Annotated in this window: 62 protein-coding genes (2 of these 62 only partly in view); 8 read left to right on the top strand and 54 right to left on the bottom strand. The window is 40.1% G+C overall.

The genetic code is table 11. From position 1 onward, the window contains the following. The 34 genes from ACQKEV_RS06670 to fapR all read right to left on the bottom strand — a co-directional run. On the bottom strand, positions 1 to 76 hold the 5' end (the start) of the coding sequence (locus tag ACQKEV_RS06670) for an isoprenyl transferase (RefSeq protein WP_427444604.1). Its footprint begins 719 nt before the window's first position; only the first 76 of its 795 coding nucleotides appear in the window; it begins with the start codon at positions 74 to 76; its stop codon lies off the left edge, out of view. Between the two features lie 138 nt (positions 77 to 214). Beyond that, the gene (frr, locus tag ACQKEV_RS06665; RefSeq protein ID WP_427444602.1) at positions 215 to 772 is read right to left on the bottom strand and encodes a ribosome recycling factor; all 558 of its coding nucleotides are present in this window, start codon (positions 770 to 772) and stop codon (positions 215 to 217) included. Beyond that, positions 772 to 1,497 carry a UMP kinase gene (pyrH, locus tag ACQKEV_RS06660; protein WP_269924762.1) on the bottom strand — a complete coding sequence of 242 codons (726 nt, stop codon included), beginning with the start codon at positions 1,495 to 1,497 and terminating at the stop codon, positions 772 to 774. Before pyrH ends, frr begins: the two co-directional genes overlap by 1 nt. A gap of 83 nt (positions 1,498 to 1,580) precedes the next feature. Beyond that, positions 1,581 to 2,465, bottom strand: a complete 885-nt coding sequence (gene tsf / locus ACQKEV_RS06655) for a translation elongation factor Ts (RefSeq protein ID WP_427444599.1) — start codon at positions 2,463 to 2,465, stop codon at positions 1,581 to 1,583. A 97-nt stretch (positions 2,466 to 2,562) separates the two neighbouring features. Further along, complete coding sequence (gene rpsB / locus ACQKEV_RS06650) at positions 2,563 to 3,276, bottom strand: 30S ribosomal protein S2 (protein ID WP_427444597.1); 714 nt, start codon at positions 3,274 to 3,276, stop codon at positions 2,563 to 2,565. A gap of 375 nt (positions 3,277 to 3,651) precedes the next feature. Then, the gene (gene codY, locus ACQKEV_RS06645; protein WP_427444594.1) at positions 3,652 to 4,431 is read right to left on the bottom strand and encodes a GTP-sensing pleiotropic transcriptional regulator CodY; all 780 of its coding nucleotides are present in this window, start codon (positions 4,429 to 4,431) and stop codon (positions 3,652 to 3,654) included. A gap of 84 nt (positions 4,432 to 4,515) precedes the next feature. After that, positions 4,516 to 5,910, bottom strand: a complete 1,395-nt coding sequence (gene hslU, locus ACQKEV_RS06640) for an ATP-dependent protease ATPase subunit HslU (RefSeq protein ID WP_427444592.1) — start codon at positions 5,908 to 5,910, stop codon at positions 4,516 to 4,518. Beyond that, on the bottom strand, positions 5,907 to 6,455 hold the full coding sequence (gene hslV, locus ACQKEV_RS06635; RefSeq protein WP_427444590.1) for an ATP-dependent protease subunit HslV: 549 nt from the start codon (positions 6,453 to 6,455) through the stop codon (positions 5,907 to 5,909). The genes hslU and hslV overlap by 4 nt, the downstream gene beginning before the upstream one ends. Before the next feature lie 31 nt (positions 6,456 to 6,486). Continuing rightward, positions 6,487 to 7,380, bottom strand: coding sequence for a tyrosine recombinase XerC (gene xerC, locus ACQKEV_RS06630; RefSeq protein WP_427444588.1), 894 nt, complete (start codon positions 7,378 to 7,380; stop codon positions 6,487 to 6,489). 166 nt (positions 7,381 to 7,546) lie between these two features. Continuing rightward, positions 7,547 to 8,854 (bottom strand): FADH(2)-oxidizing methylenetetrahydrofolate--tRNA-(uracil(54)-C(5))-methyltransferase TrmFO, encoded by a 1,308-nt coding sequence (trmFO, locus tag ACQKEV_RS06625; protein ID WP_427444586.1) that lies wholly within the window; start codon positions 8,852 to 8,854, stop codon positions 7,547 to 7,549. 144 nt (positions 8,855 to 8,998) lie between these two features. Next, a complete protein-coding gene (gene topA / locus ACQKEV_RS06620; protein WP_427444584.1) occupies positions 8,999 to 11,074 on the bottom strand; it encodes a type I DNA topoisomerase in 2,076 nt (691 codons plus the stop codon). Positions 11,075 to 11,179: 105 nt separating this feature from the next. Then, complete coding sequence (gene dprA, locus ACQKEV_RS06615) at positions 11,180 to 12,076, bottom strand: DNA-processing protein DprA (RefSeq protein ID WP_427444581.1); 897 nt, start codon at positions 12,074 to 12,076, stop codon at positions 11,180 to 11,182. A gap of 529 nt (positions 12,077 to 12,605) precedes the next feature. Next, positions 12,606 to 13,508 carry a succinate--CoA ligase subunit alpha gene (gene sucD, locus ACQKEV_RS06610; RefSeq protein WP_427444579.1) on the bottom strand — a complete coding sequence of 301 codons (903 nt, stop codon included), beginning with the start codon at positions 13,506 to 13,508 and terminating at the stop codon, positions 12,606 to 12,608. An 18-nt stretch (positions 13,509 to 13,526) separates the two neighbouring features. Beyond that, the gene (sucC, locus tag ACQKEV_RS06605; protein ID WP_427444577.1) at positions 13,527 to 14,687 is read right to left on the bottom strand and encodes an ADP-forming succinate--CoA ligase subunit beta; all 1,161 of its coding nucleotides are present in this window, start codon (positions 14,685 to 14,687) and stop codon (positions 13,527 to 13,529) included. Positions 14,688 to 14,827: 140 nt separating this feature from the next. Continuing rightward, positions 14,828 to 15,112: an EscU/YscU/HrcU family type III secretion system export apparatus switch protein gene (locus ACQKEV_RS06600; protein WP_427444575.1), complete on the bottom strand. Its 285-nt coding sequence runs from the start codon at positions 15,110 to 15,112 to the stop codon at positions 14,828 to 14,830. Continuing rightward, entirely contained in the window at positions 15,109 to 16,722 is a 1,614-nt protein-coding gene (locus ACQKEV_RS06595) for a hypothetical protein (protein ID WP_427444574.1), read from the bottom strand. The genes ACQKEV_RS06600 and ACQKEV_RS06595 overlap by 4 nt, the downstream gene beginning before the upstream one ends. Positions 16,723 to 16,735: 13 nt before the next feature. Further along, positions 16,736 to 17,500: a ribonuclease HII gene (locus ACQKEV_RS06590; RefSeq protein WP_427444571.1), complete on the bottom strand. Its 765-nt coding sequence runs from the start codon at positions 17,498 to 17,500 to the stop codon at positions 16,736 to 16,738. A gap of 60 nt (positions 17,501 to 17,560) precedes the next feature. After that, entirely contained in the window at positions 17,561 to 18,430 is an 870-nt protein-coding gene (gene ylqF, locus ACQKEV_RS06585) for a ribosome biogenesis GTPase YlqF (protein ID WP_427444569.1), read from the bottom strand. Positions 18,431 to 18,448: 18 nt separating this feature from the next. Continuing rightward, a complete protein-coding gene (gene lepB / locus ACQKEV_RS06580; protein WP_427444567.1) occupies positions 18,449 to 19,009 on the bottom strand; it encodes a signal peptidase I in 561 nt (186 codons plus the stop codon). A 106-nt stretch (positions 19,010 to 19,115) separates the two neighbouring features. After that, positions 19,116 to 19,460: a 50S ribosomal protein L19 gene (gene rplS, locus ACQKEV_RS06575; protein ID WP_269924745.1), complete on the bottom strand. Its 345-nt coding sequence runs from the start codon at positions 19,458 to 19,460 to the stop codon at positions 19,116 to 19,118. Positions 19,461 to 19,573: 113 nt separating this feature from the next. Further along, positions 19,574 to 20,323 carry a tRNA (guanosine(37)-N1)-methyltransferase TrmD gene (gene trmD, locus ACQKEV_RS06570; RefSeq protein ID WP_427444851.1) on the bottom strand — a complete coding sequence of 250 codons (750 nt, stop codon included), beginning with the start codon at positions 20,321 to 20,323 and terminating at the stop codon, positions 19,574 to 19,576. Next, the gene (rimM, locus tag ACQKEV_RS06565) at positions 20,323 to 20,835 is read right to left on the bottom strand and encodes a ribosome maturation factor RimM (RefSeq protein WP_427444564.1); all 513 of its coding nucleotides are present in this window, start codon (positions 20,833 to 20,835) and stop codon (positions 20,323 to 20,325) included. The genes trmD and rimM overlap by 1 nt, the downstream gene beginning before the upstream one ends. 62 nt (positions 20,836 to 20,897) lie before the next feature. Further along, positions 20,898 to 21,131, bottom strand: a complete 234-nt coding sequence (locus ACQKEV_RS06560) for a KH domain-containing protein (protein WP_016427707.1) — start codon at positions 21,129 to 21,131, stop codon at positions 20,898 to 20,900. Between the two features lie 14 nt (positions 21,132 to 21,145). Continuing rightward, on the bottom strand, positions 21,146 to 21,418 hold the full coding sequence (rpsP, locus tag ACQKEV_RS06555) for a 30S ribosomal protein S16 (protein WP_016427708.1): 273 nt from the start codon (positions 21,416 to 21,418) through the stop codon (positions 21,146 to 21,148). Between the two features lie 104 nt (positions 21,419 to 21,522). After that, positions 21,523 to 22,881, bottom strand: coding sequence for a signal recognition particle protein (ffh, locus tag ACQKEV_RS06550; RefSeq protein WP_427444560.1), 1,359 nt, complete (start codon positions 22,879 to 22,881; stop codon positions 21,523 to 21,525). 12 nt (positions 22,882 to 22,893) lie between these two features. Next, positions 22,894 to 23,205, bottom strand: a complete 312-nt coding sequence (locus ACQKEV_RS06545; RefSeq protein WP_427444849.1) for a putative DNA-binding protein — start codon at positions 23,203 to 23,205, stop codon at positions 22,894 to 22,896. A 100-nt stretch (positions 23,206 to 23,305) separates the two neighbouring features. Then, positions 23,306 to 24,313: a signal recognition particle-docking protein FtsY gene (ftsY, locus tag ACQKEV_RS06540; RefSeq protein WP_427444558.1), complete on the bottom strand. Its 1,008-nt coding sequence runs from the start codon at positions 24,311 to 24,313 to the stop codon at positions 23,306 to 23,308. Beyond that, positions 24,310 to 27,897 (bottom strand): chromosome segregation protein SMC, encoded by a 3,588-nt coding sequence (gene smc, locus ACQKEV_RS06535; protein WP_427444555.1) that lies wholly within the window; start codon positions 27,895 to 27,897, stop codon positions 24,310 to 24,312. Before smc ends, ftsY begins: the two co-directional genes overlap by 4 nt. Positions 27,898 to 27,899: 2 nt before the next feature. After that, positions 27,900 to 28,667: a ribonuclease III gene (gene rnc, locus ACQKEV_RS06530; protein WP_427444553.1), complete on the bottom strand. Its 768-nt coding sequence runs from the start codon at positions 28,665 to 28,667 to the stop codon at positions 27,900 to 27,902. A 131-nt stretch (positions 28,668 to 28,798) separates the two neighbouring features. Next, positions 28,799 to 29,035 (bottom strand): acyl carrier protein, encoded by a 237-nt coding sequence (gene acpP, locus ACQKEV_RS06525; RefSeq protein ID WP_016427714.1) that lies wholly within the window; start codon positions 29,033 to 29,035, stop codon positions 28,799 to 28,801. Between the two features lie 142 nt (positions 29,036 to 29,177). Further along, positions 29,178 to 29,924, bottom strand: coding sequence for a 3-oxoacyl-[acyl-carrier-protein] reductase (fabG, locus tag ACQKEV_RS06520; RefSeq protein WP_427444551.1), 747 nt, complete (start codon positions 29,922 to 29,924; stop codon positions 29,178 to 29,180). Continuing rightward, complete coding sequence (fabD, locus tag ACQKEV_RS06515) at positions 29,924 to 30,868, bottom strand: ACP S-malonyltransferase (RefSeq protein WP_427444549.1); 945 nt, start codon at positions 30,866 to 30,868, stop codon at positions 29,924 to 29,926. Before fabD ends, fabG begins: the two co-directional genes overlap by 1 nt. After that, a complete protein-coding gene (plsX, locus tag ACQKEV_RS06510) occupies positions 30,865 to 31,857 on the bottom strand; it encodes a phosphate acyltransferase PlsX (protein WP_427444548.1) in 993 nt (330 codons plus the stop codon). Before plsX ends, fabD begins: the two co-directional genes overlap by 4 nt. Further along, positions 31,854 to 32,438, bottom strand: a complete 585-nt coding sequence (fapR, locus tag ACQKEV_RS06505; protein ID WP_427444546.1) for a transcription factor FapR — start codon at positions 32,436 to 32,438, stop codon at positions 31,854 to 31,856. Before fapR ends, plsX begins: the two co-directional genes overlap by 4 nt. A gap of 74 nt (positions 32,439 to 32,512) precedes the next feature. Between fapR and ACQKEV_RS06500 the strand changes: the two genes are divergently transcribed. From ACQKEV_RS06500 to ACQKEV_RS06490, 3 genes are all read left to right on the top strand, one after another. Continuing rightward, on the top strand, positions 32,513 to 32,713 hold the full coding sequence (locus ACQKEV_RS06500; RefSeq protein ID WP_427457768.1) for a hypothetical protein: 201 nt from the start codon (positions 32,513 to 32,515) through the stop codon (positions 32,711 to 32,713). A gap of 49 nt (positions 32,714 to 32,762) precedes the next feature. Next, positions 32,763 to 34,202 carry a PLP-dependent aminotransferase family protein gene (locus tag ACQKEV_RS06495; protein ID WP_427444543.1) on the top strand — a complete coding sequence of 480 codons (1,440 nt, stop codon included), beginning with the start codon at positions 32,763 to 32,765 and terminating at the stop codon, positions 34,200 to 34,202. Positions 34,203 to 34,381: 179 nt separating this feature from the next. Further along, positions 34,382 to 34,573 (top strand): BshB3 potential contributor to bacillithiol synthesis, encoded by a 192-nt coding sequence (locus ACQKEV_RS06490; protein WP_427444541.1) that lies wholly within the window; start codon positions 34,382 to 34,384, stop codon positions 34,571 to 34,573. Between the two features lie 321 nt (positions 34,574 to 34,894). On the opposite strand, the gene recG is transcribed toward ACQKEV_RS06490, so the two are convergent. From recG to ACQKEV_RS06465, 5 genes are all read right to left on the bottom strand, one after another. Continuing rightward, positions 34,895 to 36,943 (bottom strand): ATP-dependent DNA helicase RecG, encoded by a 2,049-nt coding sequence (gene recG / locus ACQKEV_RS06485; RefSeq protein WP_427444539.1) that lies wholly within the window; start codon positions 36,941 to 36,943, stop codon positions 34,895 to 34,897. Further along, positions 36,936 to 37,832, bottom strand: a complete 897-nt coding sequence (gene sdaAA / locus ACQKEV_RS06480; RefSeq protein ID WP_427444537.1) for an L-serine ammonia-lyase, iron-sulfur-dependent, subunit alpha — start codon at positions 37,830 to 37,832, stop codon at positions 36,936 to 36,938. The genes recG and sdaAA overlap by 8 nt, the downstream gene beginning before the upstream one ends. 13 nt (positions 37,833 to 37,845) lie before the next feature. Beyond that, entirely contained in the window at positions 37,846 to 38,508 is a 663-nt protein-coding gene (gene sdaAB / locus ACQKEV_RS06475) for an L-serine ammonia-lyase, iron-sulfur-dependent subunit beta (RefSeq protein ID WP_427444535.1), read from the bottom strand. A gap of 184 nt (positions 38,509 to 38,692) precedes the next feature. After that, the gene (locus ACQKEV_RS06470; RefSeq protein WP_427444532.1) at positions 38,693 to 40,360 is read right to left on the bottom strand and encodes a DAK2 domain-containing protein; all 1,668 of its coding nucleotides are present in this window, start codon (positions 40,358 to 40,360) and stop codon (positions 38,693 to 38,695) included. 16 nt (positions 40,361 to 40,376) lie between these two features. Further along, on the bottom strand, positions 40,377 to 40,739 hold the full coding sequence (locus ACQKEV_RS06465) for an Asp23/Gls24 family envelope stress response protein (RefSeq protein ID WP_269924728.1): 363 nt from the start codon (positions 40,737 to 40,739) through the stop codon (positions 40,377 to 40,379). Between the two features lie 229 nt (positions 40,740 to 40,968). Between ACQKEV_RS06465 and rpmB the strand changes: the two genes are divergently transcribed. Beyond that, positions 40,969 to 41,157, top strand: a complete 189-nt coding sequence (gene rpmB / locus ACQKEV_RS06460; protein WP_016427726.1) for a 50S ribosomal protein L28 — start codon at positions 40,969 to 40,971, stop codon at positions 41,155 to 41,157. A 33-nt stretch (positions 41,158 to 41,190) separates the two neighbouring features. Here rpmB and spoVM read toward each other — a convergent pair whose 3' ends face one another. The 14 genes from spoVM to ACQKEV_RS06390 all read right to left on the bottom strand — a co-directional run bounded on the left by spoVM (position 41,191) and on the right by ACQKEV_RS06390 (position 54,038). Beyond that, positions 41,191 to 41,307 carry a stage V sporulation protein SpoVM gene (spoVM, locus tag ACQKEV_RS06455; RefSeq protein ID WP_427444530.1) on the bottom strand — a complete coding sequence of 39 codons (117 nt, stop codon included), beginning with the start codon at positions 41,305 to 41,307 and terminating at the stop codon, positions 41,191 to 41,193. 14 nt (positions 41,308 to 41,321) lie between these two features. Then, positions 41,322 to 41,978 (bottom strand): thiamine diphosphokinase, encoded by a 657-nt coding sequence (locus tag ACQKEV_RS06450; RefSeq protein ID WP_427444528.1) that lies wholly within the window; start codon positions 41,976 to 41,978, stop codon positions 41,322 to 41,324. After that, a complete protein-coding gene (rpe, locus tag ACQKEV_RS06445; RefSeq protein WP_427444527.1) occupies positions 41,975 to 42,643 on the bottom strand; it encodes a ribulose-phosphate 3-epimerase in 669 nt (222 codons plus the stop codon). Before rpe ends, ACQKEV_RS06450 begins: the two co-directional genes overlap by 4 nt. Before the next feature lies 1 nt (position 42,644). Next, positions 42,645 to 43,526: a ribosome small subunit-dependent GTPase A gene (gene rsgA / locus ACQKEV_RS06440; RefSeq protein WP_427444525.1), complete on the bottom strand. Its 882-nt coding sequence runs from the start codon at positions 43,524 to 43,526 to the stop codon at positions 42,645 to 42,647. An 11-nt stretch (positions 43,527 to 43,537) separates the two neighbouring features. Further along, positions 43,538 to 45,490, bottom strand: a complete 1,953-nt coding sequence (gene pknB / locus ACQKEV_RS06435) for a Stk1 family PASTA domain-containing Ser/Thr kinase (protein ID WP_427444522.1) — start codon at positions 45,488 to 45,490, stop codon at positions 43,538 to 43,540. A gap of 2 nt (positions 45,491 to 45,492) precedes the next feature. After that, complete coding sequence (locus tag ACQKEV_RS06430) at positions 45,493 to 46,242, bottom strand: Stp1/IreP family PP2C-type Ser/Thr phosphatase (protein ID WP_427444520.1); 750 nt, start codon at positions 46,240 to 46,242, stop codon at positions 45,493 to 45,495. A 158-nt stretch (positions 46,243 to 46,400) separates the two neighbouring features. Beyond that, positions 46,401 to 47,777, bottom strand: a complete 1,377-nt coding sequence (rsmB, locus tag ACQKEV_RS06425) for a 16S rRNA (cytosine(967)-C(5))-methyltransferase RsmB (protein ID WP_427444517.1) — start codon at positions 47,775 to 47,777, stop codon at positions 46,401 to 46,403. Beyond that, positions 47,774 to 48,715, bottom strand: a complete 942-nt coding sequence (gene fmt / locus ACQKEV_RS06420) for a methionyl-tRNA formyltransferase (protein WP_427444515.1) — start codon at positions 48,713 to 48,715, stop codon at positions 47,774 to 47,776. Before fmt ends, rsmB begins: the two co-directional genes overlap by 4 nt. Beyond that, on the bottom strand, positions 48,712 to 49,203 hold the full coding sequence (gene def, locus ACQKEV_RS06415) for a peptide deformylase (protein WP_427444513.1): 492 nt from the start codon (positions 49,201 to 49,203) through the stop codon (positions 48,712 to 48,714). Before def ends, fmt begins: the two co-directional genes overlap by 4 nt. A 24-nt stretch (positions 49,204 to 49,227) precedes the next feature. Next, positions 49,228 to 51,642, bottom strand: coding sequence for a primosomal protein N' (gene priA / locus ACQKEV_RS06410; RefSeq protein WP_427444510.1), 2,415 nt, complete (start codon positions 51,640 to 51,642; stop codon positions 49,228 to 49,230). Continuing rightward, the gene (gene coaBC, locus ACQKEV_RS06405; RefSeq protein WP_427444507.1) at positions 51,632 to 52,846 is read right to left on the bottom strand and encodes a bifunctional phosphopantothenoylcysteine decarboxylase/phosphopantothenate--cysteine ligase CoaBC; all 1,215 of its coding nucleotides are present in this window, start codon (positions 52,844 to 52,846) and stop codon (positions 51,632 to 51,634) included. Before coaBC ends, priA begins: the two co-directional genes overlap by 11 nt. A 78-nt stretch (positions 52,847 to 52,924) precedes the next feature. Further along, positions 52,925 to 53,149 carry a DNA-directed RNA polymerase subunit omega gene (gene rpoZ / locus ACQKEV_RS06400; RefSeq protein ID WP_269924716.1) on the bottom strand — a complete coding sequence of 75 codons (225 nt, stop codon included), beginning with the start codon at positions 53,147 to 53,149 and terminating at the stop codon, positions 52,925 to 52,927. Next, positions 53,149 to 53,769, bottom strand: coding sequence for a guanylate kinase (gmk, locus tag ACQKEV_RS06395; RefSeq protein ID WP_269924715.1), 621 nt, complete (start codon positions 53,767 to 53,769; stop codon positions 53,149 to 53,151). The genes rpoZ and gmk overlap by 1 nt, the downstream gene beginning before the upstream one ends. A gap of 17 nt (positions 53,770 to 53,786) precedes the next feature. Beyond that, a complete protein-coding gene (locus ACQKEV_RS06390; RefSeq protein WP_427444505.1) occupies positions 53,787 to 54,038 on the bottom strand; it encodes a DUF370 domain-containing protein in 252 nt (83 codons plus the stop codon). A gap of 113 nt (positions 54,039 to 54,151) precedes the next feature. On the opposite strand from ACQKEV_RS06390, the gene ACQKEV_RS06385 reads away from it, so the two are divergent. From ACQKEV_RS06385 to ACQKEV_RS06370, 4 genes are all read left to right on the top strand, one after another. Further along, complete coding sequence (locus tag ACQKEV_RS06385; protein WP_427444502.1) at positions 54,152 to 55,843, top strand: Rqc2 family fibronectin-binding protein; 1,692 nt, start codon at positions 54,152 to 54,154, stop codon at positions 55,841 to 55,843. 364 nt (positions 55,844 to 56,207) lie between these two features. After that, on the top strand, positions 56,208 to 56,573 hold the full coding sequence (locus ACQKEV_RS06380; RefSeq protein WP_427444500.1) for a DUF2089 domain-containing protein: 366 nt from the start codon (positions 56,208 to 56,210) through the stop codon (positions 56,571 to 56,573). A 14-nt stretch (positions 56,574 to 56,587) separates the two neighbouring features. Further along, a complete protein-coding gene (locus ACQKEV_RS06375) occupies positions 56,588 to 56,977 on the top strand; it encodes an SHOCT-like domain-containing protein (RefSeq protein ID WP_427444499.1) in 390 nt (129 codons plus the stop codon). Between the two features lie 10 nt (positions 56,978 to 56,987). After that, the gene (locus tag ACQKEV_RS06370; RefSeq protein ID WP_427444497.1) at positions 56,988 to 57,269 is read left to right on the top strand and encodes a hypothetical protein; all 282 of its coding nucleotides are present in this window, start codon (positions 56,988 to 56,990) and stop codon (positions 57,267 to 57,269) included. 101 nt (positions 57,270 to 57,370) lie between these two features. Here ACQKEV_RS06370 and pyrE read toward each other — a convergent pair whose 3' ends face one another. Continuing rightward, a protein-coding gene (gene pyrE / locus ACQKEV_RS06365) for an orotate phosphoribosyltransferase (RefSeq protein WP_427444495.1) crosses the window boundary here: on the bottom strand, positions 57,371 to 57,671 show its end. The gene runs 332 nt beyond the window's last position; 301 of the gene's 633 nt are visible here — the last part of the coding sequence; its start codon lies off the right edge, out of view — the gene reads right to left on this strand; it ends in the stop codon at positions 57,371 to 57,373.

Raw genomic sequence — 57,671 nt, 5'->3', positions numbered from 1 at the left:
TTTTAGTATGCGAAATACGCTCCGCCAGCGATTGGTTTTGTCGTTCGGGTTTTCTCCGAATGAGTTTATGTAACATGCTGAATCCTCCACTTTACGCACTTATCGGAATGTCGTCTTTCCTATCATATCAAAAATCGGTGAGTTTTTCTTCTTTCCCACAAAAAAAGACGTCCTATTGAATAGGAACGCCTTAACTGTAAAAAGGTTCAAATGCTTAAACTTCCAAAATTTCTTTCTCTTTGTCTTTAGCAACTTGATCAATTTTAACGATATAGTCATCCGTTAATTTTTGAACGTTGTCAGAGAATCCACGTAGATCATCTTCTGTGATTTCGCTTTTCTTCTCTAGTTTTTTCAATTCATCATTCGCATCACGTCGGATATTACGAATGCCGACTTTTGCTTCTTCCGCTTCTTTTTTGACCAATTTAACTAAGTCTTTACGACGTTCTTCAGTCAAAGCGGGAATAGCAATACGGATAACAGTACCATCATTTGATGGAGAAATACCTAAATCCGATTTTTGAATCGCTTTTTCGATATCCCCAAGAGCAGTCTTGTCATAAGGTTGAATTGTCAGCAAGCGAGCTTCAGGTGTCGCAATTCCAGCGATTTGATTAATCGGCGTTGGTGAACCGTAGTAATCCACTGTAATTTTATCCAATAATGAAGCACTTGCACGACCCGCACGAATTGTTGAAAGTTCGCGACTTAAAGCTTGAATTGCTTTTGTCATTCTTTCTTTCGTTTGTTCAATTACTTGTTTTGACATTACGTATTCCTCCTAACGATTGTACCGATTGTTTCACCTAAAACGGCACGTTTAATATTTCCATTCTCCATAATTGAGAATACTATGAGCGGGATGTCGTTGTCCATACATAGTGTCGATGCAGTAGAATCCATTACTTGCAGCCCTTGTTGAATGACTTCCAAGAATGAAAGCGTCTCATATTTGACGGCTTCACTGTTTGTTTTTGGATCGTCTGAATAAACGCCATCAACATTGTTTTTGCCCATCAAAATAACATCTGCTTCAATCTCTGCTGCACGTAGAGCCGCTGTTGTATCTGTAGAGAAGTAAGGGTTTCCTGTACCAGCTGCAAAAATAACGACTCTTTTTTTCTCAAGATGTCGAATTGCTTTTCTGCGAATATAAGGTTCAGCTACTTGACGCATTTCAATTGAGGATTGAACACGTGTTTCAATACCTGACTTTTCAAGTGAATCTTGTAGTGCTAAAGAATTCATAACAGTAGCTAACATGCCCATATAGTCCGCAGTTGCACGGTCCATACCCATTTCACTACCTACTTTACCACGCCAGATGTTTCCGCCGCCAACAACGACAGCCACTTCCACACCCAACTCTACAACTTCTTTCACTTGCTCAGCTACGGATTTAATAATTTGAGGAGAAAGTCCGAAACCTTGCTCTCCTGCCAAAGCTTCTCCACTTAATTTTAAAACGACTCGATTGTATTTAGTTTCGCTCATGGGTAGCCTCCATTACACTTTTTTATCGAAAAATAGGGAACACAAAATCGTGCTCCCCGGAGTAATCATATATTCTTTTGAAATTAACCTTTGTTAACTTGGCTCATTACTTCTTCAGCAAAGTTATCTTGGCGTTTTTCGATTCCTTCACCAACGCTGTAACGTACGAATTCAGTAATAGTACCGCCCGTTGATTTCACGAATTCACGAACTTTTTGATCTGAATTTTTAACGAATGATTGGTCAAGCAAACAAACGTCTTCGAAATATTTACCAAGGCGGCCTTCAACCATTTTAGCTACAATGTTTTCTGGTTTGCCTTCGTTTAAAGCTTGCTCAGTCAATACTTTACGCTCGCGGTCAACTTCATCTTCAGAAACTTCGTCACGAGAGATATAAGTAGGGTTTAAAGCAGCAACGTGCATAGCAACGTCTTTTGCTGCTTGAGAATCAGAAGATCCTTCAAGTGTTACAAGAACACCAATACGGCCACCCATGTGTAGGTATGAACCAAAAGCATCGTTGTCCGTTTTTGTGCGAACTACAAAACGACGCAATGTGATTTTTTCACCGATTTTAGCAATTGCATTTGAAATGTGGTCTGCAACAGTCAATCCGTTAGACATTGTAGAAGCAGTTGCTTCTTCCACTGTTTCAGGTTTAGTCGCAAGTAAGTGATCAGCTAATTCTTTAACCAATGTTTGGAAACCTTCGTTTTTAGCAACGAAATCAGTTTCAGCATTTACTTCAAGAAGAATTGCATCATTACCTTCTTCTAAGATGTAAGTAGTACCTTCTGCAGCGATACGGTCAGCTTTTTTAGCCGCGCTAGAAAGACCTTTTTCACGTAAAAAGTCTACTGCTGCATCAATATCACCATTTACTTCTACTAACGCTTTTTTACAGTCCATCATACCTGCGCCTGTTTTTTCGCGTAATTCTTTAACCATTTGTGCTGTAACTGCCATTGTTGTTTCCTCCTATTCAAGTATCAACTCTGTGTCATTTCTCAAAAAAAGGTGATAAGGGGTTTAAGCCGCTTATCACCTGTAACATACGTGGGGATTACTCAGCAGCTTCAGCTGGAGATAGATCTTCACCTTGTTTTGACTCAAGTAACGCATCCGCCATTTTACCAGTTAATAATTTAACGGCACGAATAGCATCGTCGTTTGCAGGAATTACGTAGTCGATTTCATCTGGGTCACAGTTTGTATCAACGATTCCTACTAGAGGGATGTTCAATTTAATAGCTTCCGCAACAGCAATACGCTCTTTACGTGGGTCTACTACGAACATAACGTCCGGTACACCTTTCATGTCGCGAATACCGCCTAAGAATTTAACAAGACGTTCGTGTTCTTTTTTAAGTTGAACAACTTCTTTTTTAGGAAGTACAGTGAAAGTACCGTCTTCTTCCATTTTTTCGATCGCTTTCAAACGGTTTACACGTTTTTGGATCGTACCGAAGTTTGTTAATGTACCACCCAACCAACGTTGGTTAACATAGTACATACCTGAGCGTTCTGCTTCTTCTTTGATAGCTTCTTGTGCTTGTTTTTTCGTACCAACGAAAAGAACTTTACCACCGTCTGCTCCAACTTGGCGCATGAAGTCATATGCTTCTTCTAACTTCTTAACCGTTTTTTGTAGATCGATGATGTAGATTCCGTTACGTTCCACAAAGATGTATTTCTTCATTTTTGGGTTCCAACGGCGAGTTTGGTGACCGAAGTGTACACCAGCTTCAAGTAATTGTTTCATAGAAATTACTGACATGTTTTGTTTCCTCCTGATATGGTTTTTTTCCTCCGCATTTTTCAACTAGAGCTCAAGACCTTAACTTTGTTAAGGACCACTTGTCACTATCCAAATGCGTGTGTGATAACACCATTTGATAATATACCATATCTAGACTAAACTCGCAAGTGTTTCTAACAAAAATCAACAAAAGATCGAACTTCGGTTTAATGATTGTGAATTCAGTGGACTCCAAATGATATAAACGAGAACAAATCAAACTGAAAATTGATCATTAATCCAACTCTGATAGCCATTTCTTCAACTATCCCTCCACTTTTCCATAAGGTTGTAAACTTGATGGTTTGAAAAAACGACCACAATGGTTGAGTCATTGTGGTCGTTAGCTAATTCTTATTTAAGTTTTAGTTGAGCCAATTCGTTTAAGAATTTGTCATTTAATACTTTGATGTAAGTACCTTTCATTCCTAAAGAACGAGATTCAATAACACCAGCACTTTCCAGTTTACGTAGGGCATTAACGATTACCGAACGAGTGATGCCTACACGGTCAGCAATTTTAGAAGCAACTAGCAAGCCTTCGTTTCCATCAAGCTCTTCGAAAATATGTTCGATAGCTTCTAATTCACTATAAGACAGAGAGTTGATCGCCATTTGTACAACTGCTTTGCTACGTGCTTCCACTTCGATTTGTTCTGATTTCTCACGTAAGATTTCCATTCCTACAACCGTTGCACCGTATTCACCAAGAATTAAATCGTCATCATGGAACTCTGCTTTTAAACGTCCAAGAATTAATGTTCCAAGACGTTCCCCGCCCCCGATGATTGGAACGATTGTCGTTAAACCATCTTTGAATAACTCGCGGTTTTCTACTGGAAATACTGTGTGTTCGCTGTACACATCCAAGTTAGAAGATGTTTCATTTACGTTGAAAAGGTTTTTCGTATATTCTTCAGGGAATTGACGCTCTTCCATCATTTTAATCATACGTTCGTTCTCGATTTGTTGATTGATGTCGAATCCTAGTAGTTTACCTTTACGGCTGACGATGAAGACGTTACATTCGATTACGTTGCTTAGTGTTGTTGCCATTTCTTTAAAGTTAACCGGCTTACCTGCTGACGCTTGAAGCATCGAGTTAATCTTTCTTGTTTTACCTAATAAATTCATTAATGTGGCCTCCTATATTGGGTACAGCTATTTATTTAATATTCTAAAGGTTTTTAATTGTTTTTGGAACAGATATATCTTACATTACAGAATGAATTGTGACAAATCTTTGTTTTTTACGATATTTCCAAGCTTTTGGTCGACATATGCAGGCGTAATGTCGATATGTGCAGGAGCAATTTCAGAAGCTTCGTATGAAAGTTCTTCTAGTAGCTTCTCCAAAATCGTATGCAATCGACGTGCACCGATATTATCGGTTTCTTGATTTACTTCTGTTGCAATTTCAGCAATCCGCTCAATTGCACTGTCCGTAAATTCAAGAGTTACACCTTCTGTTTCCAGCAATGACTTGTATTGACGTATCAACGAATGATCTGGTTCTTTCAGTATGCGAACAAAATCTTCTTTTGATAATTTCTCAAGTTCCACACGGACTGGGAAACGTCCTTGCAGTTCCGGGATTAAATCAGAAGGTTTCGCTGTATGGAAGGCACCTGCAGCTACGAACAGCATGTAATCAGTTTTCACAGCTCCATATTTCGTTTGAACGGTTGATCCTTCAACAATTGGTAATATATCACGTTGAACACCTTCACGCGAAACATCTACTGATGATCCGTTGCCACCCTTACTTGCAATCTTATCGATTTCATCAATGAATATGATACCCGTTTGCTCGGCACGTTCGATAGATTTTTGAGCTACTTCTTCAGAATCAATAAGCTTGTGAGCTTCTTCGAGTGTTAAAACTCGACGTGCATCTTTTACTTGTAAACGGCGCTTTTTCTTTTTCTTCGGCATCAGATTAGACAATGCATCTTGCATATTCTGCCCCATACTTTCCATTCCAGAGCCTTGGAATGCATCAAACATTGAAGGTGCTTGTTCAGTCACTTCGACGTTCACCCATTCATCTTCCAATTTCCCGTCTCTTAAATCTTCGGCAATTTGGGAGCGTTTTAAACGAATATCTGTATCGTCAGTAGCAGTTTCTTCCTGTTCTGCTTTTTGACCAAATAACATTTCAAATGGGTTTTGCGTATTATGTTTCTTTTTTAAGGATGGGACGAGTAGACGCACAATCGCATCATTGGCTAAGCGTTCAGCCTGAGCTTTTACGCCTTCAGTCATTTCTTCTTTGACAATTCGAACAGCTGCTTCTGTCAAATCGCGTACCATTGATTCGACGTCTCGACCGACATAACCAACTTCGGTAAACTTGGTGGCTTCTACTTTGATAAACGGAGCATTGGTAAGTTTGGCGATTCTTCTTGCAATTTCCGTTTTACCAACTCCAGTAGGACCAATCATCAATATATTTTTCGGTATAACTTCATTTTTCATCTCATCTGACAACAAACTTCTTCGATAGCGATTTCGCAATGCAACCGCAACTGATTTTTTAGCTTCTTTTTGTCCGACAATAAAGCGGTCCAAATGCTCGGTTATTTGTTTTGGGGTTAACTGTTGTTTATTCATTCACTTAACGCCTCCACAATAATTTGATGATTTGTAAATACACAGATATCGGCCGCAGTTGTAAGTGCTGCCTTGGCAATTTCGGTTGCATTCATGGTTTCTCCAGCAAATTGTTTTAGTGCACGCCCTGCTGCCAATGCAAAATTCCCGCCCGAACCAATTGCTAAAATGCCATCATCGGGTTCGATTACTTCTCCAGTGCCGGAAACCAATAAAAGTGTCTCATCATTCATCACGAGCAACATCGCTTCAAGTCTTCGTAACATTTTGTCGCCTCTCCATTGTTGGGCAAGTTCGACTGCAGCTCGTTGTAAGTTGCCATCGTATTCCATCAATTTCGCTTCAAACATTTCAAATAATGTAAAAGCGTCTGCCACTGATCCAGCAAAACCTGCAAGCACTTTCCCATTGTATAAGCGTCTTACTTTTTTGGCTGTATGTTTCATGACAACTTGATTTCCTAAAGTAACTTGACCATCGCCAGACATTGCAGACTTTCCTTTATGCTGAATCGCAAATATCGTGGTTGCATGTATTTCTCCCAAGATGTTCACCTCTCGTATAGCTCATCCATCATTATGCTCTAGGATGCGCATTCATATAAGTTTTTCGCAAATGTTCTTTGGTTACGTGTGTATAAACTTGTGTCGAAGACAAATGACTATGTCCAAGTAATTCCTGGACTGTTCGCAAGTCTGCTCCATTGTTCAGTAAGTGTGTCGCAAATGTATGCCGCAACATATGTGGATAGATTTTAGTATGCAATGACGCTTTTTCTACTAAGTCGCTCAGTATATATCTAACACCGCGTGGAGTCAAAGGTTGACCACGCATATTTGTAAAAACAAAATTGTGTTTTGCTTGTTTCATTAGTTTAAGACGCGCGTTTTCCAAATAGAGTTCCAACGCATCTTGAGCAAACTGACCAAACGGTACATATCTCTCTTTTCGGCCTTTACCCATCACCCGCATGATGCCGAGACGCATATCAATATCCCGTTCTTCTAATGATGTCAATTCACTTACACGAATTCCGGTTGCATACAACATTTCGAGTATAGCCCGATTTCGAAGTACCATAGGTTCTTCGCCCTCAGTAGCTAGAAACAACTGTTGTAATTCTTCTTCATAAAAAAAATGAGGAAGACGTTCCTCTTTTTTGGGATGATATAAGGAGCGAAAGGCATCTTCTTTTAAACCGAATTCCCGGTTACCAAACTTAAAAAATGAACGGATCGCCGATATTTTTCTAGAAATTGAGGTGCGCGAAAGTGATTCATCGTACAGTTTTGTCACATACAGTCGTGCATGGATGTATTCGACATCATGTAAGCTTGTAATCCCTTCTGATTGTAAAAAACCAAAAAAGTAGAGCAGGTCTGATTCGTAATCCCGAACAGTGTGTTCTGAATAGTTCTTTTCAAGCTGGATATAGCTTTTAAATTGAGACAAAGCTTCTAACGGAGTCATAAGTGTCTGTACCTCCAAATAGTTAAAGCGCCAGGAACCGTCCAGTCTCGAAACAGCCGGAGCAGCTGGATGCCAAAACACGCGAAAAATGAAATGTATACGAATTAATAAATATGACAAAGTAAAAAGCCTCTAAATTATAACAATAATTAGAGGCTTTCAGCAATTAAATCGAAAGTGAATTCATAAAATTTTGAATTGTGCCTAGTGCTCGTTCAGCTTGCTTCTCTCCACGTTTTTCTTTTGTTTTGTATCGCTGCGGTAATGCAGGGAATAAACCAAAGTTAACGTTCATCGGCTGGAAGTTTTTAGGGTCGGCTTCTGTTATATACCGGGCCATACTTCCTAATGCAGTTGCTTCAGGGAACACAAGCAATTCTTCTCCTAAAGCCATTCTAGCAGCGTTTATGCCTGCTATCAAGCCACTTCCCGCTGATTCTACATATCCTTCTACACCTGTCATTTGACCTGCAAAGAACAACGTATCATTTGTTTTCAATTGATATGTAGGTTTCAAAACTCTCGGAGAATTTATGAAAGTATTGCGATGCATTACGCCATAGCGGACGATTTCTACGTTTTCCAAACCTGGAATTAACTGCAAAACTTGTTTTTGTGGACCCCATTTTAAATGTGTCTGAAATCCGACAATGTTGTACAAAGTGCCGGCTGCATCATCTTGACGCAACTGAACAACTGCATATGGAACCTTACCAGTTTTCGGATCCTCAAGACCAACTGGCTTCATCGGACCGAATAGTAATGTCTTTTTCCCACGTTCAGCCATTACTTCAAATGGCATACACCCTTCGAAATAAATCTCTTTTTCGAATTCTTTCAAAGGCACCACTTCAGCCGAAATCAACGCTTCATAAAAACGGTCAAATTCCTCTTCAGTCATCGGGCAATTGATGTATGCCGCTTCCCCTTTATCGTAGCGGGATTTAACATAAACTTTGTCCATATTGATACTTTCTTTTTCCACAATAGGTGCAGCTGCATCATAAAAGTATAAATAATCCTGACCGGTCAATTGTTGGATCTTTTCAGCCAAGGCTTGAGAAGTTAAAGGTCCTGTTGCGATAATCGTAATGCCTTCAGGAATTTCCGTTACTTCTTCATTGATTACTTCAACAAGAGGATGGTTTTTCACTTTATCTGTTACGTAGCCTGCAAATTCGTGACGGTCTACTGCAAGAGCTCCACCTGCAGGTACAGAACATTTGTCTGCAGCTCCCATAATAACGGAATCCAACATTCTCATTTCTTCTTTAATAACACCGACTGCATTAGTCAAAGTGTTTGCACGTAAAGAATTCGAACACACCAGTTCAGCAAATTTATCCGTATGATGAGCAGCTGTTTGTTTAACCGGACGCATTTCGTACAATCGAACTCGAACACCTCTTTTAGCGATTTGCCACGCCGCTTCACTTCCTGCCAGACCTGCTCCTATTACATTGACGATTGTCAATTTCTACACCAACCTTTTCTAATCTCAGAAAGCAGAAACTTTCCAAATTATAATTTCGTTCTTTAGTTTCTATGTACAAATTCAAACGTCAGTCCAGAAAACCCAACCACGGGCCAACTCGACTGACGCTTATGCGTTACATTTTTATGCTTGTGTGTCTTCCTTATAATCACAAGAAGTACACTGAATTTGTATGCCTTTTTTCAGTTTTTTCTCTACGAGCAATTCGCTACATTTTGGACACGGACGACTGATCGGCTTGTCCCACGATACGAATTCACAAGTTGGGTAACGGTCGCATCCATAAAAAATTCGCTTCGTTTTACTTTTACGTTCAACAACTTCGCCTTCTTTACAGCTTGGACAAGTCACTCCGATATTTTTAACAATTGCTTTTGTATTACGACAATCCGGGAAGTTACTGCATGCCATGAATTTTCCATATCTTCCTAATTTAAAGACCATTGGAGATCCACATAACTCACAATCTTCTCCTGCAGGTTCATCCTTGATTACGACTTTCTCCATTTCTTTGTCTGCATGCGTTACATGCTTTTCAAAGTCTTTGTAGAATTTATCGATAATATGAACCCATTTTTCCTGTCCTTCTTCAACACTGTCCAAATCTTTTTCCATCTGGGCAGTAAACTCAATATCGATGATGTCAGGGAAAAACTCTAACACAAGCTGATGGACAATACCACCAAGTTCAGTTGGTACAAATCGTTTTGCATCGAGAGAAACATACCCTCGCTTTTGTATTGTATCAAGCGTTGGCGCATAAGTCGATGGTCGACCTATACCTAATTCTTCAAGCGTTTTAACTAATCGGGCCTCTGAATAACGTGGAGGTGGTTGCGTGAAATGTTGCTTCGGCTCGATTTCAAGCTTCTTCACAAAGTCGCCTTTTTCCATTTCAGGTAAAATACGATCTTTTTCTTCTACTTGGTCATCGTTACCTTCTACATACAATTTCATGAAACCAGGGAATTTCACTTGTGAACCATTTGCACGGAAAACAACATTCTCATTTGTTAAGTCAATCGTAACCGTATCCAAAACAGCTGATGACATCTGGCTCGCCAAAAAACGTTCCCAAATCAATTTGTATAGTTTCAATAAATCTTTTGAAAGAATCGATTTCAGCTGATCAGGAGATCTCAGTACACTCGTCGGACGAATCGCTTCATGGGCATCTTGAGACTTGCTTGATTGTTTAGCGGGTCCTGTCGATGTGGTGACATATTCCTTGCCATATTGCCCTTCAATATAACTGTGTGCATCTTTCTTCGCAGTATCGGAAATTCGCGTAGAATCTGTACGCATATACGTAATCAACCCGACCGTGCCTTCTTTTCCAACATTCAAACCTTCATAAAGTTGCTGAGCCAGCATCATTGTTTTTCTTGCTCGGAAGTTCAACTTGCGTGCCGCTTCCTGTTGAAGAGATGATGTAGTAAATGATGGCGCAGGGTTACGTTTACGTTCTTTTTTTACAACACTTGTGACTTCGAACTTGTCACCTTTAAGTTGCTTTAAGATTTCGTTAACTTGAGCTTCGTTTGTCAGTTTTACTTTTTCAGCTCCGTTTCCGAAGTACATAGCATCAAAAGATTTTTTGCCTTTTTCAAAGCTACCTTCGATTGACCAGTATTCTTCAGGCTGGAAGTTCTTAATTTCGTTCTCACGATCAATAATCAGTCTCAATGCAACGGATTGTACACGTCCTGCTGAAAGACCTTTTTTGACTTTCTTCCATAGAATCGGACTGATGTTATAACCAACAAGCCTGTCCAAGATACGTCGTGCTTGTTGTGCATCCACTAGGTCCATATCAATGGGACGTGGGTTTTTAAATGATTCTTTAATTGCGTCTTTTGTAATTTCATTAAAAACAACGCGACAATCTGATTCAATATCAATGTTCAATGAATTCGCGAGATGCCAAGCAATTGCTTCACCTTCGCGATCGGGGTCAGCCGCGAGATAAATTTTCTTCGCTTTTTTGGCTGCTGATTTTAAATCTTGCATTACTGGGCCTTTGCCACGAATCGTGATGTACTTTGGCGTGTATTCGTTTTCTACGTCCACACCCATTTGACTACGTGGTAAATCACGAACATGACCAAGTGATGCTTTCACTTTATATTTTTTGCCAAGATAACGTTCAATCGTTTTCGCTTTGGCGGGCGATTCCACAATCACTAAAAAATCCGACATGTATGTGCCTCCTCATAGAGGTTCCTAATAAATCAATAAAAGAAATACCTGTTGCAAAATGTATAACAGATTCTAGTATATTGCAACCATTTTTCATTACGCTATTTATTTTTTAAACGACAAGCCCTGAAATTCTTCTACAATTTGATACCCATTCCAGATCGGTTTTGCCCCTTCTAACAACGACTGATTAGGACCAAGCGATAAATTGGAAGTTATGGGACCTGGAACACAATAAACATCTTTCCCATTGTCCAATGCATGTTGAAGTGTAATGAGTGTACCGCTTTTTTCTTTTGCTTCTGTCACAACCAACGCATCGCAAAGTCCACTGATTAAGCGGTTACGCATAGGAAAATACCACTTTTGTGGTGTAATATACGGTGGATATTCAGATAAGGTTAAATGATGCTTTTCCATTATTGTATATAACTGATCATTCTCTTTTGGGTATCGGGTATAGTGGCCATGACCAAGAATTCCGATGGTTTTACCACCAAGATTATGAGTTGCTTGATGAGCCATGGCATCAGCACCTTTCGCCATGCCACTGACAATCACGATTTCATTTTGTATAAGGGGAGGAAGAATAAAAGTCAAAGCATCCTTCGAATAGTTTGTAGCATCTCTTGCTCCAATTACAGCCACGTAATTTTTCATGGATAAATAATCAATATCGCCTTTTGCGTAAAGGATTGTAGGCGGGTCATATAGAGTTCTTAATTGTTTGGGATAATTGGGATGGTAAAATGGGATTGGGGTAATATTATTCGTGTTATATGCTTGTACAAGGGGGGTTCCAAGCACTTTGGTATATGCTTCTTTAAATTTCCTGGCACGTTCAGGTGTTAACCTCAACAATTTTGAGAGCTGATAGGAACTCATTCCCTCACATGCGGCTAAATCATGATCCTCTTGAAGTAGGGGCTCCAAGCGATTAAGAGGGATTGGCAAAACGTAGTGAAGAGCCAACAGTCGTTGATGAAATGTTTGTTTTATCATGCATTTCCTCCTTTTTTTCAAACAACACATCTGATGATGAGCCGCCACCTTTTATGATAATCTGTTTCTTCTAAATTGACCAGTTTTCGACCAGTTTCGACTCTATCATATGTTAAATAATATTTTGAGTTTCTTCTATATAATAACCTTATATCTGTTTTAGCTTCTTGCATTTATTTAATACATCACTCAAAACAATCTGTCTTAATAATAAAAATAGTGAATGAATGTAAGAGAGAATTATTACTAAGTTGATATTCCGTAAAACGCTACGCTTTCCGCGGGCTTGCGCCGAACTAACACGAACTAATCGTTCGTGTGGATTTCGACACTTCGCTTTTTCCGCTGGAGTCTGTGTTGTTTTCCTCCGTATTATACATGAAAAAGAAATAGCTAAAAAATGCTTAATTTTCATCGCTATTTAAGACCAATAAATATCGGATCTACTTGAAATGCATTTGATGAAACTTTTACTAGAAATAAAAAAAGCCAGAAACGATTACACAACGTTTCTGGCTTTTATTTTTAATTAATGAGTTTTACATTGATCGTACAAGCCTTTTTCTTTAATCACTTTGATTAAAGTTTCACCAATAACAGATGGTGTAGCTGCAACTTCCATGCCAGCTTCATTCATTGCTTTGATTTTGTCAGCAGCTGTACCTTTACCGCCAGAGATAATTGCGCCGGCATGACCCATACGCTTGCCTTCTGGAGCTGTTTGTCCACCAATGAAACCTACAACAGGTTTAGTCATGTTAGCTTTGATCCACTCAGCAGCTTCTTCTTCAGCTGTTCCGCCGATCTCACCAATCATTACTACTGCGTAAGTATCTGGATCTTCATTGAATGCAGATAATGCATCGATGAAGTCAGTTCCATTTACTGGGTCTCCACCAATACCTACAGCTGTACTTTGTCCAATACCTTCTTGAGAAAGTTGGTGTACCGCTTCATAAGTAAGTGTACCAGAACGAGAAACTACGCCTACATGGCCTTTTTTGTGAATGTAACCAGGCATAATACCAATTTTACATTCTTCAGGTGTAATAACACCTGGGCAGTTCGGTCCGACTAAACGCGTTTTCTTGCCTTCCATATAGCGTTTAACTTTTACCATATCAAGAACAGGAATATGTTCAGTAATACAAATCGCCATATCCAAATCAGCATCTACTGCTTCAAGAATAGCATCTGCAGCGAATGGAGCTGGAACATAAATAACGGACACGTTAGCGCCAGTTGCTTTCACAGCTTCTTCTACTGTATTGAAAACGGGTACGCCTTCAGCTTCAGTTCCGCCTTTACCTGGAGTTACACCAGCGACGATTTTTGTACCATATTCAAGCATTTGCTTTGTATGGAAAAGAGCTGTTGATCCCGTAATTCCTTGCACGAGTACTTTCGTATCTTTGTTAATATAAACGCTCATCTTTTGTCCCTGCCTTTCTTAGCCTACAAGTTCAACAATTTTTTGCGCGCCATCAGCCATAGAGCCAGCCGCAATAATGTTTAAGCCAGATTCATTCAATAGTTTCTTCCCAAGTTCTACGTTTGTACCTTCCAAACGAACAACTAAAGGTACTTGCAATCCAACTTCTTTCGCAGCTGTGATTACGCCTTCAGCGATAACGTCACACTTCATGATTCCACCAAAGATGTTAACGAAAATACCTTTAACATTTTTGTCTGAAAGAATGATTTTGAATGCTTCCGTTACTTTCTCAGCTGTCGCACCGCCCCCAACGTCAAGGAAGTTAGCGGGTGATCCGCCGTAATAGCTAATCGTATCCATTGTTGCCATAGCTAGTCCAGCACCGTTAACCATACATCCGATGTTGCCATCTAATGAAATATAGCTTAGGTCATATTTAGACGCTTCGATTTCTTTTGCATCTTCTTCATCGAAGTCGCGTAATTCTAAAATGTCTTTGTGACGGTATAAAGCATTAGCGTCGAAGTTGAACTTCGCGTCAAGTGCCATAACGTCTCCTCCACCTGTAACAACTAGTGGATTGATTTCAACGATTGCTGCGTCTTTATCAACGAATACTTGGTATAGACCAAGCATGAATTTCACAGCTTTATTTACTAAGTTAGTTGGAATGTTCATGTTGAAAGCCATACGACGAGCTTGGAAGCCAGTTAATCCAACAACTGGATCAATTACTTCTTTGAAGATTTTTTCAGGAGTTGCTTCTGCAACTTCTTCAATATCCATTCCGCCTTCTTCAGAACCCATTAGAGTTACACGTGACGTTGCACGGTCAAGAACTAATCCTAAGTAGTACTCTTTTTTAATGTCGCAACCTTCTTCAACAAGAAGACGCTTAATTTCTTTTCCTTCAGGACCTGTCTGATGAGTAACAAGGACTTTACCTAAAAGTTCCTTCGCGTATGTACGAACTTCATCCAAGTTCTTCGCGATTTTAACACCGCCAGCTTTACCACGTCCACCTGCGTGGATTTGAGCTTTCACCACGACAACTTCTGTGCCTAGTTCTTTTGCAGCTTTTACTGCTTCTTCAGGAGAAAAAGCAACTAAACCGTTCGACACTGCGACACCATATTGTCTGAGGAGTTGTTTACCTTGATATTCATGGATATTCATTTTACATCCTCCAATCAAACTTCTGTCAAGTAATTTACTACCTTAACCATTGTATTAAACCTGTCAAACAATGTCCACACTTGTCCTTTATATTCCTTAAACTGCGAATATTCTGTTCTTTTTGTCGAAAAAAAGTTCTTTTACCTTTTTAAACCATGAGATTGGTCTATTCGATAAATGAATGCAAAAACTTCCGCAACTGCTTGATACAGCTCCTCGGGTATTGACTCATTAATATCCAATTGCCCGAGCAGCGCAACTAAACTGGGATCTTCTTGTATTGGAATATGATGTTCTTGTGCTATTTTGATAAGATTTTCAGCTATTGCACCTTTGCCTTTTGCAATTACTGTTGGCGCATTTTCTAAATTCTGTTTGTAAGTTAAGGCGACAACTTCTTTAGTCTTCTTGTTTTCTTCGCTCATACCAGAATATCCACTCCCCACTTACTTACTTGCGATTTCGTCAATATTGGAGGTGGCTCTGGTTGCTTCGAATAGCTTTTCATAAATACGCCAGATAATTGATAATTTAATGAGTTGAGACCTGTTTTAAGCGCTTCTCTGAACTGATCTGCGTAAGGCATTAATGCCTCACTTTCGTTATATACATTAATCGTGATAATCCGATTTTGAATTTGCATATCAATTACTGTTTCTTTCAAAGAAGATAAATCCAGATAAAACATGACCCGTGCATAATTGGAATCAATTTTTCCATCATCATTCATTTGTCCGTTCCATTGTAATGAAGCATCCATACGTTTCCCGAAAAAATCCAGTGGAACTTGCATTAGCAACTGATGCTGAGGACCATTATCACCTGATAAGATTTGCATCCCATTTAAACGGGATACAATCATTTCTGCTGTTTCCTTCAACGGCGCAGATATCTCGGAATTATGGAGTAATGCCAGTAATTGTGGTTTAAGCGATTCACTTATTTGGCTAAAATTCGCTCCCTGCACCAATTTTGACTCGTAGGCAAACCCGATATTGCTAAGTATTTGTTTGATTGCTTGTTCAATCGCTACGCCGTTCATTCCAGCTTGAACGTTAGCTTCTGCTATAGATAAAGCTTGCTGAACAACAAGATGATTAGATTTACTGGATAGCATCGTCAATTGTTCTAATACTTCGGCGTCCAACTCTTTCCTATTCAGTGAATTTAATAGGGACAACACATGATCCGAAGGTGTAAACAATTTCTGATTTGTTTCAAACGGTTGGCCTTGAGCCGTTTCTGAACTTAACCAATTGGCAAGTGTCGCTTGCTTCGGAACAAGACCAACCTCTTTCAGCAAATTAAGTAATATCAGTTTGTCGCTTTCACTTGTATTCTCTAACTGTAAACGTTCAATCATCTGTCCAAGAATTGCCCCGCCAAGCTCATTTAAAAAAGGTTGTGTTATTTGAGTCAATACTTTTTCAATACTTCCTTTTTGTCGCGATGGAATGGTCGTATCATTTTGCAAAGCAAGTTTAAATATATCCAACAGCTGATGTAAGCCACTTTTATCTTGTCCGTTGATTAACATGGTAAAGTTTTCGTTCGTAAATGCTAGTTTGAGCTCACTCAATTTTTGGATTGCCAACAATCCTTCTGACAATTTAACCTGTGGAGGGATTTCCTTCAGCCATTGTTCTGCTAAGAGTAACTGTTCTTTCGAAAGAGGAATTTTCTCTTTAATCATTTGCTGTACGATACTCTGCATTTCAGTTGTTTTCGGCAATTGAAGAGAGTCCATTAACTGCTTCGTTTGATTAGTTTCATCTACGTGAGGGTTAAGAGCATCTGTCACTACTTTTAATTGCAAAGTTGCTTGATTACTTAGTACTTGAAAGTAATGAGCATCTCCGGCTTTTAAAGGGACTTCTAATAAAGCCATCATTTTTTGATTCCCTATTTGAACTTCAGCTCTTTGGTCAGGAAATACTTTATTCACACTCGCACGAACGACTTGACCATGTCTCAACGAGATCACCTGTTCATTTGTCACAGCGGTTCGTATGGATGGCTGTATAGTGGGTGACATGCTCTAACCTCCTTTAGGAAATCATGGACTTGATAGGCTCAAATGACCTTCTGTGAATAGGCGTTGGACCAAACTTATTCAAAGCTTCTATATGTAAAGCTGTCCCGTAACCGGCATTTTTCGCAAAATGATATTCTGGATACATTTTATCAAACTCATCCATTAGTTCATCACGAGTTGTTTTGGCCAATATTGATGCTGCAGCGATTGCTAGACTTTTTGCATCCCCTTTAATGATTGAGTGTTGTGTTGTTGCTGTAGGGAGTTTCATGGCGTCGACCAATAAGACTTGTGGTTCAATCGATAAGCTGTCAACAGATCGCATCATGGATAGCCGAGTCGCCTCGTAAATATTTAAAGTATCAATTTGATCAACTGCTTGAATATGTATGGAGTAACAATGTGCATGTTTTTTGATGATTTCAGCGAAATGCTGTCTTTTACTGCGCGATAGCTGTTTGGAGTCATTAATTCCGAAAAGTTCACTTGGGTAATCTTTGAAAATAACTGCAGCAGTTACGACAGGACCAGCAAGAGGTCCTCTGCCCGCTTCATCTATGCCGGCAACCAAATCACTCATCGTTTGCTTATAACTGTTATCAAATTGAATCTTATCTTCATGTTCAAGTTTAACTTTGTTCTGCGCTTCCAGTCTTTTCAACCAGGAAGTAACTAATTTTTGAACCCCCGACCGTTGATCGTTCATGAGTTCACTCGTCCACTCATTGGGCTCTGTTGTACTTCTCAGTTGCTCTGAGATTGCCTTTATTGTTAGCATTACGCTCCACCTCTTTGTCTAGGTTACAAAAAAACCTTTTTTACCCGAAGGTAAAAAAGGTTACTTTTCGGGTTCTGAAACCAACTCATCCACAATATCAAACGTCAATTTGCCTAGATGTTGTCCACGGATATCCCGCACAATAAGTTGCGCAACTTGATCATAATCGATTTCTCCTCCACCTGCATAAGCACGGCGAAGTTTCCCGATATGGTCAAATGTAATAACTAAGTCCTCATTAACTTCAGTCAATTTGTAGCGTTCTTCCATACGTTTCGGATAATGCGTAGCTAAAAAATTCAGACCATAGACAGCCAATTCTTCCATATTGGTGATGGTGTCTTTGATTGCACCCGTTAATGCCAATTTGTATCCTACAGCCTGGTCTTCAAACTTCGGCCACAGGATTCCTGGTGTATCTAAAAGCTCCAGTTCTTTTCCTACTTTTATCCACTGTTGCGCTTTTGTGATACCTGGTGTATTCCCTGTTTTCGCAAGATTTTTCTTTGCCAGACGGTTGATTAGCGTCGATTTCCCTACGTTAGGAATTCCTACGATCATTGCACGGATGGCACGAGGTTTGATTCCACGCAGACGCATGCGTTCCCATTTTTCGAATAACAATTCACTTGCAGCCTTAGTTACGACTTGTAACCCTTTGCCTTCAAGTGAATTGATGGCTACCGCACGATGTCCACGCTCTTCAAAGTATTGAATCCACTTTTTCGTTTGAAAATCGTCGGCCATATCCATCTTATTTAATATTAACAACCGAGTCTTTTGACCAATCACTTCATCGATCATTGGATTTCTTGAAGATAGCGGCAATCTTGCATCAATTAATTCAAAAATAATATCAACTAATTTTAATTTTTCCGTAACTTCACGACGAGCTTTCGCCATATGACCCGGAAACCATTGAATGGTCATGTTCTATCTCCTCCTGTGTTACTCAACCAGTCCCATTTCAGTCGGTGGCCAGAAAATAACAGTGGTATTACCTATTATTTCTTCCATTGATACCACACCGATAATTCGACTGTCTTTACTGTACCTTCGATTGTCACCCATTACAAAAACATATCCTTCTGGAACGACTTCCAATTGAGTAAGTTCTTCAAGCGTGAAATCTTCAGTTAGCGTACCTTCATTTATTTCTCTTTTGTAAGGCTCTAAATACGGCTCGGGAAGCGGTTCACCATTTATATAGAGTTGATCATTTTTGTAAGCGACATGATCTCCCGGCAATCCGATAACACGTTTAATGTAATCCTTTTGCTCAGGCGCATGGAACACTACAATATCGAAACGGTCTGGTTCCCCTACTTCGTAGCCGATTTTGTTCACGATCATCCGGTCTCCATCTTCGAGCGTCGGCATCATCGATTCTCCATCCACTACGATAGGTGTAAATAAAAAATAACGAATAAGCCAGGCTAGTCCAAATGCGATAAGCAAAGCTTTCGACCATTCCCATAACTCATTTTTTTCTTTTTTGGTTTGTTCCATTTTTTTGTTGCCCCCTTGCTTCAATTACATATATTGTACAAGTATTTTTAATGACAAGCAAAAAGAAAGAGAGCTTGATAGCCAAGCTCCCTTTCTGATTTGATTATTATCGAATTTCTTTAATACGAGCTGCTTTACCACGTAATTCACGTAGGTAGAACAATTTCGCACGACGTACTTTACCACGGCGAAGAACTTCTAGACGAGCAATCTTTGGCGTGTGTACTGGGAATATACGTTCAACACCAACACCGTAAGAAATTTTACGTACAGTGAAAGTTTCGCTTACTCCGCCACCACGGCGAGCGATAACGATACCTTCATACATTTGGATACGTTCGCGAGTTCCCTCTACGACCTTAACGTGTACACGTACAGTGTCACCAGGACGGAATTCAGGAAGATCCGTACGAAGTTGTTCTTTAGTGATTTCAGTAATAATGTTTTGCATGGTTTTCTCTCCTTAGACAGATGCTCATGCCAGCGACTATGGCTGCAGCGGAACACCGTAATTCAGCACTTCACATAGAAGTACAGAATAGATGATACCACAATTCACCGAAGCTAGCAAGGCAAATTAGTTGTTTTTTCATTCTCCCACCTGGCAATAAGCTTTTGTTCAGCAGGTGACAAGTCCATATTGACCAACAGGTCCGGACGTCTGCTCCAAGTACGGTATATAGACTGTTCACGACGCCATTGTTCAATGTGCGCATGATTACCTGAAAGTAATACATTTGGAACTTTCAACCCTCTAAAATCGGCAGGTCTCGTGTATTGAGGATGTTCAAGTAACCCCATTGAAAATGAATCCTGCACTGGTGATTCGCCATTGCCAAGTACTCCAGGCAATAAACGGACAACACTATCGATTACTGTCATCGCACCAAGTTCTCCACCAGTTAAAACAAAATCCCCAATCGAGATTTCATCGGTCACCAAATGTTCGCGAATCCGTTCATCATATCCTTCGTAATGACCGCATAAAAAAACCAACTCTTCTTCAAGAGCCAATTCTTCTGCCTTTGCTTGCGTAAAGCGTTCACCTTGAGGACACATCAATATGATGCGAGGTTTTTTGGAATTTGCGGTTATCGCTTCCACAGCTTGAAATAAAGGCTCTGGCTTTAATACCATCCCAGCACCCCCACCATAGGGATAATCATCAACCTGGTTATGTTTATTACCTGAATACGTACGGAAATCCGTAACAGCCAATGAAACTGCTTGTTTTTCTTGTGCTTTTTTTAATATCGAAGATCCGAAGACACCAGAAAACATGTCTGGGAATAACGACAACACATGAATATGCATCATGACAATAAGCCGTCCAGGACTTCGATTACAATTTTCTTTTCATCGACATCGATTTCTTTTACGACATCTCCAATATAAGGAATGTAATGAGCTTTCCCTTTTGCAGGTGTTACGGTCCAAACATCATTTGCTCCCGTTTGCAAAATATCCGTCACTACGCCAATTTCCTGTCCATCCACACCAAACACAGTACAACCAAGGATTTCATGGAAATAGTACTCGTCCCCTTCTAAATCGGACAATTGATTTTCAGATACTTTTAAAATGCCGTCGCGGAACTCTTGCACCATTTCAATCGTCAAATAACCTTCGAACGTCAATAAATCAAAGTTCTTATGTTGACGGTGACTTGCAACAGTTAACACTAAAGGCGATTTACCATCTCTAAATAAAGACAGCTTATTACCTACTGCATAACGTTCTTCTGGAAAATCAGTACTTGAAATGACGCGCACTTCTCCACGAATTCCATGTGTATTGACAATTTTACCGACGTTATACCAATTCATTAAAATCACTCCCGATTTAAAGTACAAAAAAGGAAGGAACCATGAGCTCCCTCCTTTTCGTCTTAATCTAAAATGTCGACATAAGTCTTCTTTTTGTGGTGACTGCTTGCTGCTGAATAAACAATGGTACGGATCGCTTTCGCAACACGACCTTGCTTACCAATAACTTTCCCCATATCTTCAGCATGGACAGAAAGTTTGTAGACAATACGGTTTGCATTTTCGTCTAATTCAACACGAACTTCTTCCGGATAATCAACTAATGGTTTAACAATTGTTTCAATCAGCTGCTTCATTATGCTGCCCCCGATTACTTAGCGTTTTTTGCGTTATGGAATTTCTCCATGATGCCTTGTTCAGAGAACAAGTTACGTACTGTATCAGATGGTTTAGCACCAGTTGATAACCATTTCAACGCTAATTCTTCGTTGATTTTAACTTCAGCTGGTTTTGTTAATGGGTTGTAAGTACCAACTGTTTCGATTTGACGGCCGTCACGTGGAGCGCGAGCGTCAGCAACAACAATACGATAGAAAGGAGATTTTTTAGCTCCCATACGTTTTAAGCGAATTTTAACTGCCATGTTTAATAGCACCTCCGAATAGTTTCACACAAGATAGTATATTATCAAGGATTTATTTGTTTGTAAAGTGTTTTTTCTTAACACCTAATATTTTGCCTAAAAAATTACTTGAAAAGGGAATCCAAGCCAGGCATTCTCATCTTTTTCTTGCCTTTTTGTTGTTGCATGTTCGACATTTGCTTCATCATTTTCTTCATGTCTTCAAATTGCTTAAGCAAACGGTTCACGTCTTGAATCGACGTACCAGATCCTTTTGCAATTCGTTTTTTGCGACTGGAGTTAATGATATCCGGTGTCGTTTTTTCTTGAGGTGTCATTGCATAAATAATCGCTTCTACACGCCCCATTTGTTTTTCATCAACTTTGGCATTTTCTAGCCCTTTGATTTTACCCGCTCCAGGAAGCATTTTAATGATGTCCTCAAGAGGACCCATTTTCTTCACTTGGTTCAGTTGTTCAATAAAATCATCAAACGTAAAGCTTTGAGTTCTGAATTTTTCTTCCAACTCTTTTGCTTTTTCTTCATCTACATTGGCCTGAGCTTTTTCAATCAGCGACAGCATGTCACCCATACCTAAAATACGGGAAGCCATACGCTCAGGGTGGAATGGTTCAAGTGCATCCATTTTTTCGCCCATCCCGACAAATTTAATCGGTTTTTGAGCTACAGAACGGATTGATAGTGCTGCACCACCGCGCGTGTCTCCATCAAGTTTCGTCAAGACAACTCCTGTGATACCGATGCTTTCGTTGAAGCTTTGAGCAACGTTTACAGCATCTTGACCTGTCATAGAATCCACGACCAAGAACACTTCATCCGGTTCCTTCAATGCGCGAATGTCTTTCAATTCTTGCATAAGGTTCTCGTCGATGTGTAAACGTCCCGCAGTATCAATGATAATAACATCGTTATGATCTTCTTTAGATTTCTCAAGTGCCTGACGAACGATTTCCACGGGCGAAACTTCTGTACCTAAAGAAAATACAGGCAATGATAACTGTTTACCAATCGTTTGCAATTGTTGGATGGCCGCTGGACGATAAATATCCGCTGCCACCAATAAAGGATTACGATTATATTTTTTACGTAAAATATTTGCCAATTTACCGGTAGTGGTAGTTTTACCAGCACCTTGCAAACCGACCATCATAATAACGGTTGGCGGTTTTTTAGCAAACTGAATTGGGCTTTGTTCTCCACCCATTAATTCAGTCAATTCATCTTTTACGATTTTGATGACTTGCTGACCTGGCGTCAAGCTCTTCATGACATCCACGCCAACTGCACGTTCACTTACTTTTTTGACGAATTCTTTGACGACTTTTAAGTTTACGTCTGCTTCTATTAAAGCAAAACGGACTTCTCTCATCATTTCTTTAACGTCTGCTTCGGAAACTTTACCTTTACCTTTGATGCGTTGGATGGTTCCTTGCAGCCGCTCGGCTAATCCTTCAAATGCCATGCATGCCGCCTCCTAATCCGATTCTTTCAGCATCTCAATCAATTCAGCAGCTAGTTCCTGATTGATTGGTTCCGCTTGAATTACTTGTTGTAATTGATTCATTACAAGTTGGCGTTGCTGAAATTTTTCCAGTAATTTAAGTTTTTCTTCGTATTCTTCTAACATCGCTTCTGTGCGACGGATATTATCATAGACAGCTTGTCTTGAAATTTCATATTCGTCAGCTATTTCACCCAATGAGTGATCATCCAGATAATAGAGATGCATATAACTTCGTTGTTTCTCTGTCAGTAATGACTGATAAAAATCATATAGAAAGTTCATACGTGTCGTTTTTTCAAGTAGCACTGTGATCTCTCCCACCTACAACTTCCTACTTGTATCATAGCGAGCAATACATTATGCGTCAAGTAATTTTACTTGTCTACTTTAAAGTATCCGCTTCTTCCTGCTCCAAACCTTCTGCAAATAAACCGTATACATATTTCTCAGTATCGAAAGGCTGTAAGTCGTCCATTTTTTCACCAAGACCTACAAATTTTACAGGAATGTGCAATTTGTTGCGGATTGCCAGAACAATTCCGCCTTTTGCCGTCCCATCCAGTTTCGTCAGGACAATTCCTGTCACGTTAGTTGCTTCTTTGAAGGCTTGTGCCTGAACTAATGCATTTTGCCCTGTAGTCGCATCTAGTGCCAGTAGTACTTCGTGTGGAGCACCAGGTACTTCACGTTCGATTACGCGATGAACTTTTTGCAACTCATTCATCAAGTTTACTTTGTTTTGCAAACGACCAGCCGTGTCACAAATCAATACGTCAATCCCTTTGCTTTTTGCAGAGCGGACAGCATCATACATAACTGCTGCAGGATCTGACCCTTCGGACTGTTTAATCACTTCGACACCAACGCGATCTCCCCACACTTGCAATTGATCAATTGCACCAGCACGGAACGTATCTCCAGCTGCCAGCATCACTGTTTTTCCTTGTTGTTTCAGACGATGCGCCAGTTTTCCAATCGTTGTCGTTTTACCAACACCGTTTACCCCAACGAATAAAATAACCGTCAAGCCAGCTTCCTGAATAAGGAGTTCGTTTGATTCCTCTTCACCTGATTCATAAATTTCTACTAACTTCTCGGAAATCACGGACTGAATGCCAGCGGTGTCTTTTATATTTTTACGTTGAACTTCAAATCGTAACGCATCCATCAATTCCATTACCGTTTCAACCCCAACATCGGCTTGAAGCAATAAATCTTCCAATTCTTCAAAGAAATCCTCGTCAACTTTACGATATTTAGCAACTAAATCGTTTACTTTCGACGTAAATTGATTGCGTGTTTTGGATAATCCATCTTTAAATTTTTCGGATACAGAAACCGATTCACTCGTTCCTGTTAATTTTTCTTTCATTTTTTTAAAGAAACTCAAGCTCTTTCGCTCCCTTGTGCGACAAGTGTCGGTTGATGATCTTCTTGCAATTTTACGGATACCAGTTTAGAAACACCAGATTCTTGCATGGTAATCCCATATAAAACATCAGCACCTTCCATCGTACCTTTACGATGGGTGATGACAATAAACTGAGTATCATGACTGAATTTTTTCAAATATTGACTATAGCGAATTACATTGGATTCATCCAGTGCCGCTTCTACTTCATCTAGTATACAGAACGGTACAGGACGAATGTTAAGAATGGCGAACAACAAAGCGATGGCTGTCAAGGCACGTTCTCCACCTGATAGTAAACTTAAATTCTGACGCTTCTTACCAGGTGGCTGAGCGATAATTTCGATACCCGTTTCAAGCATATCTGATGGATCAGTTAAAACTAAATCCGCTTGCCCGCCCCCAAATAGTTCGCGGAATACACGGCCGAATTGAGAACGTATCGCATGGAACGTATCGCTGAAACGCATCGTCATTTCTTCATCCATTTCTTTGATAGCTTCATGTAATGTCTGTTTTGCATCCAATAAATCCTGTCGTTGATCCGTCAAGAAAGCATGGCGCTCGGACACACGTTCAAATTCTTCAATGGACGATACGTTTACAGGTCCAAGCTCTTCAATCGATTGCTTGAGCAATTTCACTTTTTTACGAGAGACTTCTTCTTCAAATGTATCCATGTCTGGCAGTTCCAATTCATCCAATGTTAAATGATAGTTTTCTTCTAGCTGAGCGTGCAATGTATTCTGTTCAACATCGAAACGGTTCATTTTCACTTCTGCAGCTCTTAAAGCATCTAGCTGTTGTTTGTGTAAATGCTGATTTTTCTTTAATTGCAGCTCAACTTGTTGCAGTTGAATTTGAATTTGTCCACGTTTTTCTTTGCCAATGGTAATACGTTCCACAAGCAATTGCTTTTTGTTTCTCCACTCGATCAGTTTTTGATCAATTTCTTCAGGGGTTGGGCCCATTTGATTGTCACCAGATTCATACCATGTCATTTCCTGAGTGGCATGCTCCAGTTTTTGCGAAACTTTTTGCAGTTTTTCCCGTAACTCAGTAACTGCAAAATCTGCAACATTGAGTTGTTCTGATAAAACTGCCTGTTTAGAACGAAGTTCTGCCATTTGTTCGGTTAATTGATCACGTTCATTCAATGTCTGTGATTTAAGGTTTGTTAAACGATTAATGGTTTCGTTCAATGCATCCAGTTCGTTCTTTAATTCCAACAGTCGTTGTTGTGCTTGATTTTTCTTTTCTTTTGCTTGTTCATGACGACTTGACACATCTTTCGTCTCTGAACTTGAAATAAATGCTCGTTCATTAAGACGTTTAAAAGAGGTTTCGAGTTCTCGCAGATTCGAACTTAATTCTAATTCCTTTGCTCTGCGTTGCTCCCCTTCACTTCGCATACTTTCAAGTAGTTCCGTCTGTTGTTCAATAGACTTCTTCAAAGTGGAAACTTGATTTTCAGCAGTTTGAATGGACTGGTCCATCCCTTTTAATTTCATTGCCAGTTCATCCAACTCAGCTTTTCTAGAAAAGACGGAAGACTGTTGTTTTGTAAATCCACCTGTTAAAGAACCGCCTGCGTTAACGATATCCCCATCCAGTGTTACCACCCTGTAGCGATATTGAATGGATTTGGCTATTTGCGACGCCCCTTGCAGATCTTTTACCACAATGACATTACCAAGTAGATTCTCAACAATTGATTTAGACGTTGAATCAAATGAAACGAGTTCATCTGCCGTCTGAATGAACGAAGGGTGTCCTTGCAAATTTCTTAAAACATCCGCTTGGATTTTACGCGACTTCATGACCGTTTTCGGAAGGAAAGTAGCACGTCCGGAACGTTTATTTTTCAGGAAAGCAATAGCTTTTCGGGCATCTTGATCCGTCTCAGTAACAATATGTTGCATGGCTCCACCAAGTGCCGTCTCAAGGGCTTTTGCATACTCCGCCTTTACTTGTATAAGCTCTGCTACCGCACCAGAAATACCAGTAAGTTGTCCATTTTCACGTGCCACCAAAACCTCTTTAACTCCTTGGAAGAACCCAGAAAAGTCCGCTTCAAGCGCTTCCAATGATTCTTTTCTCGCCTTCAACTGCTGTTGATGTTGATAAGCTTGATATAGCATCGCTTGTTTGGAATCGAGAGTCTGTTTTTCTTTCGAGAAAGTTTGTTGACGCTCTTTGTAATCATTCAGTTTATCGTCTAACATTTTACGAATTTCCGATAACTGCTGTTCCACTTGTTGCTTTTGTGACTCAACGGTTGATAAGTCCAAAGTGATTTGTTCATATTCATTTGTCATTTTATCTTTAAACTCATGCTGCTGAAGAAGCTGTTGTTCCAAATGTTTTAATTCGTTTTTGACAGTTGCTTCTTCATTTAACAAATCAATATATGTTGATTTATGGTCTTCGATTTCCAATTCTATTTCTGCACTCGATTGTTTGAGTAAATGGTCCAGTTGTTTGACTTCTTGCTGGACATTGCGCAATTCAACTCGTGCTTTTGCAGTGTCGGATTGCTTTTGTTCCAACTGAGTCGTTAACTGGAATTTCTCGTCTTCAAGTTCAGCAATGGTCATACGGAGTTTATCGATTTGTTGATCCATATTTTGACGCTTTTCAGCCATCAGTTGCTTGCGGCCATCCCAACGCTCAAGCTCGGAACTAGCTTCGACCAATGATTCCTGTGAATCATCTATCAAACGGTCTTGCTCCGTTAACTGCTCTCGAACGGTATGTAGTTCAAGCTCCATCTTACTAATGAGGTCTTCGAGTTCTTTTTCTTGCTGCTCAAAAACTTCCACTTCTTGCTTCACTTCACCTAACCGTTTTTCAACACGTACCAGATCAAAAGCAATTAACCCTAAGTCAACCTCTTTCAGCTCTTCAGACATGCGTATATAATCGGTTGCTGCTGATGCTTGCATTTGAAGCGGCTCCATCCGACTATCCAACTCGTGTAAAATATCCAGCACTCTGTGCAAATTGTCATCTGTTTCAAACAGTTTGTTTTCGGCTTTCTTTTTACGCAATTTATATTTGAGAACACCCGCTGCCTCTTCAAAAATCGAACGTCGATCTTCAGGACGGCTGTTCAGGATCTCGTCTACTCGCCCTTGAGATATTATCGAAAAGGCTTCTTTGCCTAATCCTGAATCCATAAATAAATCAGTGATATCTTTCAATCTACAAGTTTGCTTATTTAATAAGTATTCACTATCGCCTGAACGAAACACGCGTCTCGTGACACTGATTTCATTGTAATCCAATGGCAAGCGCTCATCTGAGTTATCGAGTACGAGCGTAACTTCTGCAAAATTGAGAGGTTTTCTCGATTCACTGCCTGCAAAAATGACATCTTCCATTTTGGCGCCGCGCAGTGATTTTGCTGACTGCTCACCCAAAACCCATCGGATAGCATCCGTTACATTACTTTTCCCACTTCCATTTGGACCGACCACTGCGGTCACTCCTGGTACAAAATCAATGCCAATTCGATCCGCAAACGATTTAAATCCAATGACTTCAAGTCGCTTTAGGAACAAATTTAGCCCTCCTGTCTGCTTACAACTTGCCCTTGTATGCGATTAATCGCCACTTGGGCCGCTTTTTGTTCAGCTTCTTTTTTAGATTTCCCTTTACCTTCACCTAACTCGTTGGTTCCTAATCGAACACTTGAAACAAACGTACGGTTATGGGCAGGGCCCTTTTCTTCAACAATTTCGTAGCTCAAAGATCCGTTGTTCATTTGTTGAACCATTTCCTGCAACTGACTCTTGTAATCCATCACATGCGAAAAAGCACCGGTTTCGACTTTTGGAAACACGACTTGTTCCAAAAACTTCACGACAGGTTGTAAGCCTTGATCCAAATAAAGTGCGCCAACAAATGACTCAAACACATCTGCAAGAAGTGCTGGTCGTTCTCGTCCTCCCGTAATCTCTTCTCCCTTACCTAAAAGCACATACTTCCCAAAGTTCAATTCATTCGCAAATAAAACGAGTGACGGTTCACAAACAATCGCCGCACGTAATTTTGTCAATTCACCTTCACTCATGGAAGTAAACTTTTGAAATAAATATTGAGAGACAGAGAGTTCAAGAACAGCGTCACCTAAAAATTCAAGTCGCTCATTGTCCGTGTAAAATTTCCGTCGATGCTCATTCACATAAGATGAATGGGTAAATGATTGATAAAGAAGTTCCGGATTTTGAAATTGAACTCCTAATTCTTGCTGTAATATTGCAAATGATTGCTTAACTGTTTCGGAAAATGTTCCGTTTTTTTGAGGAGCCCCTCTACGTTTACCCGTCATCTATATAATCTGCCTTCCTTTAGTTTCTACGGTCTAGTTTACCCGTTTGTCCTGTTTTGTGCAAAAAGAAATAGAGACGCGAAAGACCATTCTAAAAGAATGTCTAACGCGTCTCGCAATTGAATAATTGCTTATCCTTGTTTGCTTTCGATATAAGTAACTGCATTTCCTACAGTACTGATTTGTTCAGCATCTTCGTCTGAAATCTCCATGTCGAACTCATCTTCCAATTCCATAACAAGTTCTACCACATCAAGAGAGTCAGCACCTAAATCATCACGGAAAGAAGCTTCCATTTTCACTTCGCTCTCGTCTACACCTAAACGATCTACGATTACTTTTGTTACGCGCTCTACTACTGTTGCCACTAAAGTCACCTCCCCTCAATGATTATACTAGAAAAACACAGCTTGCACCATGGTGCTAGCTGATGTCTTTTCTTGTACTGATATCCGAAAACCTATACTCTTCTATCAGTGCAAAAAACTACGCTTACTTCATAGAGGATAATTACATTACCATACCGCCATCGACATGAAGCGTTTGACCTGTAATGTAGTTCGAATCATCGGAAGCCAAAAATACCACTGCTTTTGCTACATCTTCAGGATTACCAAGCTTCGCCAACGGAATTTGAGTCAGCATTTGCGATTTCACTTCTTCTGGCAGTTCGTCTGTCATTTCAGTAGTGATGAATCCTGGTGCAATGGCATTGACATTAATGTTACGGCTCGCCAATTCTTTCGCAGTTGTTTTTGTCAATCCAATGACACCTGCTTTGGCAGCTACATAGTTTGCTTGACCTGCATTACCTGAAACTCCCACAATCGATGCGATATTGACGATTCTGCCAGCACGCTGTTTCATCATTTGACGAGTAACGGCTTTCGTACACAAAAATACACCTTTTAGATTCGTGTTAATAACATCATCCCACTCGTTTTCTTTCATACGCATTAATAGGTTGTCGCGTGTGATTCCCGCATTATTCACTAAAATATCGATACTTCCGTAACGGCTCATTGTTTCAGCAATCATTGCCGATACACTATCCGCGTCGCTGACACTTGCCTGAATGGCAAAAGCTTCTCCACCATTCGCGACTATCTCATTCACGACTTCTTCCGCTTTTGCTTGACTGCCGCTGTAGTTCACTGCAATTCGTGCGCCTTCTTTAGCCAAGTATTTAGCGATTTCAGCACCGATGCCTCGTGAAGCACCAGTGACGATTGCCGTTTTCCCCATTAATTTCCCCATTACGCCCACTCCTTTGCTGCCTCAATGACTTGCTCGACTGTTTCGTTATCATAAGCTGCATAAACCACTGCCGATCGATCGATTTTTTTCACCAATCCACTCAAAACTTTACCGGGTCCGCATTCAATGAATGTGTTAACGCCTAAATCCAGTAATGATCGGATAGATTCTTCGAAACGTACAGGTGAATATAGTTGTTCAACAAGCAGCTGTTTCATTTCCTCCGCGGAAGTTACAGGACCTGCTGTTACATTTGAGATGACTGGCACATCGGTATTGTGCATGTCCATTTCATTCAAAGCAGACGCCAGTTTGGAAGCAGCCGGCCTCATAAGCTCCGAGTGAAACGGTCCGCTGACCACGAGTGGAATCGCTCGTTTTGCTCCTGCTTCTTTCGCTTGCACACAGGCTTTTTCAACGCCAGCTTTTGTTCCTGAAATGACGATTTGACCTGGACAATTTAAATTCGCAAGTTGGACAACGTCGCCTTCAGTTGTTACTTGATCAGTAACCATTTTTAATGCATCAGCTTCCATGCCAAGAATAGCTGCCATAGCCCCTTGCCCTGCAGGTACCGCTTCATTCATGAACAATCCACGCTGATGGACAATTTTCACACCGTCTTCAAAAGACATAACACCCGATGCTACAAGTGCTGAGTATTCTCCTAAACTATGACCAATAGTATAGTCTGGTTTTAAACCAGCAGCTTGCAGAAGTTCCGACACCATCGTACTTGTTGTCAAAAGTGCTGGTTGTGCATTGTAAGTGTAAGTTAATTCTTCAGCCGGTCCTTCCGAAATAAGTGTGGAAAGAGCGAATCCTAATTGTTCATCGGCTATATCATAGAACGCCTTGTTACCTGAATTGGTCTTGACTAATTCATTCCCCATACCTACTGCTTGAGACCCTTGTCCAGGGAAAATAAATGCAATCTTGGTCATTGAGTTTTACCTCCTGCAATAGTTGAATGGATAGTGCCGCACACATCGAACTCCACCATTGTGCGTGCCTGACGGATCGCGTTCATTACCGCATTCGCATTGGATGAACCATGTGCTTTAATGACAGGTGCTTTCAGACCGAATAATGCAGCGCCGCCATATTCCGTATAATCCATTTTATTCTTCAACCCTCGTAAATCATCCTTTACTAGATAAGCGGATAATTTCGACTTCGTCGAAGCGCCATATACTTCTTTTAACATACTGAAAAAGCTAGCTGCGGTACCTTCGATTGTCTTCAATACCATATTGCCTGTAAAACCATCCGTCACAACGACATCAGCTACATTCATCAGTAAATCTCGTGATTCTACGTTCCCAATGAAGTTAATCGGCGCTTGTTGCAATTGACCAAAAGCAGCTTTTGTCAATTCATTTCCTTTTGTTTCTTCCGTTCCGATATTCAGCAATCCTACACGCGGAGCTTCAATCCCACGTACTTTTGCCGCATAAATACTTCCCATAATACCGAACTGAACCAAATGCTCAGGTTTGGCATCGGAATTGGCTCCTATATCAAGCATAACAAATCCTTGCCCGTCGATCGTCGGCAATGTCGGTGCGAGTGCAGGCCGATCAATCCCTTCAATTCGCCCTACGATGAAAAGTCCGGCAGCCATTAATGCACCTGTATTACCTGCAGATACACACGCATCCGCTTCGCCGTTTTTCACAGCTTCAGCCATGCGAACCATAGAAGCATCTTTTTTTCGACGAATCGCCCTTACAGGTTCGTCATCCGCTTCTATTTTTTCTTCTGTATGTATCAGTGTTAATCTTTCATGCGATTGGAGAAACGGTTTCACTTTTTCTTCATGTCCGTATAAAAGAATATGGATATCTTTGAATTGCTCCAGTGCTTTTAAGACACCTTCCACAATTTCTTTAGGTGCGTGGTCTCCACCCATAGCATCTACTGCGATTCTCATGTTACATCACCCTTACTATGCTCATTTGTCCGATACATTTCAAAATGACCTTCGAAAACAACTTCGTTTTCTACAGTTGAAGTGACATCGACAAATGTGCGATTTTTTTCTTGATCTTTTTTTGTCACGGTTGCTTTTGCAATGACCCGGTCTCCTAGTTTCACGGGCTTGACAAAGCAAAGGTTAGATTTAACTGTCAGAGCCAGCTCGTCATTGATGACTGCCACAGCCAAAGAATTTGCCTGAGCGAATAAATGATGCCCCCTGGCGATTCGGTTTCGCTTAAAGATATGTTCCGATTTCACATCGAACAATGAAATTGCCCGAACATCTAGCTCGATATCCACCATCTCACCGATTACTTCGTTTAAAGGTAAAGAACGAACTTCATCTTCAAATGATTTCGAAGCAACATGTTTTATGCGCTCTCGTAATTCGGGAATCGATAATTCCAATCGATCCAATCGAATTGTCTGGACACTCACCGAAAACTGGTTTGCAAGTTCTTCATCTGTGATGAAGGGATTATGTTTTATCGTATCTATTAACAGTTGTTGACGTTCTTTTTTTGAGCGTTTCATAAGGTCACCATCCGATATTAGCACTTGGTACTAATATCAGTATATTAATACCACAAAAAGAATGCAAGGTTTGTATGAAAGTTCATTCTTCAAAAGAAGTATCAAAAGAGTCATTTTTCAATGGAGAGCATTTTTTACCGAGCCAATTAAGAAAATTAGATGTCAAAGAATACTTCAAATGGCCATATGGGTTTTTAGCGTTTAATTTTTCTCCAGGTGGTATTGGTGCCATAATAGAAACAAGCAGAAGAAATCGTAAAAAGACCGTGACATGAAACACACAATATACTTTATGGATAAACGTACTCAAGGGGAATGTGAAAAATGAAATGGATGCCTGATAGAAATATTAAGAAAGCGATTTATAAACAGCTCGCAGAATTCATCGAAGTAGGAATTGCAGATGGTACTTTTCCGCATGATGAACCACTTCCTTCGGAAAGATTCTTGGCTAAGGAATATAACCTTAACCGGAGTACAGTTGTGTCTGCATATGACGAATTGGAATCTAATGGCCTAATCCAAAGAAAAAGAGGCAGCGGTACCACAATAAATAAAGATATTTGGGGGATTACGAAGAAACGGATTCCGAGTTGGAATCGATATATTGAGGCTGGCTCTATATTACCCAATTTAGCCGTAACCCAAAAAATCCGTAAAGAAGTGACTGATCATAAATTAATTAATTTAGCTAGTGGAGAATTGTCGGAAAATCTCTTCCCACAGGCCTCACTGAGAAGCATTGCATCAAACAGGTCATTCTTCGGAAGCTTAGGCTATGATCACCCTCAAGGTAATGAGATATTAAGAAAGACAATTGCAAAACACGTGTATCAGGAAAGGAAAATGGAGGGAGCTGATCCGTCCTCAATTCTTATTACCTCGGGTGCGCAGCAGGCTTTGCATTTAGTCATCCAATGCCTGTTAAAGCCGGGTGATGCAGTAGCTATAGAAAATCCATCGTATTCTTACAGCCTTCCTATATTCAAATCTGCAGGCATCAGGACCTATTCTTTGTCCATGGACAAAGAAGGCATTAATCCGGATGACTTAGTATCCTTATACAAAAAGCATAAAATCAGGATGATTTTCTTGAATCCTGCTTTCCAAAATCCAACTGGAACATTTCTATCCCAGAGTAGAAGAAAAGCTGTTTTGGACATTTCATCTAAGTACGGAATTCCAATTGTGGAAGATGATCCATACAGTTTAACATCCTTTAAGGGTGATGAAGTCAGCACTTTAAAGTCGATGGACACTCATGGGAATGTCCTGTATATAAGTTCATTATCAAAAATCGTGGCTTCCGGATTGAGGATTGGGTGGATCATAGGTCCAAAAGCGGTGATTGAACGATTGACAGATGCAAAGCAGCAGATTGATTTTGGGCATTCGAGCTTCACTCAATGGATTGCAAATGATTTCCTTGAATCAGAAGACTTTCCTGCACATATAAAAAGGTTGAATATGCAGTTGAAAAAGAGAAGAGATCAAATAGCCAAAAGCCTTGAATTTTTTCTTGGAAATCAAGTCCATTTTCATGCTCCCGAAGGAGGTATTCATATCTGGTGTAAGCTGAATAAAGAATTCAATGAAATGAAACTGCTGGAAGAATCCATAAAAAGAGGAGTTATATTTGTTCCTGGAACAACAATGGGTTCAGAAAAGGGATACGTCCGTTTTACATTCGCTAGGGAAAATGAAGGAAATATACATGAAGGAATAAAACGATTTGCAGAAGCCTTACTTTCGGTTCAAGAGTAATTTTTTTAAAAAAAAATGAATTATTAAGCACGAAAGTGGATGGTATAAATAATAGCAAATTGGATGGTCATAAATTTTATGAATCCTTTTATAATAATATTTGATAGTGCAGTATGAAAAAACATACAAGGATAAATTCTAACGAACATTTACAATAACGATGGCGTCGAGGAGGATATATGAACATTCTTATTTTATTAATTACCGTTTCCATCATTTTAATAATTGCTCTAGTAAGTACACTATTAGTGACAAAAGAAAGTGACGCTGTTTATAGCAGTGAAAAAAGTATGAATTGGCTTGGATTGATGTATAGCGCATTAATTCCAGTAATAATCGTTGTAGAGTTGATTTTTTGGTTTTTAAATTAAATAACATATGGACATGTGAAATCGCACAGGAAAATGCTCTTGTGCGATTTTTCTTGAACTATGTAATTCCCTTGAGTCACCAAGGTAATAATCGAATAATTTTTTAACTTTCAAGGTTATTTTACGAAAAATGAAATATCCAGATTTAAACATGCGACGAGTAACCGCAGGAGTAGGTCTTTTTTTGCGACGAATAACCGCAGGAGCAGCACTTTCGAAGAATGAGACTTCAATTATGTGTTTTTCATACTTGGGGTCTCATTCCGAACGTACTGCAAGAGCAATTGTAACGATAAAAACTATGCCATTAAACAGAGCTATTTAATCAATTCGTTCCCCATCCATTGCGCCGGACTGTTCCAAGTAAGTGCGCAAACACTTCGTCTCTTCAATTGTCCAAAATTCATCAGAAGAAATAAATTTTTCCGCATCTTGTCTGGCTGTTTCGAGTGCACGATAGTCATGGACCAGATCGGCCATTTTAAACTCAGGCATTCCACTTTGTTTTCTTCCGAAAAAGTCACCTGCTCCTCGAAGTTCCAGATCTTTTTCTGCTAGCTTGAATCCATCATTGGTTTCTGTCATCGAAGTCATGCGCTCTTTGCCTTCTTCGGATTTCGGATCGGCCAACAAAATACAATAGGATTGCTCCGAGCCACGTCCTACACGTCCCCTTAGCTGGTGGAGTTGCGCCAACCCAAAACGTTCTGCATCATAAATAACCATAAACGTCGCATTTGGCACATTCACACCAACTTCCACTACCGTGGTGGAAACGAGAACTTGAACTTCCCCTTCACTGAATGCCCGCATGACTTCATCTTTTTCACTTGAATGCAGTCGGCCGTGCATCAGACCGACCTTATATTTCTGATTGAAAATGGATGATAATTGTTCGTACACTTCCACGGCATTCTGCACATCTAACTTATCTGATTCTTCAATGAGTGGACAGATAACATAGGCTTGTCTGCCAGCTTGAAGTTCAATCACCATACGTTTGATGATTTGTTCAAACATCTCTTTTTTCACCCAATGCGTTTCAATCTCTTTTCGACCGGCTGGCATTTCATCAATAATGGATACGTCCATTTCACCAAAAGCAGTGATGGCCAAAGTTCGTGGAATCGGGGTAGCAGTCATGAATAATACATCTGGGTTTATTCCTTTATCCCTCAACACCCGGCGTTGTTCGACTCCAAAACGATGTTGTTCATCAGTGATCACGAGACCAAGTTTATTAAATTCTACGTCCGGCTGAATAAGTGCGTGTGTGCCAATTAGTAAGTCAATCTCTCCATTTTGAAGTTGCTCCAGTAAAATCCTGCGTGCTTTTGTTTTGGTGGAACCTGTTAATAGTGCCATGCGAATTCCGAGTGGTGATAGCCAATCATGCAGGGATGCGGCATGTTGCTCCGCCAGAATTTCCGTCGGTGCCATCATGGCCCCCTGGTAACCCGCAGTAATCACAGCATATAAACCAATGGCTGCAACGACCGTTTTACCTGAACCAACATCCCCTTGAAGCAAACGGTTCATACGGTGTGGCTCTTTTAAATCTTTACAAATTTCATTGACCACTCGCTTTTGAGCATTGGTTAGTTCATAAGGTAATGCAACGATTAAGTCTTTTAATTTCTGAACATCGTACGCAATGGATATGCCTTTATTTTGTTCTTTACGCACTTTTTTTATCGCTTGCATTTTTAATTGGAACAACAATAACTCTTCGTAGACAAACCGTCTGCGTGCCTGTTTGACATGTTCCGCGGATTTTGGGAAGTGAATCCCTTCAAGCGCTTCATGCACTGGCAATAATTTATACGTTTCTCTTAGGTGATGTGGAAGACATTCTTCTAAATCGTTTGTTACTTCTTGCAATGCCTGATGCATAAATTTACGGAAGGTTTTTTGATGTAGAGAGCCTTTGAGACTATATATTGGCTCAAAATCCACATTGTCCGTCTTAGGTCCAGGCGAAAAATTCGACACACTGATCGCTTGACGACCTCGATCCCATTTACCCGTTACCGTAATAATTTGACCACTTGCTATTTTATTTTTTAAGTATGCCTGATTAAAAAAGACTACTTTAATTAAATGTGGCCCTACGAGAAGTCGGATTTGCAGACGAGATTTGTTTTTCCCTAAAAAAAGAACGGAAGGTTCACTTTCGACCCTTCCCTCTACTGTAATTCTTTCGTTATGTGGTGTTTCCGCTATGTTTTTTAAACGGAAATCTTCATGACGATATGGAAATGTCATGACCAAATCCTGCAAAGTAACAATGCCCATGTCATTCAGTGATTTTTCAGTTTCTCCACCAACGCCTTTTAAACTACTGACGGACTGAAGCGTTCTATCAGACACCTTTTACAAATTCAGCACCGAAGATTTTTTCAGCTAGTGCTCTTCCTGTCGGTGTCGCAGCTAAACCGCCCTGCGCAGTTTCTTTTAATGCAGTTGGCATTGTTTGACCAATCTTAAACATGGCATCGATTACTTCATCACATGGAATACGGCTAGTCACTCCTGCAAGAGCCATATCTGCTGCAACCAAAGCGTTTGCAGCTCCCATCGCATTTCGTTTAACACATGGAACTTCTACTAATCCAGCAACAGGATCACAGACTAGACCTAGCATATTCTTCATTGTTATCGCAAAAGCTTCCGAGGATTGCTGTGGAGTACCTCCAGCCATCTCGACAATAGCTGCTGCTGCCATCGCCGCTGCTGATCCTACTTCTGCCTGACATCCTCCAGCAGCTCCTGAAATGGATGCATTGTTAGCTACCACGAATCCAAAAGCTCCAGAAGTGAACAAGTAACGAATCATCTCTTCACGTGTTGGATTCAATTGATTTTGAACAGCAAATAATGTTCCAGGAACTACGCCGGCTGATCCTGCCGTCGGTGTTGCGCAAATCGTACCCATTGCGGCATTCACTTCGTTCGTCGCTACAGCTTTACTTACTGCATCAATCAAAAGTGTACCAGACAATGTATTGCCCTTTTTCATGTAATTTTGAAGAAGCACTGCATCTCCTCCAGTTAAACCTGAAGTGGATTGAACACCTTTCAATCCTTTTTCCACAGCTTCTTCCATAACCGTTAAGTTTCGATCCATTTGATTCATGATCTCTTCACGGCTTCTACGTGTTATTAACATCTCTTGTTCAATCATCAACTCAGAAATCAATTTATTTTCACTAGTCGCCAATTCGACCAATTCTCTTACATTACGAAATAAGACGTTCATATCTATTACTCCTTTAATCTGCGATTTTCGTTACTTGTGTGATATATGGCAACTGAGAGATTTGCAGTAACACATGATCTTCAATTGGCTCATCCACTTCAATGACCATCAATGCCATTTGACCTTGTTCTTTTCGGGAAACTTCCATATGGCCAATATTAATATTTTGTTCTGCTAAACAACTAGCTACTTTAGCAATACTTCCCGGTTTATCATCATGTACAACCAAGATCGCAGAATGATTTCCAGATAATCGAAGCGGGAAACCATTTAGTTCACTGATTTCAATTTTCCCGCCACCAATGGATATACCGATGAGTTCCATTTCACCTGATTCATCGCCAATAACAAGTCTTGCTGTATTCGGATGTTCTGTATGGCCATTTTCAGGAATAAATTCAAACGTCATCCCGATATCGTGTGCAAGGTCGAACGAGGTTTTAATGCGTTCATCAAACGTATCGAAACCAAGTAGTCCTCCAATGATGGCAATGTCAGTACCATGTCCTCTGTACGTTTCAGCAAATGATCCATATAAATAGATTTTAGCCCATTTCGGCTGTCTGCCAAATAACTCTCGAGTTACAAGACCAATTCTTGCAGCCCCTGCTGTATGTGAAGATGAAGGACCGATCATAACCGGTCCGATAATATCAAAGACTGATTTAAACTTCATTTTACTAAACCCCTTTGTTTCGAATTTCTACCTACAGTTTACAATATTAGACCACATTAAACAAAAGTAATAGAATCCGCTTACATTTATGTGGAAAGCCGTTTTACGCTACGCTAGCTTCGAAACATAAAAGTGAGATCCTATAAAAAAGCAGTGAACCGAATTGATTCACTGCTTTTCTGTATTATTCTACTGAAATGATGTATGGATACAACGGTTGTTTCCCATTATATACTTCGACATCAGCATGCGAGAATTTCTCCTCTACGAATGCAGCCAACTCGTTGGCATCGACTTCTGTAACATCTTCTCCGTAAATGATTGTAATGATTTCTGCATCTTCATCAACCATGTCGTTGAGCAGTGTTTGCGAAACTTCTTCAAGTGAAGGTGTGGCAAGAATGATCTTCCCTTCGGAAATTGCCATGAAATCATCCTTTTGGATTTCAACACCATCGATGGAAGTATCACGAACCGCAAACGTTACTTGACCAGTTTTGACGTGCGCATACGCTTCAGTCATAGCCGCTTTGTTGGCTTCAACAGAAGCTTCTGGATTGAATGCTAATAACGCAGCCATTCCTTGAGGAACTGATTTAGTTGGTACGACTGCCGCTTCAATGCCCATTACTTCTGCAGCTTGCTCAGCCGCCATAATGATATTTTTGTTGTTCGGTAAAATAAGAACTCGCTCAGCACCAACAGCTTCAATCGCTTTAACGATATCTTCTGTAGAAGGGTTCATTGTTTGTCCACCTTCAATGACTGCACTTGCTCCTACACTTTTAAGTAGCTCTGAAATCCCTGCGCCCATCGCGACGGTAACTACTGCATAAGGATGTTTTTTAGTTGGAGTAGAGATTGGCTGATCTTTCTTGTAATCATCCCCAACAATTTCAGCATGCTGTTGACGCATGTTTTCAATCTTGATTTTGATAAGATCGCCGTATTTTTGTCCATAACTTAAACAGTTACCTGGTTGCTCCGAGTGAATATGTACTTTTGCAATTTCGTCATCCGAAATTACAAGCAATGAATCACCAAACTGACTCAAGCCTTCACGGAAGTCATTTTCATTGAACGGATTTTCAGCTACTTTTTCTGGTATGAATTTCACCATGAATTCCGTACAATAACCAAATTCAATATCCGAAGTATCCATGAAGCCCTGAACATTTTTATGATGTTCCGCACTTACAAGATCATCCATTGAATAGGCAGATGTTTTTTCAGGTAATTTCTCGCCTTTCATGGAAGCGATGAATCCTTCATAAACATACACAAGGCCTTGTCCACCTGAATCGACTACACCAACTTCTTTTAAAACAGGTAGTAAATCAGGCGTACGCGCTAAAGAAGCTTTTGCTTCTTTGAGCAACTCTTCCATCACTACAATAATATTGTCTTCATGCTCGGCCACTTCTACCGCTTTTTTGGCTGAATCTTTTGCTACAGTCAAAATCGTTCCTTCAACTGGCTTCATAACTGCTTTGTAAGCCATATCCACACCATGTTGGAATGCATGGGCAAACTCTTTTGCTGTCAAGGATGATTTTGTTTCAACATCTTTTCCGAATCCACGGAAAAGTTGAGATAAAATAACGCCCGAGTTACCACGAGCTCCCATTAATAATCCTTTTGAAAGTGCTTGTGCTGTTTTTCCAATATGATTAACTGCATGTGCTTCTGTTTCTTTTGCTCCAGAAGACATTGATAAGTTCATGTTCGTTCCCGTGTCACCATCGGGAACAGGAAAGACATTTAGCGCATCCACATAATCTGCATTTTGAAATAGATGATGAGCACCCATTTTCACCATTTCTGCAAATTGAATTCCGTCTAAAGACTTCATATCCTACTTCCTCCTCTTATGGGTTCGTAACACGAACTCCTTGAACGTAAATATTTACTGATTTCACTGCAAGTCCTAATGTCTTATTTAAGGTGTATTTAACTTTTGATTGAACTTGATAAGCCACTTCTGACACTTTTGTGCCGTAGCTAATGATGATGTACATATCTATGTGAAGATCTTCGCCATTTTGGCGCACTAGTACACCTTTAGCAAAATTTTCTTTACGTAAAATATCTGTTAAACCATCTCGAATTTGATGTTTGGACGCCATACCAACAATTCCATAACATTCAATTGCTGCTCCACCTGCAATTTGTGCAACGACATCATTTGAAATATCAATTTGTCCGAATTCGTTTTTTAACTCAATTGACATAGAGTATACCTCCTTATAAGTCCTTTTTGACTACCCATTATTGTACTACACAATGTCCTTTAATAAAAGAAAACGTTAACAATCTCCTGCATTCCTCTGTAAAGGCTTTTTTCTTGAAAGGGGGGTGAAAACTTGTTGCAAAGAAAATTACTATGTGTTAAATTATTAAAGTATGTGAAATATCGAACTGAAAAAAATCTTTCAGCTTCTTTTTTGAGGAGGAAATAGTATGCCAAAAGTATGTGTAATTTCAGGGCGCAAAGCTCGTGCTGGTAACGCTCGTTCTCACGCAATGAACTCAACAAAACGTACTTGGGGAGCTAACCTACAAAAAGTTCGTATTCTTGTAGACGGTAAACCAAAACGTGTATGGGTTTCTGCGAGAGCATTGAAATCAGGAAAAGTTGAGCGCGTTTAATCGTGCCCATAAGTAATGCCAGACTGACATAAGTCAGTCTGGCATTTTTTCGTTCCTCTTCTTCGGTTTACCCTCAGTGTGCACCCAACCTAAACACATTCTCACAAACCCACTTACAAATCTCGGTAATCTAAAAGTATAAACACGCATGCTTTCACTCCTTCTTATTGATCTGAGCTACGTATTAATAAACATATGCCAGATGCAAAGGAGATAGACCCGTGTTCGTCCAATACTTCATTACTTGTAAAGCGGGAATTGCCCATTTCAATCAATTCATCGCAAACATTATATTTCATGCCAGTCAACGTCACGTGCTCCACACTTCCTTGAAAAGCAAAAAAAGACACAAATGGAAACTGTCGATCCTTTATTAAAGGTGTAATACCAGGAGTCAACAGCTTCATTTCATTCCATTTGTTACGTATTGTAAATTGTATGGAAGGATTGTTCTTTTGAAAACGATAAACACTATTGAGAACAGCCATAAAGTGATCTAAGCGGCCACCTGTCACACCTGTCACTAAAATATGATCAGGATTAAAGTGTAAAGCTTCCGCGATAGCTAAATCCGTATCTGTTTCATTCTTTTCAGCAGGGGCAACTTTCACTGATTCCACATGTTCTTTTAACTGTGAAAGTTCATCCGGTGTCAATGAATCAAAGTCACCTACAGCCACGTTTGGTTGTATTCTTTCATTGAGTAAATAAATCGCACCTTTGTCAGCCCCGATAAAAATGACATTTTCTGAACCTCTGAATGGCTCAAATTCGGCTAATTCATCAAGAGGGCCACCCGCACAAATTACTGCAGTTTTCATCCACGAATCGCTCGTTCGCCTGCTTCTTTAATTTCCTGCAATGCCGCAGTGCGATCTGTTCGACTATATATAGCTGAACCCGCTACAAAAATTGTTGCACCCGCTTCTGCACAAGGAATAATGGTTTCAGCATTGATACCACCATCAATTTCAATTTCAATATTCAGACCTTTTTCTTTAATAATCGTAGAAAGCTGTTGCACTTTAGGCACTACGGAATGAATGAACTTTTGACCGCCGAATCCAGGATTTACTGTCATGAACAATACCATATCGATGTCTTCTAATACGTGTTGAATCGTTTCAATTGGTGTATGTGGATTTAAAACAACACCAGGTTTAACGCCAAACGAGCGAATCAATTGAATGGTGCGATGAAGATGCGGACACGCTTCAACATGTACAGTAATGTAATCTGCACCAGCTTTTGCGAATGACTCAATATATAAATCTGGATTTTTAATCATTAAATGAACATCCAATGGCAAGTCGGTAACAGGTCTTAAAGCTTCGACAACAATTGGTCCCATCGTGATGTTAGGGACGAAATGCCCGTCCATTACATCAATATGAATTAATTCTGCACCAGCTTTTTCGACTTCTTTTACTTCTTCAGCCAATTTGGAAAAATTAGCAGCTAGGATTGATGGAGCAATTTTAATCATGTTAATACCTCGGCTTTCGCTCGTTTATTTCATCTAAAAACTTAACGTAATGTTTGTACCGATAGTCTTTGATTTCTCCGGTTTCGAGCGCAGCAAGTACTGCACACTTCGGTTCACTGATGTGTAAGCACCCTCTGAATTTACAGCTTTCTGATGCCTTACGGAACTCAGGAAAACATTCGGATAACTGCTCTTTATTAATCTCATCAAAATCAAATGAACTGAATCCCGGAGTATCCGCAAGCAACCCTTCGCATACTTCTACAAGCTCTACGTGGCGAGTCGTATGTTTCCCACGTCCAAGCGCTTCAGAAATAATGCCGGTCTTTAAATTCAATGATGGCAGCACCGTATTTAGCAGAGTAGACTTCCCTACACCTGATTGACCTGCCAATACGCTGATTTTGCCCTTCAGAATCGGTGAGATATTTTCCACCAAATCAGTATCATCCTTGTAGGTTTCAAGCATTTCATATCCTATTGCACGATAATCATCCAAATAAGGCTGAATTTTACTCATCTCTTCTTCAGTAAGTAAATCTGTTTTCGTCAAACATATAATCGGCTCTACATTAAATGACTCCACGACAACAAGAAAGCGATCCAGTAATAATGGATTAAAATCGGGTTCAGTCAGGGAAAACACGAGCAAAGCTTGGTCAATATTTGCAATAGGTGGACGGACGAGTGCGTTTTTACGTTCATGCACCACTGTTATGGTGCCGTCCGAGCCACTTTCTACTTCATAATCGACAAAATCCCCAACTAACGGATTCACTCCACGATTTCTGAAAACCCCACGTCCACGGCATTGTATAAATTTTTCTCCGTCCTGAACATAGTAAAATCCACTAAGTGCTTTTCGTATTTGACCTTTTGGCATTGTATTCCTCCCTATTCGAAGCTGTCGTACTCGATGATTTCATCAAAGATAACTTTCGAGTCGACCATGATTCGATATGCTCCTTTTTGTCCTTCTTCAATTTTCAATTGAATTGGCTGCATTTTAGTTTCAGTCAGCACAAATTCTTTAACTGGTTCTGCGAGTGAGTGTGTTTGATCTTGCAAGTAAATACGCACAATTTGTTCAGCACCCGGAACATCCGGTTCGTATGGGATTTCTACTGAGGTCACATACGTTTTTATTTGTTTGGCAGCAGGTCCTTTTGATAACACAATATTAATCGAACTACCTGGTTCAAGTTTCGTACCGGCAACTGGATCTTGAGAAATGACGAATCCTTCCGGTACTTCTTCAGAATATTCATCTTTAATGATTTCAATATTAAACCCTGAGGATTTAGCATAGTCATTTAACGTTTTTTCATTGTATTGCCCAGTTAAATCAATCACGCTTTGCAACTCAGGTCCTTTGCTGACTACGAAAACTAGGTCAGTCTCGTCAGGAATAACTTCCGAGTACTCAGATGGTCTTTGAGAGATAATGCGACCTACTGGCATATCAGAGAATTCTTCATCCTCTTTAATTGACTTGAAGTTTTGAGAAGCCAGCAATTCTTTCACATCTTTAATATCACGCCCAACATAATCAGCAAGTGTAACCGACTCTTTTCCACTTGAAATAATGAATTCAATTTCAGTTGCTTCGTCCCGAATTTTCCCAGCTTGTGGAATTGTCCTGATGACTTGGCCTTCCTCAACTTCCTCCGATGATTCCTCTGTCTCATTCCCTGCAATGAATCCTACTTCTTCGACCTTATCGATCGCTTCACTTAAAGGCAAGTTAGCTACGTCCGGTACTTCCAGTTTTTCTGGGCCGAAAATTCCTGGAAATACAATGACGATGACCAAACCTACAAGCAATAATAACGACAGAATGCCCACAATCCATGGCCATTTTTTCTTTTTCTTTTTTTCTTCCTCGACTGGAGGCGCCAATGTCGGTTCTTTTACAAGCGTTTTTGTCATTGATAAAGAATCGTAACTTGCATCCTTGATCACTGGCATTGCTTTTGTTGCTCCATCATCATCCAGAGGAATGGCAAAAGCTTTTTCGTTTGCACGTTCTTCAGATAAGACATTCTGCAAGTCGCGTTGCATTTCTTCCACCGTTTGGTAACGATTTCGAGGATCTTTTGCTGTCGCTTTCATGACCACATTTTCTAGACTTTGCGGGATGGTAGGTACAGTTGCACGAACAGATGGTGTGTCCGTCTGTAAATGTTTCAATGCGATTGAAACGGCAGATTCTCCTGAAAATGGAAGCTTGCCGGTAAGCAATTCATACAGCACAATTCCAAGCGCATAAATATCCGATTTCTTTGTCGCTGTTCCCCCCCGAGCTTGTTCAGGAGATAAATAGTGAACGGTTCCCAATACGGAATTGGTTTGTGTGAATGAAGTTGCACTTAATGCCATCGCAATTCCAAAGTCCGTGATTTTCACATGATGCGTTCCATCCATCAAAATATTTTGTGGTTTAATATCACGATGAATAATTTGATTTTGATGAGCATGTGCAATTGCAGACGTTAATTGCTTCATGATTTCTACCGCTTCACTTGGTGACAAAGGTGCTGAATCGGTAATGTATTGCTTCAAGGTTTTCCCTTCCACAAACTCCATGACCAGATAATGCAAGTCCCCATCTTCACCTACATCGAAAATATTAACAATGTTCGGGTGAGTCAAACTGGTAGCTGAAAGTGCTTCACGCTGAAATCTTCGATGCAAATCATCTTCATTGGAGAAGTCGTATCTCAAAACTTTAATGGCTACATCACGATCGAGAATCATGTCGTGTGCGAGGTATACATTGGACATGCCCCCTCCACCAATCATTTCGAGAACTTTATACCGTCCGCTGATTCTTTTGCCTAAGAGCATGTCTACACCTCCTCTTTCGTATTTGTAATTAAAACGAGAGAGATGTTATCTTCTCCACCTTTTTCGTTGGCAAGATTCACTAAACGGGAGCCTTTTTCACCAACAGAAAGGCTAGTGTTTAATATGGTTGTCATTTCATCCATTGATAATTTGTTACTTAATCCATCAGAACACAATAATAAGTAAGAATATGTAGGGATTTGAATTGAAATAAAGTCCGGTTCGATGTTTTTTTGCGTTCCTAATGATTTTGTAATCAAATTTTTTCTTGGATGACTTTCTGCTTCTTCTTCACTAATTTCTCCACTTTCAACTAACACATTAACGAAAGAATGATCTCTAGTTAATTGTTTCATTTTCCCCTCATGCCATTCATAGGCGCGACTATCACCGATATGACAAAGAACTTTCAGGGCTTCCGTTAAAACAACGGCCAAGAACGTAGTACCCATTCCTTGGCAATCCTCGTGTCTCAATGAATAATCAAAAATACTGCTATTGAGCTTCTTTACCGCTAGTAAAAACCATTCTTTAATGGATTCTTCCGATGAAAATTGTTCCGAGGCAGCGCTTTCAAAACATTCACCGATTTTTGTGATAGCCATCTCACTTGCGATATCGCCAGCGTTGTGTCCGCCCATGCCATCAGCAATGACGGCTAAACGGACAAAATCCGATCGCACGAAAACAGCCGCGCGATCCTCATTTACCGATCTTTTTTTACCAATATCACTTAATACCGTGTACTTCATCAATGGTCACTCCGTTTCTTGTTGACGCTTCTTCGCAAGAAGGAGTCTGCAAGTCGCATCAATATCAGAGCCGTGTTCACGACGGTTTCTAGCTGAAAATCCGTAGCGGCATACGATTCATACTATAAAAATATGTTGGTATGCGTTACTTTACTTCTTTATTTTCCTTCATTTGAAGGGAACTCTTTTTTCCGAAAAGCGGCTACAAAGAAACCATCGCTGTTGAAGTCCTGCGGGAAGATATGAATCATGCCATTGCTTGTCAGGTGATGATAGGCTTCTGGAAGGACATTATCCAGTTCATCCAGCATCATATCTGTGTGATTGGCAAGAAAGGCTTGAACCGTTCCGTTATTTTCAACTTCGTCAATCGTACATGTACTGTAGACGATCAGTCCATTGGGTTTGATTAACTTGTATGCTTCGTCTAGCAAACGAATCTGAATATTATGCAATGAAGCAAAATCTTCTTGTTTCTTTGTATATTTAATATCTGGTTTTCGACGAATGACCCCTAAACCACTGCACGGAGCATCCACTAAAATACGATCAAACGATTGCTCATCATATTCATTGGTCAGTTCACGGCTATCCCAAGTACGAGTCTCAACGTTATTAAAACCTAAACGGGTTGCCTGATCGGCAATAAGTTTCACTTTATGTGGGTGCAAATCCACAGATACTAGAGATCCTTGATTGTTCAATTTTTCAGCAATATGCATGGATTTTCCGCCTGGAGCCGCACACATATCGAGAACTCTTTGACCAGGTTCAATCTGAAGTGCGTAAGTTGGTATCATGGAACTTTCGTCTTGAATTGAAACAGCACCGTATTGATAAGCTTTCGTTTTGGCAACTTGCCCTTTTTCAATGTGCAAGCATTCAGGTATCACTTCGCTTTGGTGTGCCACAATTCCTTCATCTAATAACATGTCGATTGCCTCTTCCACTGAAATACGCGTGGTATTAACTCGTACGGTATGCGCTGGAGGAATATTGTTTTCAAAAGCCATCGTTTGTGCTTGTTCGAAACCAAATTGTTTCACCCATCGCTCAATCAGCCATAAAGGGTGACTAGCTTCAATGGATAATCGCTCAAGGGGGTCTGCAATATCTTCAGTAGAACGCACTCCTTGGCGTAAAATGCCTCTTAAAATACCATTAACTAAGCCGGCTGTTCCTTTGTGACTACGTTTCTTCGCAATTTCAACGGCTTCATTGACAGCCGCATGATTTGGGATTCGATCCAAATAATGAATTTGGTAAAGCGACAGTCTTAATAGCTGGCGAACCCAATCATCCAGTTTACCCTTGATGAACGGTTGTAGATAATAATCAAGCGTCATTTTATGCTGTAGTGTACCATAAGTAATTTCCGTCAATAATCCACGATCTTTTGGTTCAATATCATATTTTTCGATCGTTTGATGAAGTAACAAATTACTATACGCTTGATTTTTTTCAATTGCCATCAAAATCGATAAAGCGGCGTCACGTACATTTCCGTTCCACATTCTATAACTTTTTGAGCTCATTCAAACTGATCCCCAATCTGTAATTTAGAACCAGTGCCTCGTAGAAATTCTTCTGCAGACATTTTTTTCTTTCCTGCTGGTTGTAATTCAGTAATTTCAAAAGCTTGTTTGTCACCTGTTTGTATTAGCAGTCGATCGGCTTTCAATTCAACAACTGTCCCTATCGGTTGTGAGTAGTTTTGTTCACTCGGTTGACCCCACCATATTTTCACGTTTTCCTGCTTCAAAGTGGTATAGGCAACCGGCCAAGGATTAAGACCGCGTACAAGATTATAAATGTCCTGAGCTGATTGACTCCAATCAATTCGTTCCTGTTCTCTCGAAATATTGCGAGCAAAAGTCACGAGATTTTCATCCTGAACAATTCTTGCATTTGATCCATTAAGAATGGTTGGTAATGTCTCTTTTAATAAATCACGTCCAACAACACTCAATTTTTCAAATAGGATTCCCGTCGTATCGGTTTGTTCAATAGGTATCGCTTGTTGTGAAATAATATCACCGGCATCCAGTTTCTGAGCCATATACATAATCGTCACGCCAGTTTCGGTCTGACCATCAATAATAGCCTGGTGAATCGGTGCGCCACCACGATAAGCTGGTAGTAATGAGGCATGTACATTCAGACAGCCATATTCTGGCGCATCAAGTATCTCTTTAGGAAGTAACTGTCCAAACGCAGCTGTTACCACAATGTCCGGCTTTAATGAAAGAATTTCTTCCAATTGTGGTGAGTCTTTAAGCTTTTCAGGTTGAATGACAGGCAATCCAAGGCGTAAAGCTTCTTTTTTAACTGGAGTCGGAGTCATCACTTTCTTACGGCCAACTGGACGGTCAGGCTGTGTCACAACAGCTAAAATGGAATACCCTTCTTCGTGCAACATCGTTAGAATCGGAACAGAGAATTCTGGAGTTCCCATAAACACTAATGAGGTCAAATCAATTCCTCCTCATCAGCTGCAAGTTCGGATGGGTCGACAACACGAAGGATTTTCGAATCAAATAACACACCATCTAAATGATCGATTTCATGCAAAATGGCTCTTGCTTCGTAATCTTCCGCTTCAAGTTCATACCATGTACCATCGCGTTCTTGTGCTTTAATTTGCACAAAATAAGGACGTTCAACTTCTCCATAGAGTTCTGGGAAACTTAGGCAACCTTCAACTTCAATGGCTTCACCTTCAGTATCCAATACCTCAGGGTTGATCATTTCAATAGTGTCTTCCCCTTCTCCTAAGTCAACGATTGCAACACGCAGGGAAACTCCCACTTGTGGAGCTGCTATGCCAATGCCATCTGAATCCAGCATCGTTTCGTACATATCGTCAAGTAATGTTGCAAGGTTTTCATCGAACTCCGTCACTTTTTTGGTCGGAGTCTTCAATATTTCATTTGGATGTAATACGATTTTTCGGATTGTCAAGATTATTCCTCATTTCATTTCCGCTCACATGATGGATGAAGGATTCAAGTCTATGGACATTAATATCCCTTTTTTAATCCAGTCTGTTCGGTATATACGCGTTAACTGCTGCAATATTTCCGGGAGCGTCGGTTCTTTTTTGTATTTTATCAAACATTGATAACGATATCTATTTTGCAAACGACTGATCGATGAAGCCGTCGGACCGATAATTTCTGATTGGTCCGTCAAATTATCACGAAGCCAGTTTGCTGCTTTATGTGCATATTCTGCGGTCATCAATACATCTTCATGCGTGATTTGGATCAACACCACATACGTGAATGGTGGATATAAAAATTGTTTCCGGTTCATCATTTCCTGGTTGTAAAAAGGAACAAAGTCATGATGTTGCGCAAATTGAATGGCATAGTGTTCAGGAGTATATGTTTGTACGATGACTTCTCCTTCTTTATCATGCCTGCCTGCTCTACCACTAACTTGTGTTAGTAATTGAAACGTTTTTTCTGCAGCTCTGAAATCCGCCAAATGTAGCGTCGTATCAGCTGATAAGACACCGACTAAAGTGATATTGGGGAAATCAAGGCCTTTGGCAATCATTTGTGTGCCGAGTAAAATATCGGCTTTCCCTTCTCCAAAAAGTTTGAGAATGTGTTCGTGTGACCCTTTTTTTCGGGTCGTATCCACATCCATTCGAAGGACCCTTGCCGCTGGAAACAGACGGGCAATTTCTTCTTCCACTTTTTGAGTTCCAGTTCCAAAGAATCGTATATGCTCACTGCTACATTCAGGACAAGTATGAGGCACTTGGGACTCTTCACCACAATAATGACATTTAATTTTTTCCTGATGGCGATGATAGGTCATGGAAATATCGCAGTTAGGACATTCCACTACTGTCCCACAATCACGACAGAGGACAAAAGATGAGTGACCGCGTCGATTCAGGAACAACACCATCTGTTCCTGCTTGTCCAGTCTCACATTGATTGCTTCCGCCAGTTCCAATGAAAACATGGATCGGTTGCCGTTTTTTAATTGCTCGCGCATATCGACGACAGACACTTCAGGCAAAGCTTGTTCTTTTGGTCTATTTGCCAGGGTAAGCAAAGAATAATTCCCTTTTTTCGCACGTGCATAAGATTCAAGAGAAGGAGTAGCACTTCCAAGAATAACTGGACAGTTGTGATATTCACTACGCCAGATTGCCACATCCCTCGCATGATAACGAGGTGAATCATCCTGCTTATATGTTCCTTCATGTTCTTCATCCAATATAATGATGCCGACATTTTGAAATGGAGCAAAAATCGCTGATCGTGCACCCACGACAACTTTGACCTCTCCTCGCTTGATTTTTCGCCATTCATCGTATTTCTCCCCTGTAGATAAACCGCTGTGCAAGACAGCTACAAGGGAACCGAAACGTTCCTTAAAGCGATTGGTCATTTGAGGAGTTAGTGAAATTTCAGGTACTAGAACAATAGCTTCTTTATCATCTATCAAAGCACGTTCGATCGCCTGCAAATAGACTTCTGTCTTCCCGCTTCCTGTAATACCATGAAGAAGAAAAGTTTTAGCTTCCTGCTTATCATACGAATGGATAATTTCACTAAGTGCGAGGTGTTGTTCATTTGTTAAAGCGAGTTTAGTCGATGTATCGATCGTTCTGTCCGCATACGGATCGCGATAAATTTCTTCCATTTGCAATGTTGCCGCACCTTTTTCAATTACGGCTTGCAAGACTGCATTTGTCGTACTAAGTTGTTTCAATAAATCAGCCGAGACAATCCGTTCGCCTGGGTGATCCATCATCCATTTCACAACATCTTTTTGTTTCTTAGCTTGATTGGTAATGCTGTCATAGACCATTTTTAAACGTTCAAGGTCAGACTCAATGTGAATCATTCTTACTTTTTTCACAGCAGTTTTTTGTTTAATCGAAGTTTCCAGCGACAAGATATCTTCTTTAACCAATTTTTTGATGAGGGCAAGCAATTCTTTAGATTCATCAACTTTCAGCTCGACATGGTCTCTCTGCTGAAACATTGCTTGTACACTTTGTGGAAGCTGTACATTATGATCAACAATGCGCAGTATCTTTTCATATTTGGCACGTAAAGCTGAAGGCAGCATGACTTGCAGGGCATCTATCTCATAGCACAAAGTATGACGTTTCAGCCACTTGGTCATTTCGAGCATTTCCTGCGTCAATACCGGTTCAATGTCGAGTAATTCACCAATCGGTTTCTGTTTATCTGTAGGGACATCCGTTTCACTTTTCAATGCCGTAACAAATCCAAGGACTTGACGGTTGCCAAAAGGAACTTTCACTCGACTGCCGTTTTCAATTAATTCAAGATACGGTTCTGGAACCAGATAATCGAAAGGTCGATCGATCGGATAAGCCGCTACGTCAACAATGACTTCAGCGTACATATTGTAAATCTTCCTCATGAGCTAATATTGTTTCGAACAATTTAGTTGCCAATTGTTTTTTAGACATATTGTCAAAGTGATGTTCAAAATCCCCTTTACCAATCAATACAACCGTATTGGTGTCTGTCCCAAACCCGCTATCTTCTCTCGTGACATCATTAGCTACAATATAGTCTGCATTTTTTTTAGCGAGTTTTCCTTTTGCATACATCTCGACATCATTTGTTTCAGCAGCGAAACCAATCAAAAGTTGATGTGTCTTCTTTTGACCAAGCGTCATGAGGATATCAGTCGTACGTTCCAGTTCAAGGGCAGCGTCCCCTGCTTGTTTCTTCATTTTTTGCTCATGGACATACTTAGGACGGTAATCTGCCACCGCCGCTGTCTTCACAACCATATCGGCATCATCAAAATGATGTAACACAGCCTGCAACATTTCCTCAGCGCTTTCCACATTCTCAACAGTTACCCCTGATGGAATTGGCAATGAAACTGGACCCGAAACAAGTATAGTTTCTGCTCCAAGTTTATTAGCTGCTTCCGCCAGCGCATAACCCATTTTCCCTGAAGAGAAATTAGTCAAAAATCGAACTGGATCTATTCGCTCGCGTGTTGGACCTGCAGTAATCACTACTTTTTTGCCTTTTAAGGGCAATTCTTTCGGCTGAAAAAATGCTTCCACCAATGAGACGATTTTTTCCGGTTCTTCCAATCTACCTTTTCCTACATACCCACATGCCAGGAAGCCTTCAGACGGTTCAATGAATTCATAACCGTCTAATGCCAATGTGGCAATATTTCGCTTCACTGCTGGGTGGTCGTACATATGTACATTCATAGCTGGTGCAATCCAAACCTTGGCGGTTGTCGCAAGAAGAGTCGTCGTTAACATATCATCACCAATTCCATTGGCAAGTTTGCCGATCACGTTCGCAGTAGCAGGCGCTACAATAATTAAATCTGCCCAATCAGCCAAGTTGATATGTGCGATGACATTTGAATCTTTTTCGTCAAATGTATCAGTATATACATCGTTTCGTGACATTACCTGAAAGCTCAGTGGCTGCACAAACTTTGTGGCAGAATCGGTCATGATGACTTTGACATCCGCTCCTGCTTGTGACAATTTACTGACAAGGGCAACAGCTTTATAAACAGCAATACCACCAGCTACGCACAATAAGATTTTTTTGTTTGCTAGCATGAACAATCTCCCTTTCTCAAACAACAAACTCCCAAAGCATCTGACTGTCTAAGGGAGTTTTTTGGGTAATAATAGGTTTTAAATTTCGTCTTCGTAGATCGTTGCTTCGTCTTGAACTTCTTTTGTTAATGCGCCTGATGCGACTTCTTCCAATGCGCGTCCTACATATTTCAAAGACACATATGAGTCAAGTCGCTCTCCGCCCTCTTCTTGTAATTGGCGAGCACGTTTTGAAGCCAAACTCACTAGTGAGTATTTTGAATCGATTTTACTTTTTAATGAATCAACTGATGGATATAACATTAATATTCCCCTTCCAGCATAGCTAGGTATCTTTTTTCAACGCGTTCCCGACGGCAATGTTCGGCAGTAACAATGGCATTTACACGATCGCAAGCCAATTGCACTTCGTCATTTTCGACGACATAATCATACAAGTTCATCATTTCAAGTTCTTGTCGTGCTGCTAAAATTCGTGAAGCAATCACATCTTCTGTTTCTGTTCCACGACCTACCAAACGTTGTTGCAATTCCGTCAGGCTTGGTGGTGCCAAGAAAATAAACAAGCCATCTGGTACTTTAGCGCGAACTTGCGATGCACCTTGCACTTCAATTTCCAAGAACACATCACGGCCGGCATCTAATGTCTCGTTCACATAGTCTAACGGAGTTCCATAATAATTCCCAACATAAGAAGCGTATTCTAATAAACGGCCTTCTCCGATTAGTTGTTCAAAATCCTCATGGGATTTAAAAAAATAATCGACACCATCGACTTCGCCTTCACGCGGCTTTCTTGTCGTCATTGAAATCGAATACTCATAATTTGTGTCAGGCTGTGAAAACAATTCTTTTCGCACAGTACCTTTTCCGACACCTGATGGCCCTGAAAGGACGATTAATAATCCACGTTCTTTTCGCATTAAATCCCTCTTTTTATCTATTCGGCTTGTTCTATCACACGTGTCACCATGGTTTCCGCATGGACTGCGGATAAAACCACGTGTTCACTATCCATAACAAATATCGCGCGGGTTTTTTTACCATAAGTTGCGTCAATCAAAAACCCTTTATCTCTTGCTTCTTGAATGAGACGCTTAATCGGCGCTGATTCAGGCTGCAAGATGGAGATGATTCGTTCAACTGCTACCACACTACCGTTTCCGATATTAATAAACTTAAGATTTGGCACAGTCGTTCCTCCTGTAGAGCTTCAACTTTCTTTGTTACACACTTAGCCAATTATATCACATTTCCTTTGGAAAATGATAAGATAGAGCAAAACGTTTTGAAAGAGGAATACTTATGGCATTTGATGGCTTATTTACAAAAGCAATGACAAACGAACTTCAACAATTGGTATCAGGGAGAATCTCGAAAATACATCAACCGAACTCACAAGAAATTGTGTTGCATATCCGTGCGGCTGGGAAAAACAGCCGCCTACTTATTTCCATCCACCCTTCCTACTCACGCATTCATATAACGAACGAAGCGATTGATAACCCTTCTGAACCACCGATGTTTTGTATGTTATTACGAAAACATTTAGAAGGCGGATTCATTTCATCTATTACCCAGCTCGAAATGGACCGCGTGATCATATTGCGCGTGGAAAGTAAAAATGAAATCGGCGATGATATGGTTCGAGAACTCCATATTGAAATTATGGGCCGACACAGTAATGTCATATTGATTGATCCGGTACGAAATCTAATATTGGATAGTTTAAAACATCTATCACCGTCTGTGAACAGCTATAGAACGATTTTGCCAGGTCAGCCGCATATCGCACCGCCAAAACAAGATAAAGTGAACCCGTATGAAGCGGATGCAGCGGCGTTGATTGCTCTGTTGGAAACAGATGATGTTTCTAAGGCCATTCTTTCTCAGCTAGCTGGATTTTCTCCACTGCAAGCAAAAGAACTCGCTTATCGTCTAGCTGATAGCAATCAAGACAAATTCGAAGTGTACAGATCATTTCTGGATGAATTCAATCAATCTATGCCTACAGGAACGTATGTGGAAAACGGCAATAAAGCGATCTTTTCAAGTAATAAACTTGCGCATATTGACGGCGAAACAATTCATTACGAGTCACTTGGTCTGTTACTAGATAAAGTGTATTTTGCACGCGCTGAACGCGATCGAGTGAAACAGCAAGCTGGCGATCTGGAACGTTGGTTGCAAAATGAACTCGACAAGCTGAAATTAAAGATGAAGAAACTCGCAAAAGAAAAAGCAAACGCAGAAAAACTGGAAACCTTCCAACTTCATGGTGAACTGTTAATGGCTAATTTGTATACACTTGAAAAAGGAATGACTGAAGCACAAGTGGTGAATTATTATGATGAAGAAAATGCAGTCATCACCATTCCATTAAGTCCGCGAAAAACACCGGTTGAAAACGCACAAAGTTTTTACACGAGATACAACAAAGCAAAAACCGCTTTATTGAAAACGCAACAGCAGATGGATAAAACAAAAGACGATATCGATTATCTTGAAATGTTGCAACAGCAAGTGCTGCAAGCATCTCCACAGGATATAGAAGAAATTCGCGAAGAACTTGCCGAACAAGGCTGGATGAAGGCGCGCATTTCGAAAAAGAAAAAGAAAGTCGTAAAACCGACACCTGAAAATTTCGTATCCTCTACAGGATTGCCAATTTCTGTAGGGAAAAATAACAAGCAAAATGATTATTTAACATTTAAAATCGCAAATAAGTCGCAAACTTGGTTCCACACAAAAGATATTCCAGGATCCCATGTTGTGATTCACGACACCAATCCGGATGAAACGTCCATTTTGGAAGCAGCAGGTCTCGCAGCATACTTCAGCAAAGCGCGTGACTCCTCTTCTGTGCCGGTGGATTATACCGAAGTACGCCATGTCAAAAAACCGAATGGCTCAAAACCTGGATTCGTCATTTATTTTGAACAGAAGACGGTATTTGTAACACCGAGCGAAGATTTAGTGAGGAAACTTCGAAAATAAAATACACGAAAGCCATCCAACAATTAAATGTTGGATGGCTTTTTCTGATAACTTATAAACGCAAAAAACACCATTCTGTAGTATATGTTAAGGATGTCAATTTGGAACTAGTGAATGTGGAAATACTCATGTTTCTAACCATCTCAAAGTCTAAGTAATCATGCTCATTTTGTAACCGGAGATTTTCACCAAGAGGAATGTCTATAATTTCAATCATTAGGATAAATTAAATACGCAGTGGAATTGATTATATTAAAAGTATAATTAACATAATTAATATATTTTAAATAAAAAATTAATTTTTCTATTTATATTTATAATAAAATGTAATACAATAGAATTAACGAAGGGAAGGATTTTCATTATGGCTTATAAAGTAATTACTAATTGTCCTGTCTGCACTAAAACAATGAAAATCACAAAGTTGCAGTGCGCTAATTGTCACACGACGATTGAAAATGAGTTTGAATTATCAAAACTGGCATCCTTATCAATGGATCAGCTTCATTTTGTGGAAGTATTTTTAACATGCAGAGGGAATATCAAAGAAGTTGAAAAGGAAATGGGGATTTCGTATCCTACGGTTCGAGGTAAGCTAACTGACATCATTTCATCCCTTGGATATGTGCAGAAGAAGAAAAATGAAGTAGACGAGAAAAAAATTGTCACCATGTTAGAAAATGGCGAAATCACACCAGAAGAAGCCATTAAGCTCTTAAAAGAAGAATAGGGAGGAATTATCAGATGAAAGAGGAAATTACAAGAGTGTTAACAATGGTTCAAGAAGGAAAGATTGATGCAGATAAGGGATCAGAACTGATTCAAGTATTAAAAGAGAAAGAAGAAACAGGTAATAAACTTTTTGAAAAACCAACTAAATATTTAGATAAAACATTAAAAATTCGTGTAGTATCAGCCGAAAATGATATCGTCACGGTTAATTTGCCCATAAAACTTGTCAAAGTCGTATTAATGGCTGGACTCAGCATCGCAGCGAGTATTCCTCAATCGGAAAAATACATGAAAGATATAGATGTAAGCCTTATTATTGAAGCAATCGAAAACGAATTAGATGGACAAATTGTTGATATTAAATCGGCAAACGGGGATACCGTTTCAGTCATCATTGATTAGTGATTTGCTAATGATGTATGTAAAAGTGAAAGCAAAAGATGTTCGGTTTACCATCCCAATTCCATATGCCTTTTTAAACATTATTATTTCAATTTTGTCTTCAAAATTTTTTCAGCAAAATTCAAACAAATGGACAAAAGAGCACTTAGAAAGAAAAAACCTGGATTTCACCTTTCCACTAATAGACAAAAAAACACTAAAGCCTATCGTCAAGGAACTGAAAAATTATAAGGGGATTGTGCTTGTAGATGTTAAAGCTAATGACGGTACTGAGGTTAAGGTTAGGCTATAATTGAATTTATTCGGAGTTTCAGGATGCCTGAGTGCTACAAATGCACTGGCATCCAATTTTTTTGAGGATTTAATTATATGCTTCTGAAACTCAGTTCTTCTTTATAGTTCCCCGTGTTTCAGCTTTTCGTGCCACTCCATCAGCTGAGGTTTGTCTTCGTCTGAGATTTGCTTCGCAAGCGTTGCCTCTTCAATTAATGCATCAAAGTTTGTCAAGCTGACGTATGGAATTCCTGCTTCTGCAAATAATTCGTCCGCCCGTTTTAAATGATATGTAAAGATGCACACCACACCAACTACTTCGCATCCTTCATTTTCAAGAGCGCGAACAGCCTCAATGCTACTGCCTCCTGTAGAAATTAAATCTTCCACGACAATCACTTTTTGGCCGGGTGCGATTCTT

The organism is Paenisporosarcina sp. NPDC076907, from assembly GCF_050269735.1.
Classification (GTDB): domain Bacteria; phylum Bacillota; class Bacilli; order Bacillales_A; family Planococcaceae; genus Paenisporosarcina.
The sequence above is the reverse complement of the archived record's forward strand: the minus strand, read 5'-3'. Positions and strand labels throughout refer to the sequence as shown.

Coding starts and splice junctions, on each gene's coding strand:
- ACQKEV_RS06450 (WP_427444528.1), bottom strand. CDS start 41,978: ATGAAAACTGCAGTAATTTGTGCGGGTGGCCCTCTTGATGAATTAGCC.
- sdaAA (WP_427444537.1), bottom strand. CDS start 37,832: ATGAACGTCTTATTTCGTAATGTAAGAGAATTGGTCGAATTGGCGACT.
- xerC (WP_427444588.1), bottom strand. CDS start 7,380: ATGACTCCGTTAGAAGCTTTGTCTCAATTTAAAAGCTATATCCAGCTT.
- rsgA (WP_427444525.1), bottom strand. CDS start 43,526: ATGCCAAAAGGTCAAATACGAAAAGCACTTAGTGGATTTTACTATGTT.
- hslU (WP_427444592.1), bottom strand. CDS start 5,910: ATGAATAAACAACAGTTAACCCCAAAACAAATAACCGAGCATTTGGAC.
- rpe (WP_427444527.1), bottom strand. CDS start 42,643: ATGATTAAAATTGCTCCATCAATCCTAGCTGCTAATTTTTCCAAATTG.
- rpsP (WP_016427708.1), bottom strand. CDS start 21,418: ATGGCAGTTAAAATTCGCTTAAAACGTATGGGAGCTAAAAAATCTCCT.
- tsf (WP_427444599.1), bottom strand. CDS start 2,465: ATGGCAGTTACAGCACAAATGGTTAAAGAATTACGCGAAAAAACAGGC.
- ACQKEV_RS06495 (WP_427444543.1), top strand. CDS start 32,763: ATGAAATGGATGCCTGATAGAAATATTAAGAAAGCGATTTATAAACAG.
- topA (WP_427444584.1), bottom strand. CDS start 11,074: ATGTCGGATTTTTTAGTGATTGTGGAATCGCCCGCCAAAGCGAAAACG.
- ACQKEV_RS06375 (WP_427444499.1), top strand. CDS start 56,588: ATGAAAGAGGAAATTACAAGAGTGTTAACAATGGTTCAAGAAGGAAAG.
- sdaAB (WP_427444535.1), bottom strand. CDS start 38,508: ATGAAGTTTAAATCAGTCTTTGATATTATCGGACCGGTTATGATCGGT.
- ACQKEV_RS06430 (WP_427444520.1), bottom strand. CDS start 46,242: ATGAAGTACACGGTATTAAGTGATATTGGTAAAAAAAGATCGGTAAAT.
- gmk (WP_269924715.1), bottom strand. CDS start 53,769: ATGCGAAAAGAACGTGGATTATTAATCGTCCTTTCAGGGCCATCAGGT.
- rnc (WP_427444553.1), bottom strand. CDS start 28,667: ATGACGGGTAAACGTAGAGGGGCTCCTCAAAAAAACGGAACATTTTCC.
- ACQKEV_RS06380 (WP_427444500.1), top strand. CDS start 56,208: ATGGCTTATAAAGTAATTACTAATTGTCCTGTCTGCACTAAAACAATG.
- spoVM (WP_427444530.1), bottom strand. CDS start 41,307: ATGCGTGTTTATACTTTTAGATTACCGAGATTTGTAAGTGGGTTTGTG.
- ACQKEV_RS06465 (WP_269924728.1), bottom strand. CDS start 40,739: ATGTCAATTGAGTTAAAAAACGAATTCGGACAAATTGATATTTCAAAT.
- ACQKEV_RS06490 (WP_427444541.1), top strand. CDS start 34,382: ATGAACATTCTTATTTTATTAATTACCGTTTCCATCATTTTAATAATT.
- ACQKEV_RS06500 (WP_427457768.1), top strand. CDS start 32,513: ATGAAAGTTCATTCTTCAAAAGAAGTATCAAAAGAGTCATTTTTCAAT.
- rpoZ (WP_269924716.1), bottom strand. CDS start 53,149: ATGTTATATCCATCAGTTGATTCATTAAAAAGTAAAATCGATTCAAAA.
- lepB (WP_427444567.1), bottom strand. CDS start 19,009: ATGGAACAAACCAAAAAAGAAAAAAATGAGTTATGGGAATGGTCGAAA.
- trmD (WP_427444851.1), bottom strand. CDS start 20,323: ATGCATATTCATGTGTTGTCGTTATTCCCAGACATGTTTTCTGGTGTC.
- coaBC (WP_427444507.1), bottom strand. CDS start 52,846: ATGCTAGCAAACAAAAAAATCTTATTGTGCGTAGCTGGTGGTATTGCT.
- rimM (WP_427444564.1), bottom strand. CDS start 20,835: ATGAATTGGTATAACGTCGGTAAAATTGTCAATACACATGGAATTCGT.
- ylqF (WP_427444569.1), bottom strand. CDS start 18,430: ATGACCATTCAATGGTTTCCGGGTCATATGGCGAAAGCTCGTCGTGAA.
- ACQKEV_RS06560 (WP_016427707.1), bottom strand. CDS start 21,131: ATGAAGCAGCTGATTGAAACAATTGTTAAACCATTAGTTGATTATCCG.
- rsmB (WP_427444517.1), bottom strand. CDS start 47,777: ATGAGCTCAAAAAGTTATAGAATGTGGAACGGAAATGTACGTGACGCC.
- pyrH (WP_269924762.1), bottom strand. CDS start 1,497: ATGAGCGAAACTAAATACAATCGAGTCGTTTTAAAATTAAGTGGAGAA.
- ACQKEV_RS06545 (WP_427444849.1), bottom strand. CDS start 23,205: ATGAACTTTCTATATGATTTTTATCAGTCATTACTGACAGAGAAACAA.
- ACQKEV_RS06385 (WP_427444502.1), top strand. CDS start 54,152: ATGGCATTTGATGGCTTATTTACAAAAGCAATGACAAACGAACTTCAA.
- ACQKEV_RS06590 (WP_427444571.1), bottom strand. CDS start 17,500: ATGCTAACAATAAAGGCAATCTCAGAGCAACTGAGAAGTACAACAGAG.
- dprA (WP_427444581.1), bottom strand. CDS start 12,076: ATGATAAAACAAACATTTCATCAACGACTGTTGGCTCTTCACTACGTT.
- rpsB (WP_427444597.1), bottom strand. CDS start 3,276: ATGTCAGTAATTTCTATGAAACAATTACTTGAAGCTGGTGTACACTTC.
- sucD (WP_427444579.1), bottom strand. CDS start 13,508: ATGAGCGTTTATATTAACAAAGATACGAAAGTACTCGTGCAAGGAATT.
- ffh (WP_427444560.1), bottom strand. CDS start 22,881: ATGGCATTTGAAGGATTAGCCGAGCGGCTGCAAGGAACCATCCAACGC.
- ACQKEV_RS06370 (WP_427444497.1), top strand. CDS start 56,988: ATGATGTATGTAAAAGTGAAAGCAAAAGATGTTCGGTTTACCATCCCA.
- rpmB (WP_016427726.1), top strand. CDS start 40,969: ATGCCAAAAGTATGTGTAATTTCAGGGCGCAAAGCTCGTGCTGGTAAC.
- ACQKEV_RS06600 (WP_427444575.1), bottom strand. CDS start 15,112: ATGAGCGAAGAAAACAAGAAGACTAAAGAAGTTGTCGCCTTAACTTAC.
- fabG (WP_427444551.1), bottom strand. CDS start 29,924: ATGGGGAAATTAATGGGGAAAACGGCAATCGTCACTGGTGCTTCACGA.
- ACQKEV_RS06595 (WP_427444574.1), bottom strand. CDS start 16,722: ATGTCACCCACTATACAGCCATCCATACGAACCGCTGTGACAAATGAA.
- plsX (WP_427444548.1), bottom strand. CDS start 31,857: ATGAGAATCGCAGTAGATGCTATGGGTGGAGACCACGCACCTAAAGAA.
- fapR (WP_427444546.1), bottom strand. CDS start 32,438: ATGAAACGCTCAAAAAAAGAACGTCAACAACTGTTAATAGATACGATA.
- frr (WP_427444602.1), bottom strand. CDS start 772: ATGTCAAAACAAGTAATTGAACAAACGAAAGAAAGAATGACAAAAGCA.
- sucC (WP_427444577.1), bottom strand. CDS start 14,687: ATGAATATCCATGAATATCAAGGTAAACAACTCCTCAGACAATATGGT.
- rplS (WP_269924745.1), bottom strand. CDS start 19,460: ATGCAAAACATTATTACTGAAATCACTAAAGAACAACTTCGTACGGAT.
- fabD (WP_427444549.1), bottom strand. CDS start 30,868: ATGACCAAGATTGCATTTATTTTCCCTGGACAAGGGTCTCAAGCAGTA.
- ACQKEV_RS06470 (WP_427444532.1), bottom strand. CDS start 40,360: ATGAAGTCTTTAGACGGAATTCAATTTGCAGAAATGGTGAAAATGGGT.
- codY (WP_427444594.1), bottom strand. CDS start 4,431: ATGAATTTATTAGGTAAAACAAGAAAGATTAACTCGATGCTTCAAGCG.
- pknB (WP_427444522.1), bottom strand. CDS start 45,490: ATGCTCTTAGGCAAAAGAATCAGCGGACGGTATAAAGTTCTCGAAATG.
- priA (WP_427444510.1), bottom strand. CDS start 51,642: ATGTACGCTGAAGTCATTGTTGACGTAGCGGCTTATCCGATCGATCGA.